Here is a 57671-nt window from a genome sequence, read left to right on the forward strand (position 1 = left end):
TATAGAATGGGTTATGAACAGTGGGGTGCCGCTGCAAGAATTGCACAAAATTCTGCTCTTCATCCTAATGAAGGCACAAATGTATCCGTTGATAGTAAAAACTTCACGGGTTTGCTGGGTGTCAAATTTGGCGAAAAAAATAATTGGCAAGTATATGGCGGGCCGGTATTACAAAAATTAGAAGGTGAGGTGCATTTACGCGGTACAGCCTACAATTCTACCCAAGGTTATGATGGTATCTTTGCCCAATCAAATGGTTATGGCTGGATGGCAGGCTTAGCCTATAGCAAACCTGAGATTGCGCTTAAAGCGGCGTTGACTTATCGCTCTGAAATTGATCATGACACCGTAGCGTATGAATACATGCCTGCAACTGGCAAATCAGGCAGTTATGACATGACCATCACTACCCCAAAATCCGTGAATGTTGACTTTCAAACAGGTCTAAACCCAACCACGCTATTGACCGCAAAACTGCGCTGGGTACCTTGGAGTGATTTTTCAATCAAACCGCCTCTATATAATGCAACGACCAAAAAAGCCGTGGGTGCGGATTTTAAACCCCTATACCCCAATGGTTTAAACTTGATTGATTACTCAGATGATGGCTGGGCAGCAGAAGTGGGCTTGGGTAAAAAATTAAGTAATCAATGGGCAGTATCAGGCTCAGTAGGTTGGGATAGCGGCGCGGGTGATCCTACCACCACCTTAGGGCCTGTCGAAGGCCATTGGAATGTAGGTCTAGGCGCTAAGTACAATGTTACACCCGAAGTCGCCGTGTCGGTAGGCGTGAAATACTTGATGTTTGGCGATGCCAAATCAAAAATCCCCAATGGCGATTTAGTGGGTGATTTTCAAAACAACGATGCTTGGATTTACGGACTGCGTTTAACTTATCAGAAGAAGTAAGTCCCATAAAAAAAGCCTATCACATCGATAGGCTTTTTTTATGTCGAACCATTAATCGCGATGTTTACCATCCATCTCTAATCCTAACATGTCAAGCAAGGCTGCCATGCTTGCAGATACCGTGATATTGGGGTTAGTGACCAACCCCAAATAGCGTTGCAACTCAACGGGGGTATCCATATTAATTGGCTGTAAATCTTGATTGACTAACGTCTGCGGTAACACCGACCAGCCTAGCCCAACCGATACCAACATACGAATCGACTCTAGCGGATTGGTGCTCATCGTGGCATACGGTTTTAAGTTATATTTGGCAAATTCAGCTAAAGTGATTTGACTGGTAAAGGTATTGGCGGCGGGTAAAATCGCTGGATAATTCGCCAATTGCTCAAGCGTCACGTTCATTTTATGTGCCAGTGGCGATAAAACACCCGTCACAAAATGCAGCGGATCTGACCATAGCATATGATAATTTAGACGTTTATCATACACAGGGGGTAGCGTTAAAAAAGCCAATGACAAGTCGCCATCAAGGACTGCTTTATGCGCTTGCTCGGAATCGACAAAATGCACTTCAAGCTGTACCGCAGGATAGCTTTGGATAAATTGTTTGAGGACCGCTGGCAGATGATGTAAGCCAATATGATGACTGGTACCGATAATCAGTTTGCCTGATACCGTTTGCTGGCGGTTTTTAAGATTAATTTTTAGATTGTCATAATCATCTAGCCAGCGTTTGGCATGGGGTATCAAGTCATGCGCCGCTTGGGTTGGGATAATACCACGACCCACAGTATCAAAAAGGGTGACATCAAATTCGTCTTCTAAGTTTTTGATACGCTTACTTACTGCAGGCTGTGTAATAAATAGTTTATCAGCCGCCTGCGAGATACTACCTGTTTGCATAACCGCTAAAAAAGTATTTAAATTTGTGGTATTCATCTTTCCCCCAAAACTAAAACCCTACCATTTGATATAAATAAAAGTTTCATTCTTTAAAAAATACATTAAATAAGATTATAAGACAACGTATAGACAAATACAATTTATTTAATCGTCCAATACATTCCTAAAATTTTTATAAAATATAAAAATCATCAATTAAAATTATCATTTTTCTTTGTTATAATGGCGTTATTGTTTACCCAATTACTACGCCCTTTTATAAAAAAACCATAGGATATGTGTCATGGCAGCGCAAACGCTTTATGATAAACTTTGGCAAGACCACTTAGTCAATCAACGAGACGACGGTTCTAGTCTTATCTATATCGACCGTCATTTATTACACGAAGTCACAAGCCCGCAAGCATTTGAAGGCTTGTCATTGGCCAATCGTGACCCTTGGCGTTTGTCAGCAAACATCGCCACCCCTGACCATAATGTCCCAACGGTGGCGAGCGAACGCAAAGAAGGGGTGGCAGGTATTAAAGATGATGTCTCTCGCCTGCAAGTAGCCACACTCGATGAAAACTGTGCCAAATTTAACATCACTGAATTTACCATCAATGACGTGCGCCAAGGCATTGTGCATGTGGTAGGCCCAGAACAAGGTTTGGTATTACCTGGGATGACCGTGGTGTGTGGCGACTCACATACCGCAACCCATGGTGCGTTAGGCTGTCTTGCTCACGGCATCGGTACCAGTGAAGTTGAGCATGTATTGGCAACGCAGTGCCTTGTGCAAACCAAGATGAAAAATATGCTTATCAAAGTCGATGGCAAATTGGGTGAAGGTGTTACCCCAAAAGACGTGGTACTAGCGATTATTGCAAAAATCGGCACCGCGGGCGGGACAGGCTACGCCATTGAATTTGCAGGCGATGTGTTCCGTGACATGAGCATGGAAGGACGTATGACCGTGTGTAATATGGCGATTGAAGCGGGCGCACGCGTTGGTATGGTAGCCGTTGATGACACTACCATTGAATACGTCAAAGGTCGTCCCTATGCGCCTACGGGTGAAATGTGGGATAAAGCCGTGGCTTACTGGCAAACCCTACACTCAGATACCGATGCTGTATTTGATACCGTCATTGAGATGGCAGGCGCGGACATCGCCCCGCAAGTATCTTGGGGTACATCCCCTGAAATGGTGGTGGATATCAGCGCGCACGTCCCTACCCTAGATGCCGCAAAAGATGACGTACAAAAAGAGGCTTGGACACGCGCTTATGAGTATATGGGTTTGACTGCGGGTCAACCGGTCACTGACATCAAAGTCGATCGGGTGTTTATCGGCTCTTGTACCAACTCACGTATTGAAGATATCCGCGCGGCGGCGGCTGTTATCAAAGGTCGCAGAGTCGCAGATAGCGTTAAAGAAGCGATTGTGGTAGCCGGTTCTGGGTTAGTTAAACAACAAGCAGAAAGCGAAGGACTGGATAAAATCTTTACCGCAGCGGGTTTTGAATGGCGGGAGCCAGGCTGCTCAATGTGCCTCGCCATGAACGCGGATAAATTGCAACCAAAAGAACATTGCGCTAGTACCTCAAATCGTAACTTTGAAGGTCGTCAGGGCAATGGCGGACGCACCCATTTAGTCAGCCCTGCGATGGCAGCTGCCGCGGCATTAGCCGGTCATTTTGTTGACGTGAGAAATTTTTAAGGTAGAACTATGAAAAAATATACCCTTGAGCAAGGCATTGTCTGCCCACTAGACCGCTCAAACGTGGACACTGACCAAATCATTCCAAAACAGTTTTTGAAATCTATCAAACGCACAGGATTTGGCGCTAATCTATTTGATGAATGGCGTTATTTGGACGAAGGCTATCCCGGTCAAGACAATAGCAAACGCCCCATTAACCCTGATTTTATTTTGAATCAGCCCCGGTATCAAGGTGCTAACATTTTGCTTGCGCGTAAAAATTTTGGCTGTGGTTCAAGCCGTGAGCATGCCCCTTGGGCGCTCGAAGAATACGGTTTTCGTACGGTGATTGCCCCCAGTTTTGCCGATATTTTCTACAATAACTGCTTTAAAAATGGCATGTTGCCAGTGATTTTAAGCGAAGATGCGGTCAGTGAATTGTTTGCCGAATGTTTTGCCCAAGATGGCTACCAATTAAGAGTCGATTTAGAAAACCAGCAAGTGATTTCACCCTCAGGTAAAAGCTATGCGTTTGACGTCGATGAATTCCGTAAGCACTGTCTGCTCAACGGTTTAGACGATATTGGTCTGACATTACAGCAAGCTGATAGCATCAAAGCGTATGAAGAGAACGCCAAACAATCACGCCCTTGGGTATTTGGCACAGGCGCGGCTTAAGGTGCTGCTTGGTTAGGTAAATGTACACTGTCAGTAGCGTTTCATCATTGATGATTTATCATTGAGAATTTATCCATCATCTATCCCAACCTGCGTATAAGCCGCGCATAAAAAAGGCATTTTGACAAAGGTTGGGATATTGGTTATGTTAGTCACATTTTAGCGTGCCTATGACTGTGGCAGGCACCCTGTTACTGCAATTTTTTAATTGCTTTTTTTGATTTGAGGGAATAACGACCATGATGTTTACGAAGCGCTTTTTTCGCCCTGACTGTTTGCCTGTTGTAGCCATTGCGATTTGTTCGGCAGTGGCGCTATCTGGCTGTCAATCAATGACAAAGCAGCCAAGCGCACGTGCCAAACCCTCAGTGATAACAGCGCCGCAACCGATTGCTGCAGGCAAAAGCACCCTAAAATGTACGGGTATTTATGCCTGTGAAATCAATCGTATTGGCACATTGTCAATTATCAATCAATCAACTCACACCCCGAGCGCTACACTTGGCAACCATAGCCAAGAGACCAGCCCAGTGACCGTCACACCTTTGATCAGTAAGCCGCAGAGCAAGTCTACTATACCAAATTACTTGGTAAGTTTTCCCAGTGGTCAGCACATGGTTGCTACCCGTTTTTATTTGGATGAGGACTTGTCGACGGTTGAAAGTTTTAGTTTTATCCATCGTTTTGAAAGCGGTAAACGCTATGAGCTTAAAGCCTACCGCCAAATTCAAAAGACCGATTATAGTTTGCTAGCGCAGTCTGCCCCAACGCCTCTGTGTATTGACTTGTATGAAAATGCCAAACTTACCAATCAATGGTGTAAAAAGCCCAATCAGCAAGGCGCTTTATCGAATGAATTTATAAAGATTGCTTTATAGATGCCCCTAAAAGCTTTTCTCACAAAAAGCTTTATCCAAGAAAGCATCATTCAATAACGCCTGATTCAATTATTTTTTAGAAACTAACAAAATTTTAAAAGCTGCGTTGTCAGCAAAAAATTGTGGATTAACGTGAAGGAAGTAACATGACAAAACAAATCGCCGTATTACAAGGTGATGGTATTGGTCCTGAAATCATTGGACAAGCTGTCAAAGTATTGGACAAATTAATCGAGCAAGGCTTGGACGCTCGCTATGAGTATGGGCTGTTAGGTGGCGCCGCTTATGATGCGCATGGCTCACCCTATCCAGAAGCTACCCAAAATCTGTGCCGCAAGGCTGATGCGGTATTGCTCGGTGCTGTCGGCGGCCCACAGTATGATAACCTTGAACGCTCAGTGCGCCCAGAGCGTGGATTACTGGCGATTCGTAAAGACTTAAATTTATTTGCCAATCTTCGCCCAGCCATTCTTTACCCAGAGCTTGCCAATGCCTCAACTTTAAAACCTGAAGTGGTATCTGGCTTAGATATTTTGATTGTCCGTGAGCTCACCGGTGATATTTATTTTGGTGAACCACGCGGTATTCGCACACTTGAAAACGGCGAGAAAGAAGGCTACAACACCATGAAATACAGCGAATCAGAAATTCGCCGTATTGCCAAAGTCGCTTTTGAAGCCGCGCAAAAACGCGGTAAAAAACTCTGTTCAGTTGATAAAGCCAACGTGCTTGAGACCACAGAGTTTTGGAAGCAGATTTTTACTGAAGTCGCTGGCGAATACCCAGATGTTGAATTGACTCACATGTATGTCGACAATGCAGCGATGCAGCTGGTCAAAGCCCCAAAACAGTTTGATGTGATTGCCACCGGCAATATTTTTGGCGATATTTTATCAGATCAAGCCTCGATGCTGACTGGCTCTATTGGTATGCTACCATCCGCGAGCTTAAATGACACAGGCAAAGGGCTATATGAACCATCGCATGGCTCTGCCCCTGATATTGCCGGTCAAAATAAAGCCAACCCATTGGCAACCATTTTGTCATTGGCAATGCTGTTACGTTATAGCCTCAATGATGAAGCCCGTGCCATGCAAGTTGAGCAAGCAGTGCAAAAAGTACTGCAGCAAGGGTTACGTACAGGCGATATCTTTGAACAAGGCACCACGCTGGTTTCTTGCTCAGACATGGGTGATGCGGTCATCGCTAACTTATAATATTTGATTATCCTAATTTTTACCGTGCGCTAAAGGTAGTGTTAGCTGGTCTAACCTGCCTTTTTTTATGGCATTTTTGCCAACATTTTTTTGAAAAATTCGTAAAATCCTGCTTATCTTCAAGCGAGTTTTGCTATAGTATGCCATTATCGTTTCTCTAAAACCTCGATGACCTTCCATCCTCCCTTGCTAAATTTTTCTTAAAATTCAATGACTATGTCTTCTTATCATAAAATATTACCTTGCTTTACAAGCCTACTGCTTGCTATCAGTTTATCAGCCTGTCAACAGTCACCCAATCAAGCGATGGATGTACCCACAGTTCCGACAGCAAGTACTACAGCTAGTACTGCAGTCAGTACAACCGCAAGTGTCGCTGCCTCTTCGCCTGCCCCAACGCTAAAAGCCAATGTCAGTCAACAGTTTATTGGCACCAGCTTGGTGCAGCAACGACTGAAACAAGCCTTGCCAGAGATTGCCTACACCACTGATAATTTACCGATGGTTGCCCAGCAAGTAAACCAAGTGAGTTGGTCACCCACAGGCGCTATTGAGTTAAAAGCCATGCCTGCCTCTGCGGTAGTCACGTCACAAGCCGCATCAACCGCATCTGCTTCAGCGACCCAATCTGCGCCGGGTTTTCAATCAACTATTGACTACTCTGCGCTCAAACAATCTACCAATGACAATCCGTCATCCGTGGCTAACAAAGACACGTTACCATCAAAACAACTGTTCATTAAGCCTGATGAACTGCTGGTATTTAAGACCCAAGCCCTGCTTAACTGGCATGGGCATAGCGTGGGTGCGCTGACAGGGATAATGAATAAAAATACCATCAAAGCGATGCAGGTTTTTCAGCAAAAGCACAATCTGCCCGTAACCACTACGATGGATGAAGCCACTTGGTCGGCGTTAACCAGCAACGAGACGTTAAATAACCAGCCGATTTTTATCAATTATCAGCTAACGCGCGATGATTTGGTGATTACCAAAGCGCCCAAAGACATGCAATACAAATCAGCGCGTGAAGCGGTAGCTGAAAAATTCCATATGAGCCAAAAGCTGGTAAGTCGATTGAATCCCACCACGCCACTCAAAGCGGGTAACATTATCACCGTGTACAATCCTTATCAGCCCAATATGACAGAAGTGACCAAGGTTGTAAGCGATAAAAAGAAAAATATTCTATACGCCTATGCCGCTAGTGGTGAGCTGGTTGCAAGCTATCCAACAACCGTGGGTTCCAACTACACCCCCTCACCGTCTGGCACCTTAAAAGTTAAAAATCGGGTATTAAACCCTACCTATAATACGGATTTTTCTTCCAAAGAAAAGTGGCTACCACCAGGACCCAACAACCCTGTGGGGCGTGCTTGGATTGGGTTATCAAAACGTGGCTATGGCATTCATGGCTCGCCTGAGCCTGAGTTAATCAGCGCACAAAAATCACACGGTTGTGTACGTTTGACCAATTGGGATGCGCTAAGTCTGTATGGCACGATAGCCGATGGCGCAGACGTGGTATTTGAATAAGTTTATATTGTATAAGCGTCGAATAAACACCCTAAAATCTGGGGTGTTTGGTTATTACGATTCCTGTCGCCAAACTTGTTTTCGCAAATCCTGCTTGGTCTGCCTGCGTTGTTTCTTACGGGCGATTTCGACATCATCTTTTTCATGCAGTCCGCCTTTTTGCAAAAGCGGATTTAACGCCAAGTAATTACGGGGTTTAACAGCCAAATTGGATTGCGCGATTGACGGATTTTTCTCCAGTTGCTCACCCAATTTGATTAATTGTTTTTGGTTTTTCATAGTTTATCCTTAAAACTTTATTTATCGATATGCAAATTTTTTTATAAAAAAACCAGCGACAGGGGTCACTGGTTGTTTATAAGGCTTTTGGTAAAAATTAAGCTGGAATACGGAGTACTTGACCTGGATAGATTTTATTTGGGTCAGATAGTAATGGTTTGTTGGCTTCAAAGATTTTGTTGTATTGGTTGGTATCGCCATACACTTCTTTTGAAATTTTTGACAGCGTATCGCCTGATTTTACCGTGTACATACGAGATTCTGGCTCTTGCGTTGCAACCGTGATGTTGTCTTCCACTTGTGCAACATACTGTACATTACCTGCCGCTAGAATGGCTTTTTCGCGCTCTGCTTGGTTAGCAGCAGAACCATTAATGGTTACTTTGTCAGTGTTACCGTCATAGTTGACTGATAGATTGTCAATGTGCGCGTTTTGTTGGATACGCTGAATCAATAAGTTCGCAATCTCTTGTGCAGATGGCTCAGTAGAGGCGGCAGGCGCTGAGGTTGGTGCAACGTTTGATGCGGGTGTCGAGGCTGGCGCAGCGTCTTTGTTACGATGAAAGATTTTATCACCGATGTCTTTTGCAAAACTAAATAGTCCCATTTGTTTTTCCTTATATTGTAATATTTTAATGTGCGATTTTTAATGTATGGTCTGTTGAAACTCTTAAATAACCGTTTCAACACCTCAAATGACTAGAACGACCTCAAATCACTACAATGATAATCATATTAATTATGGCGTTATTCTAGTTGCCTTCTAGATTAGCAAAAACTTAAATTAATGAGCATGAGTATTTAGTAAAAGAATGTTACTGATTGCAAGTAGTCTTTAATTTATTACGTCATTTATTACGCCAATTTTCTATGCCATTTATTCCTTTAGGGGATAATGGAGAAAAACACAAAAGTGGCTAACATGACCAAATGGATGATGCCATGTAAAAAAGTGGTACGCCCGGTACTTAAAGTATTAATGGTTATCATCAGTGTAATAACTAGCATTAGCCCTTCTTTGGCAGACAACCCAAACATGACAGGCGTTGCTGTGAAGATTGAATAAAGCGCGATAACAGGAATTGTCAACGAAATAGACGCCAAAGCCGAGCCTAACGCCAAATTTAAACTGTTTTGCAGTTGGTCGTTGTAGGCAGCTTTTACCGCAGCAATAGATTCAGGCAACAGTACCAAAGCAGCAATAATAATCCCTAGCACAATTTTTGGCATACCCATCGCCAGCAGCGCCGCTTCCATCGCAGGCGACAACATCTTAGCAAGACCCACGACCGTCACCAAACTGAAAAACAAAAATCCTACACTCATCGCCGTGGTTAGCGCATTATCACTGTGATGCTGATCATCTACACCGTCGGCAATAAAATAATCACGGTGACGAATGGTTTGGGTAAAGATAAATGCGGCATACAAAATCAAACAGCAAATCGCTACAAACAGCAGCTGAGCGCCAATCATAAAACCGCCTGCGGCAGAGGTGGTAAAATTGGGTAAAATAAATACGATTAATGCAATCGCCAATAACACACTAATTGCCGCTTTACTGCCATGCAAACTATAGCGCTGTACGTAATTTTTGATACCACCAATCAACAGGCAAATACCAATAATCCCGTTACAAATCAGCATCACTGCTGCAAATACCGTATCACGGGCAAGCACGGCGGCATCGGTGGGTGTGCTACTACTCATGAGTGCCAAAATAAGTGCCACTTCAATCACGGTGACCGCCAATGCCAAAACCAACGTACCAAAAGGCTCACCCACTTTGTGAGCAATCACCTCAGCGTGATGTACGGCAGCAAAAACTGACCCCATCAAAAAAATCGCCGTCACGGTATTCATGATGATACCCGAGGGATGCCAAATCAAATGCACCGCAAGCACTAAAGCGGCAATACTTGGCGACAATAACGTCCAAATGGGTAAATTGATATTATATTTTTGGTTCAGCCAAAATGTTTTCGCCATCTCCCCTCCGCTCTATCTATATTTTCTAATTTATCATATAAATAGATAATATGGTCAAAAATATTAAAATTCAATTAAAAATGAAATTATTTCTCATTATTTTGTAATTTATGCCAGTAAATTATTGGTAAAAGGCACACAAAGCCAATCAACATACTCACCAAAAAATGCCATTGATAGCCCAAAAAATGCGCCATATAGCCGCTGGCAAAATGCGCTGAGCCGCCCAACACCGTCAACAGACAAACCTGCACGGTAAAATCACTCCCCGCATTGGCAGGGCGTGAATAATGCATAATGGTCGTGAGCATCGCAATCAGCGCCAACGATGCACAAAAATGCTCCAGCGCATTGACAACATATAGCCACAAAAAATCCGTCAGTAATTGATGATAAAACCCATAAGCCACCAAGCCATACAACCCTGTGGTCAGCGCTTGGGCAAGATTAAAATATAGCAGGGACGTAAAGCGAGTGAGTCGTTTCATCAAAATTGTGGCGACCCCTGCCCCAGCGACTGAGGCAGCCGAGCCCAAAATAGTTGCCCAAAAGCCAATTTGCTGCAAGTTGAGTCCGACATCGACCATCATCGGTTTGACCATACCACTTGAAATGCCATCAGCAATTTTATAGGTCAATAACACCCCTAGCCAAGCCAGCATCTCCCGCGATGACCAAAAATACTGATAATGATGGCTAAGGTAATTTTTTAGCGCCTTAAAACTGCCAGATTTTGCTGCCTGTACTTGTTTTTTGGAAGGGTCAACCGGGGTGTCGGCGTGCTCTTTAAAAAACACAATGGGCACGGTATTCATTGCCACCAAAGCCGCCATGGCAAGAAAACTGTTACGCCAGCCCCATTGCTCGAGCAGCATCAGTAAAACACCGCCACCGATGATAAGTCCTAGCCGATAGCCGATAACTTGTACGGCATTGCCTTGGCTTTGGCGATGATGGTGATTGGTCGTTTGATTCACCGAATCAGGCGCAGGCATATCATGGGTCAACGGTTCTTTGGGCGCCATAGCCGTTTTAAGCAAACGGGTTGCTAGCCCATCGGTCGCCACATCGTGTGTCGCCCCAATGAGGCTTAAGGTAAATAGCATTCCGTACAATGTCATCACCGAACTGGTTTGTGCCAAATTATGCGGTTCAAAAAATGCCACCGCAGTCAGGATGACTATCGACAACCCTTGCATCGGCAAAATCCAGCTTTTGGCGCGTCCGATTTTCTGTGAATAATAGCCGTCCACGACAGTAGCCCACAGGAATTTAAGCCCCCAAGGCACCAAAATCAGCCCTGACCAACCAATGGCAACCAGTGAGACTTTGTATTCACGTAAAATCGCTGGCAAGGCTTGGGTGATAAATCCTGCCGGCAAGCCTTGAGCCAAGTATAAGGTGAGCAGTAAGCCCAAGGTTTTATAGTGGGTCATACGAGTGTTGGATCGTGGCGCTGGCGACTTTGATAACGGCATAGGACTATCACAGGTAGATTATTTTTATAGTCGGGAGAGGGGCGTAAAATCTACGCCCTCATATAACAAGATAAACTGCAATGATAGCAAATAACGGATGAAAAATTAGTTAAATACCACCGTTTTATTGCCTGTGACAATCACACGGTTTTGTAAATGCCAACGCACGGCACGGGTCAGCACGCTACGCTCGACATCTTGCCCAATCGCCCGCAATTCTGCCACATGGTGGCGGTGGCTGACACGGTGCACGTCTTGCTCAATAATCGGTCCTTGGTCAAGGTCGGCTGTGACATAATGCGCGGTGGCACCAATCAGTTTGACGCCTTTTTCATAGGCTTGGCGGTATGGATCGGCGCCGACAAAGGCTGGCAAGAATGAGTGATGAATATTGATAATTTTCATGTGCCAGGCGGCGGTAAATTCAGCGGACAAAATCTGCATATAGCGCGCTAGCACCAACAAATCACAGTCTTTTACCAGCGCTTGAATCTCGGCTTCTGCTTGTACTTTATTGTCTTTGCTCACAGTCACTTGGTGAAATGGCACACCAAAATTCTCTACCGCTTGGCGCAAATCATGGTGATTACTGACGACACAGGTAATTTCACAATCTAGTTGCCCTTGTTGCCAGCGCCATAGCAAATCAAGTAGCGCATGGTCATATTTGGACACCAAAATCGCTACTTTTTTACGTTTACTGTTGTCAAATAGTTTCCATTCCATTTGATAGATGCGAGCGACGGTATGCTCAAAACTGCCTTTCATATTATCGATGATATTGTCCAAATCATTGATAGCCATTTCAAGGCGCATAAAATATTGACCGCCTTCGGGCTCAGTCGAGTATTGGTCAAGGCTGATAATATTGGCGCCATAACGATAAAAAAATTCGGATACAGCTTGCACAATGCCTGCGCGGTCTTGGCATTTAATCAATAAGGTTGCAGTAGCTAGTTGGCTCATGAGGTACTTCTTGTGTTCAATTTTCAAAAGATGCCATTGTAGCGATTTTTGTGCTGACAAAGAAGTCTAAACCCGTCAAAAGCCTTGTTGGATATAAAAATTTTCTTAAGAGTGGCTTACCCCCTGCCTTTTAACCTAACTTTTAACCTATCTTTTAACTTAAATTACCCAAATCAACTTCGGTCAATCGCCAGCGCCCTTTTTTCTTTGAGCGTCCACCTGCGCTTTGACCACCGATTACCGCTGCCCCGCCGAGTAATTTATTCAGTGTCTGACTATGATAGGCATGACAAATCGCACACGCCAAGCCATCTGCCGCATCCGCTTGCGGCTGTATCTCAAGGCTCAACAAACGCATGACCATAAGCTGAATCTGCTCTTTGTCTGCCGCACCATAGCCACATACCGCTTGTTTGATTTGCCGTGCGGTATATTCAGCTACTTGCAAATCTTTGGCAACCATGGCGGCAATCGCTGCACCCCGCGCCTGCCCAAGCTTGAGCGCGGTATCGGGGTTTGATGCCATAAATACTTGCTCGATGGCGGCGGTCATGGGTTCATTGGTGTATTTTTGATAATGCTCAACGATACGGCTAATCCCATCAAATATCCGCTTGAGCCGCTCGGGCATGGTTTCGCCTTGGCTATAAGCATGAATCGTGCCTGCATCCAAATGTTCAAGTTTATCCCCGTTCAACCGAATGATGCCATAGCCTGTCAGACGTGAGCCTGGGTCAATACCAATAAAGATGCTCATAAAAAATGCTCGTAAAACATGCTCATAAAAAAAGATACCCACAAAAAAATTTTGCTAAAAATGCAGTCGAAGCTAAAAACGCAGTCAAATTATAGCATTTATCAAAAATTTAACGAAAAATTTGCTGAATTTCAAAAAACTATTTGATAGTTTTATGCATTACCCCCATCATTATTGCATTGGTTAATGATTCATCGTTTGTTCTTTATAGTTTATTCACAATTTAGGAATCGTATTTTCATGGGAAATATAGTTGGGATTGCCATTGTCTGGTTGATTATTGAGATGCTGGTTTGGTATCTAATCGCACAATTTGTCAGTGGCTGGTGGGTGTTTTTATGGTTTGTCGTGGCTGGCTTTGTGGGTGCAGCCCTCATTAAAAAAGGCATAGCCACCTTAAAACCGATGGCTGGACAAGCCCAAGCCGCCATGCTGAACCCTGCCATGCGTCCCAATGAAAATTCCGTGGTGAAAGCGATTGCTTTTGCGGTGGCAGGTATCTTATTGGTACTGCCAGGTATTTTGAGTGATATTGCGGCACTTATTGTGTTATTACCCGCGGTACAAAATAAGTTCAAAGCCTTTGCCAAAGACTATGCCACTAAAAACCCAGAAAAATTGATGCAAATGATGGCAAGCAAAATGGGCGGTATGGATCCCTCAAAAATGGGTGGCTTAGGGGGTCTTGGCGGCATGGGTGGACAAAACCCGTTTGGCGGTCAAAATCCATTTGGTGGTATGGGCGGACAAAATCCGTTCGGGGGCTTTGGTAGCAAAAATAACAACGGCGGTAAATTTGGCACGACCATTGACGGACAAGCCAAAACGGTCAACTCTAACGCCAAACGCATCACCCGCTCTGCCAATGATGACTAGACAATCGATAAAAAATTGACTGTTAAAAATTGATAAATTTAAGGCATCCCTAGTATGCCTTTTTTTATGCCCTATTTTTGCGAAAAACTGGGTTTACTTTTTGCAAAAATTCATGCAATGTGATTTACTTAAGACAAAATTTGTTATATAAATTCTATAATGATACAATCTGTTTCGTTTTGGAGTTTTTAGGTTTGAGCGTAATTTTTATTTTTAGTAAATGTTTTTATTTTTGGTAAATAATATTAACAACATTGGTTAGCAACAAGGAGTGAATGTATGACCAGCAAAGTATATGATAGTGCAGCTTCGGCACTTAAAGGCGTCATCAAAGATGGACAAACGATCGCGGTTGGTGGTTTTGGTCTGTGTGGTATCCCCGAAGCTTTGATTGAAGCCTTGCGAGATAGCGGTGTTAAAGATTTGACCTGTATCAGCAATAACGCTGGTGTCGATGGGTTTGGTTTGGGATTATTGCTAGAGACTCGCCAAGTCAAAAAAATGATTGCGTCGTATGTCGGTGAAAACAAAGAATTTGAACGGCAGTTTTTATCGGGTGAATTGGAAGTGGAATTGACCCCACAAGGGACATTGGCAGAAAAATTGCGTGCCGGAGGTGCGGGCATCCCTGCGTTCTTTACCGCCACTGGCGTAGGCACCCAAATTGCTGAAGGTAAAGAAGAACGTGAATTTGACGGTCGTCAATATATCCTTGAGCGCTCATTAGTCGCTGATGTGGCACTAGTCAAAGCCCAAAAAGCCGATAAAGCGGGCAACTTGATGTTCAACAAAACGGCACGCAACTTTAACCCAGATGTCGCCACGGCAGGTAAAGTTACCATTGTCGAAGTTGAGCAATTGGTGGAAACTGGTGAGCTAGACCCTGACCAAATTCATTTGCCGGGTATTTATGTGCATCGCATCATGGTCAATGCCAACCCAGAAAAACGCATCGAAAAAGTGACGACCAAAGAACAGACAAACTAGGATATAAGGAGATTACCATGGCATGGACTCGTGAACAAATGGCACAAAGAGCCGCAAAAGAACTGCAAGACGGCTTTTATGTCAATCTAGGTATCGGTTTACCGACCTTAGTGGCGAACTATATTCCAGAAGGCGTCAATGTTTGGCTACAATCAGAAAATGGGCTGCTTGGGATTGATGAATTCCCAACACCCGATAAAGTTGACCCAGATCTAATCAATGCGGGTAAACAAACCGTCACCACAGCGACTGGTGCGAGCTTTTTCTCAAGCTCACAATCATTTGCCATGATTCGTGGTGGCAAAGTCAACCTTGCCATCTTAGGGGCGATGGAAGTTTCAGACAATGGCGATCTTGCCAACTGGATGATTCCTGGCAAGATGGTCAAAGGCATGGGCGGCGCGATGGACTTGGTCGCAGGCGTTCAACGCGTCATTGTATTGATGGAACATACCAACAAACATGGTGAGCCAAAAGTATTGGCTGAATGTACGCTACCCCTGACAGGCAAAAAAGTGGTGAATCGTATCATCTCTGATTTAGCCATCATGGATGTAACCGATAACGGTCTAAAACTGGTTGAGCTGGCAGACGGTGTCACGTTTGAAGAATTACAATCAAAAACGCCCGTAACCATTGCCCAATAACAGCTATAAATTAACAGCGCTGTCACAAGTCAGCGTTTAATTGCCATTAAAAGGACAATAAAAAAGGACAGTGCCACTGTCCTTTTTTATTGTTTTTTATGATTTTGGCTTTTTTACTTTGGGTTATTTGTCATCTATAATTATAATGACATCACTATTAACATTTATCCAACACCATGATTGCATCTCGCTTCTCTCATCCCAAATTTATCACCGATGAAGACAATCCGCTGATTGATCGTAAATATCCCAATGGGATGGCTGCCGATGACGGCGTGGTATTGCCGGAAATTTATCGGTTTGACTTTACCGAGGTGCCAGATTTTAGCCAAACAGTGATGCAAATCACCCCAGTGATTGATTCACCAAATATCATGGATGCGCCCAGTGATCATGAAGCAGTATCAGAAAATGTCACCCCTGCTACTGATAAATCTGTGCGCGTGGCTCAACAAACGGTGTCATCGGTGCCACCCACTTCGCTCAACCCCTCCCTTATTTCTCAATCGCTAACTAGCAAAATCTCATCAAAAACACGCTCAAATCGCCAAGTCATTGCGCAAGCAAGAGCCCAAGCCAAACAGATTGAACAGCAAAAACAACAACAAGAACAGCAGCGCCAAGCAGAGGAAGTTGCGCGCTATCAGGCAGAAGTTGAAGCCGCGCTACTCAATCCCACACTGCATGAAGGACTGCTCAATCAGCGCAAATCCATTGCCGAGTCACAGGCAGTGGTCAACAAACATGCGATTTTTGGCGAGCTTGCACAGGATTTACAGACCATTCAATGGCTTGATTCAGACATGACTGAGCAAAACCGAGCAATGTATGAAAAAGCGGTTGCACTGATTCAAGCAGCGCAATCAAGTGGCAATTTATTAAAAAGCAACGTATTAGAAAACAGTGTACTCGAAGAAAATGTAGTCGAAAACACTATATCAGCGGATAATTTGGCAAAAGCCGTACAAATAATTGATGAATTTGCCAAGAATGGTCTTGCTGATGCATTACTGCGCCAAGCGCTGTGGTTATTTGAAGGCAATCACTTACTCAAGATTTCTCAAAATTCCCAACAAGCCTTGCTACTGTTGCAACAAGCAGCCTCGCAGCATGATAATCGTGCGGAGAAATTACTCAGTAAACTGTACTATGCAGGACATGGGGTCGAGCAAGATAGCGAGATGGGTAAATACTGGCTAGAGCTGGCTGCGGCACATGGTCACCCTGACGCCATGCGTATTTCGCAAGGTATTGCTACCCTGTCATTACTCAAGCAAACCCAACGCGAAGATACTAGCTATAGCAAAAAAATGGCGCTTGCGACTGCGGCGCTGATTATGTTCATGATACTGATATTTGTGGCAGTTAAAGTTTAAATATTTGGATGAATGGTGTAATATGGATATTAAACAAGGTTAAACATCCAAATCACTACCAAAAAATTTAGCCATCAGTTGGATCGTCAGATGGCACTAGTACGTCCTCGTCATCACTATCCTTATGCTCATCATGCTCCTCATCATTAGGCTCATCGCTCGCCAAGTTTGGCGTCAGCAGCGGATAATTGTTTAAGATATAACAAAACAATTCAGCCGTTTTTTGGGTGTCATATAAGGCAGAATGCGCTTCATTACCATCAAACTCTAGTCCAGCGAGTTTGCACGCTCTCGCCAGTACCGTTTGACCAAACGCAAGCGCGGATAAGGTGACGGTATCTAACACGGAGAACTGGTGAAATTGGCTTTGATTTTTGCTATTGGTACGCTCAATTAAAGCATTTAAAAAGCCCAAGTCAAAATGCGCATTATGCCCTACCAAAATACACTTGGTACATTGCGTCGATTGACGCACCGTTTTTAAATATTTAAAAATACGGCGAATGGCGGTTTTTTCATCTTCGGCAATGGCTTTTCGCATCGGGCTGTGGGGATTGATGCCGGTGAATTGCAGGGCGCGCGCTTCAAGGTTTGCCCCTTCAAACGGCTCAATATGGGCATTGACCGCTTCACCTGGGTAAAAACGCCCGGTATCATCCATCAAAATTGGAATACAGGCAATCTCAAGCAAGGCATCGGTTTTTGGATTGAAGCCTGCTGTCTCTACATCCACCACCACGGGCAAGTAATTGCGGAAACGGTTGGCAATAGTCATGGGTTCAGTTGTGGCGGTCATACGTTACCTTGCGGAAAAAACAGAAAAAAATAAAGGGTGAACAATCATATGGCTAAATTAAATGGCATCACTTTCCAGTCCAGCGTTTGTCCAGCCATCAGCGGGGTCAAATCTTTACCGTCAAGATAAGGATAATACTCTGGGACTTGCCATGCTTCACGCACCAAGGTCACTTTATCACTATTGATAGGCAAGCCATAAAATTTTGCCCCGTGAATACTGGTAAAGCCTTCTAACTTATCAAGTTTGCCCACGCTTTCAAAGGCTTGCGCATACAAAGGCAGCGCAATCGATGCGCTATAACAGCCTGCACAACCGCAAGCATTTTCCTTGGTATGCGTCGCGTGGGGCGCAGAGTCAGTGCCAATAAAAAATTTGGGATTACCACTGGTTGCCACATCAAGTAATACTTTTTGGTGACTTTGGCGTTTTAAAATCGGCAAGCAATAAAAATGTGGTTTAATGCCGCCCACCAGCAGGTGATTACGATTAAACAATAAATGCTGCGGGGTAATCGTCGCTGCGACATTTTTGCCCTGTGACAACACAAAGTCAGCGGCATCACTGGTGGTGATGTGTTCAAAGACGATTTTTAATTTTGGAAATTTATCAATGAGATTGACCATCACTTCATCAATAAAGCGTTTTTCACGGTCAAAAATATCAATATGATGGTGCGTCACTTCACCATGTACCAACAGCGGCAAACCCATCGCCTCCATCTTGGCAAATACATCGGTGCAATGATTGATATGGCTCACCCCATCCGCAGAATTGGTGGTCGCACCTGCAGGATATAACTTGACTGCTTTTACTACACCTGAAGCAACGGCAACTTCGATGTCTTCTGCTGTCAGTGACTCGGTTAAGTAAAGCGTCATCAATGGCTCAAATTGCTGGGAAATACTGTCGTTAGGCACTTGCGCCAAAATACGCTCACGATAAGCGATAGCATCAGCGGCTGTTTTGACGGGTGGCACCAAATTTGGCATACAAATGGCGCGGCGAAAATTGGCAGCGGCATGTGGCACCGTCGTGGCAAGCGCCTGCCCATCCCGTAAATGAATATGCCAGTCATCAGGTGCAGTAATAGTAAAAGTATTGATAGATGCAGTCGCTGCGCTCATGATTTCCTCGAAAAGCTTTGAGAGTGCCTTAAAAAAACAACGTCAAAAACCGATAATTGAAGCGTTGAAAAACTTGTGCATGATAGCAGTTTTAGGCAAAAAACGACATGAAAATATTTGCAAGCCCCATACACCGACAAATAATGCGTCAGTTTATGTCGTTTTGATAACGGTGTTAATGGGTTTTGGATTTATTGCTAAGTTTGTTATTCGCCTCATTGTTTACCTTATTACCCACCTTGTTATTCGCTTTGTTATCCGTCGTGTTATTTACCTTTTTATTAAGCTTTTTAACGGATTTTTTGTCAGTAGCCGTTGTTGACGATGAGGCTTTCTGTGCTTTTTGTGGCGCTTTTTGTTTTACAGTTTTATCGTTAGTCGCTGATTTTTTGCTGATGCTAGGGTTTTTTTCAGGGGGTTGCTTGTCGCCTTTGGTCGCTAAGTTAGCTTTTTTGTTATCTGTTTTAGCATTATTTCTAGAGTTAGGGATAGAATCACGGCTAGTGTCAGTGCCAGAATCAGGGCTGGTTGTTTTTTTGCGGTCTTTATTAGGCTGCTTTGTGTCGGATTTTTTCGTATCTCGCGCTTTTTCAGCTTGCGCTGAATGCTTATTATCTTGTGATTTGTGATTATCTCGCGGTTTATTATTCTCTTGTAATTCAGAGATAGCTGCTTTTTTGCTAGGCTCAGTCATTATTAGCGGATTAGTCTTAGCTGCTACAGAGGCAACTTTTACTATCGCCACATCATGATAAACCGGGCGTGCCACTGACATTTTTGCTGAGGGTTGGGTGGCGGCAGGCTTATCTTTGACAGTCACCAACGCGCCTATTCCGCCAAAAACGGCGACAGACAATACAGTGGCGGTCGCAATCCAATTTTTTTGTAGTTTATCTATCCAATGAACGGGTTTGCGAACTTGCGGTTTGGCAAAAATACTGCTGGCTGAAGTGGCTGTTTGTGCGTTTGACATTACCGCTTTATTTATTTGGCGATTAGCGTTTGAACTCACATGTTGATTGAGGTAAGCATGCGGGATGGTTATTGGGGCAATGTTAAAAAAATTGGACGCTTTATAAATGGGCATTTGGTGGACAATATGCTGTTGATAAACAGGCAAGTCCGCAACATTTTGAATTTTTGACCATTTTAATTGCTGTTGTTGTATTGCTTGAAAACTGACAGCGCGCCTAAAACCCACTGCATTTATCAGTCCTGTATCTTGTGGTGACATAAAAAAAACGGGCTGCATCGCAAGCCACTCGGTAATCTGCGCTGAGTCTATGGTATTTTGTAGCGAACTTATCATATCTGCCAAATTTATCAACGCCAATGCAGTGATAGTCTGCCAAATAGTTAACAGCTTATCTAAAGGTAGATGAGTTTTTTCCAGTAGCACGCCGGCAATCATCGTTTTTTGGGTTTCATCATCAAGCAACTGCTCAAAAATCCATGGGCTACTTTTAGACAGTTGTTTTAGAGTTACAAAATTAATGCCGTTTTCAGGGAAATTTTTTGTAACTAAAGTAACCAATAATTTTGGGATAAAATCATACTCATCTGTTACCTGCGCCAAATTTTGATGGATTAATGACGGATTTTGCTGAATTTTTGCCGATAACTGATAAAGCACTACTTTTAATAGCTCAGGCACCACTTTTTTTAGATAACAAATTGATACGTGTGACCCATCTGCTACTATCGGTAGCAATGGCGGCAGAGTGTTTGCCCAAAAATGATATAACGATATATGGTCAATGATATTACAAGGCGTTGAAGGATTTTTTGACAGCATACTTTATCACTTAATTTACATTTTTTGGCATTGGGGTGGTTAGTGAGTTTTTAGCAATATCGTAGATGTAGGGCAAATTCTTTATACGCCCTCTAAAAAAATAGCGTTAAATTTAGAAATCTTGTTGATACTTTATAATTTCAATTCGATTAAATTCATCAAATTATGATTAGAATTTGTTGTAACTTCTGTGCAAACTTAGTAAAGTAGATAGCATCAAAAATTATATTTTAGCATTAATCACGTAACATTTTCTGCTTATCGAAAAATTGGTAATTTTTTCTGACTCTATTTATGTCTATCGATTTATTTAGCAGCCTTACTTACTGTCTCTAGGATAACTTTATGGCTATCTCTACCAACCTAATCAAATCCTTTCAACTCTCTGCATTGACGACCGCACTTGCCCTCGCTGGTTGTGGCGGTGGTGGCGGTAATGATACATTGCCACCGCCTGTAAAAACAGGTACGGTCAGTGTCACTAACCCAAGCACGGGTACAGATTCGACCACTACGACCAATCTTGCCAGTGTGAAGAAAGTTCAATTAGTCAGTACCAGTTCTGACTTTTATATGAATGTTGGCGATAGTGTAGAGTTAACTGTCTACGCCTTAAACAGTAACAATATCGGTGTTGCTAGTGTCCCGGTAAGCGTTCAGATTACAGATCCAAGCGTAACAGGCGTGTTTAGTGGAATTAGTCCAAATTTAGTCACTGATGACACGGGTAAAGCGGTTATCAAACTTGATATTAAGTCTTTGACCAATGATCAAAAAAACTATTTAAAACAAAATGGTTTGGTTGTGACTACCACGGTAGGTACAGTTTCAACAAGTAAAACCCTCAAAGGCACCGATGTTAATACCACGACCCCAACGCCTACCGTGACTGTCAGTAATTTATTATTAATTAGCGACAGCCAAAATATTACGTTGGTAAAAGGTACGAAAATTAATGTTACGGCATTAGCAGTGGATAAAGACAATAATATCATTCCGAACACGACCATCGATTTTAATATTGGAAATTCAGTCCTTAGTGGTATTTTTGCTAATAGTAATTTAAGTGTGTTAACCAATGACAGAGGTGAAGCAATTTTAGAGTTAGAGCTCAAATCCTTGTCAGCTGAACAAATAAGTTATCTGTTAAATACTGGATTAACCATTAACTCAACTGCGAGAACAGGTAGTGTTGCATCTAATACTATTAATTTAAAGGGAGTCGAGCAAGGTAGTACGACGACTAAGCTAGATGTGCAAAAGGTCAATCTAACGACACCCAAGCCCAATTTTAATGTACAAGTTGGTGAAAAATTCACAGTTACTGCTTCAGTGTTAAATAGTTCAAACACTGGTCTAGGTGGTGTACCTGTCCAATTTCAACTTGATGACCCAAGTGCGACAGGTGTTTATGCGGTTTCTGATACCTCTAATGTTGTAACAAATGCCAGTGGCGAGGCGACCATTGAGCTTGAAGTAAAATCTGAAGCTGCTAAAGCCAAACTATTGTCACAGGGCATTAATATCACAGCCACTGCAAAAAATACGACTGGCACTACCCCTGTTGATGTAACAAATAAATTAAATATCTTGGGTAAAGACCCCGCATTTAATGAAAATATTACTAAGGTTTCAAAAGTCGGTCTTTCTTCTAATCTTACTAACAACGAGTTTGATTTAACAGTCGGTAATACTTTTACCGTGACTGCTAATGTTTTGGATGCATCTCAAGGTGCGTTAGCTAACGTACCAGTGACATTTACTTTGCCTGGACTAGATCAAACTGGTATCGCTAATTTGTCGGGCTCAACAGTCATCACTGATGCCCAAGGCAAGGCCACTATTAATTTATCCCTTACCTCTCTTAATGCGACTCAACGTAGCTACTTAATGAGCAATGGTTTAACTGTTAACGCATCAGTTGCTAATGGTACTAGTGTTGCGCCTATAAAATTATCAGCGAAACAATCTTCCACACTTCCTGTTACGGTTGAAAGTGTTTCAGTCGTAGCAGATAGCGATAATATTTTGATGACAGCGGGTAGCACTGTAAAAGTCACTGCCATCGCACTGGATAAAAATTTTGGTGGCTTGGCGAATCAAACTTTAACGGTTAAAATTCCAGACCCATCAACTACGGGCGTGTACAATATTACAGGCTCAACGATTACCACTGACTCAAAAGGCGAAGCGATTTTTAACCTACAAATCAAATCTGCATTAACTGCTGCACAAAAACAGGCACTGGCTAATGGTTTGGTAGTTGATATCACTGCCGCCAATGGCAAAACTGGTCAAATCAAATTATCGGCAAAAGCAGTCAATGATGTTGTAGTTTCAAATGTTAACTTAACTTCCAATGTCACCAATATTCCCCTATCTGTCGGTAGCCAGTTCACAGTTACTGCTAATGTGAGCGATGCACAAAACGGTACCATTGCCAACTCACCAGTAACTTTTAACCTACCATCTTTAGCGGATTATGGTGTGACAAGTTTGTCGTCCTCAACCATTATTACCGATGACAAGGGGCAGGCTATTATTACATTGCAAGTTCAGTCGCTGACTGATAGCCAAAGAGCCAACTTATTAAAAGGCTTTACCATTAATGCCACTGCCAATGGTAAAGTGGCACCTGCGCTTACTTTAACAGGCATGGATACTATCAAGCGCTTTGATGTAAAAGCAGTCAATTTATCAAGCCCTATTAGTAAATTTAATATCAAAACAGGAGAGCGATTTACGGTTACTGCATCTGTATTAGGCGCTAACAATACAGGTATAGGTGGCGCTCCTGTTGAGTTTACTATTGATGATCCTATTTTGACTGGTGTTTATGCTGTCTCTGATACGACTAATGTTATTACTAACGTAAATGGTGAGGCGACTATTGAGCTTGAAGTTAAGTCAGAAGCCGCTAAGCAATTACTGTTAAATGATGGCGTAACTATCACTGCGATTGCTAAAAACACGTTAAATAATCCACCTACTGATGTCAGCGGTAAGAAAACTATTCTTGGGACCGATCCAACGTTAAGTGCCAATATTGCTAAAGTCAGTAAAGCTTTATTAGTATCTAGCGTGAACCCATTTGATCTGACGGTAGGTAATAAGCTGTCAATCACAGCATCCATCGCAGATGCTAACAATGGCAAATTAGATGGCGTACCTGTTAGTTTTACCTTACCTGATTTAGATAAAACAGGTATCGCTAATCTGTCAGGTTCTACCATCGTCACCAATGCCAATGGTGAAGCAATCATTAATCTTGAAATTAAATCATTGTCTGCAGACCAACGTAACTATTTACTTACCAATGGCTTGACAGTTAAAGCCACAGTGCCTAATGGTACATTAATTTCACCGCTACAGCTCTCTGCTAAAAACGTTACGACGCCTGATAATACAATTGATTCAATTTCAGTTACGGCTGATACCAACAATATTATTATGGCGGCAGGTAGTCGTGTACGTGTCACCGCTGTCGCACTTGACAAGAATTTCGGTGGGATTAAAGGCCAAAACTTAACCGTCAATATTCCAAATCCAGCATTAACAGGTGTGTTTAATTTAAGCGGCTCTACCGTTACTACTGATGACAAAGGCGAAGCCATTATTGACCTTGAGGTTAAAACAACTTTGACTGATGCTCAGAAAGCGGCACTTTTAAATGGTTTAAATGTGACTGTAGCCGCACAAAATGGGCGACAAGGTGTTATTAATCTTGCTGCCAAAGCGGCCAATGAAGTATCGGTAAGCACAGTTAATCTAACAGGCTCAAATATTCCTTTAACTATTGGTAGCCAAGTTAAAGTGGTCGCTACTGTATTAGACGACCAAAAAGGTGTCGTTAAAAACACGCCTGTCACGTTTACTCTGCCAAGCTTTGCAGATACAGGTGTAGCCAGTTTATCCGCTTCTACGGTATTAACAGATGATAAGGGTGAAGCGGTCATTACTTTAGAGGTGAAATCGCTTACAGATGCGCAAAAACAAGCCTTGCTTAACGGTTTTACCATCAATGCCACCTCTAATGGTAAACCAGCTCAAGCCCTAATTCTTAAAGGTATTAAAGAAAGTACGATTGCTGATATCGCTAATGTCAATTTAGTTACAAACAAGGATACATTGACAACCGACACTGGCGAAACCATCAATGTAACCGCACAAGTAAGAGATGCAAATAACGTTGGCTTAGCGAACATACCTGTCAGCTTTACGCTATTGGATGCGGCAGCTGCAACGGGTATAACTAATACCACCCCACTTCAGGCAACCACCGATGCCAATGGTGAAGCGGTATTAACTTTAAAAGTCGGTGTGCTCACCCCAGACCAAAAATATTATCTACAAACCAGTGGTCTATCATTTAAGGCAACTGCCGGTGCTATCACTAGCTCAACGGTCACCTTAAGAACCCAAGAAGCGATTACGGCCAATAGCGTCAACTCATTGCTATTAACCAGTGATTCAGCCGTTCAATTGGCGGTTGGCTCAAAAGTTAAAGTCACCGCGCTTGCGATGGATAAAAACGGCGCCGTTGTGCCAAATGCGCAAGTCAGCTTCAAAGTTCCAACGGATTCTGGCTTGGTCAATAACACAGGTGCGGTTGTCAATACCAACGCCAATGGTGAAGCAACCATTGAAGTTGAAATCAAAGACCTTGCCAAGGCAACGACTGCTTTACAAAATGGTTTAGTCGTCACTGCCCAATCTGGTGTGTCTGTAGGTACTACTACCGTCCGCAGCGCAACAAGCAATGCCAATACTGAAGCTTACAGGCTATTTGTGAGCCCATCAAAAACTATTCTAAGAACGGCAACCGATACATCTACTCTAGGTATTAAAGTTACTGATACTAATGGCGGCATTAAAGCGGGTGTGCCAGTCCAACTGCAAATCTTAGAAGGTATCGATAAAGGTATTACTTTTAGTGAAGCATCGAATCTAGTGACCGATGCCAATGGCTTTGTACAAGTAGATTTGGTGCAAAGTGATATTGGGCTGGTTTCAAAACTTGACCATAGCGCAAAAGTACGTGTCATTGTGAATGATGGCGTTTATCAGCAAGTCGAGCAAACGATAGACTTTACCGTAACAGGTACCAATATCAAAGATACTTTCATATCCAAATCTATCATTACCAATAGTGCTAGTGACACCGTTATTGTATCTGGCGTTGCAGTTGATGGTAACGATAAGCCCCTTGCGAATCAATCAATCCAATTATTGAATGATGGTGCTACTTTAGCAGTGACACCAGTAACAACAGATACTAATGGTAAATTTACTTTTACCTTAAACGGTTCACAACTGCCAACTCCTACAACTAATTTCAATTTACAAGCTAGAATCATCGATGCTAATAATCCAAATCTTGTCTCTCAACCTTATAATTTAGGCTCAATGACGAAAGTATCCGAAACCAATCTAAGCCTCACCGTCACACAAAATGGTATTGTAGGTGATGAGGTAAAAGTTGACACACCAGCAACTATTACTATTGACTTGCCTAATACCGTGGCTGATGGTACAACCATTTATTTAACTACCAATAAAGGCGGGCGTAAGATTGTCACTAAAAATGCGGATGGTACTGATAACATTCGGTACGAATCTCGAGTTGAGAGTAAAGCTCAAGGTGGCAAAGTTATATTTGATAATATGGAATCCATTTCTCCAGGTGTGGCTACACTAACTGTTGAATATAATGGCGCTAAACAACTTGAGAAAAATATAACTTTTATCACTGATAAGGTCACTAAAGTGCTAACTCAAGTTATCAATACTACGGTCAGTACCAATGGTGAAACCAAAATTATTGCCACAGTTCGAGATAACAAAGATGCGCCTGTCAAAAATGCCATCGTTGACTTTACACTACTTCAAGATGCTTCAAGTGGCAAGCTATCCACTGGCACAGCAATTACAGATGAGGCAGGTAATGCAATCATAAGCTATTTTGCAGGCTCTACACCAACACCAGTGAATGGCGTAAAAGTACAGGCTCGCGTTCAATACATTAAGTTAAATAATCAACTTTTACCAATTTCTACAACACCAACTTACCAACCACAAGATGTCAGCTTCTCCGTGCAAAACTTCTCTGCATGGATTGGTTTTGGGTTTGCCGACAAAGTGGCACCTACTACAGATAATATATATTATATCCGCGCTGGCTCTATCTTTATCAATAACAGCATTGGGCAACCTGCAGTGAATCAAGAAGTATCCATCTCGATTGTGCCAAAAACGTATGGGGTAGGATTATGGAAATTTATCGCTAAAGTACCAGGTGTGGCTGCTATTCCTGAAGTTAAAGATCCAACGACAGGCGCCATTACCACAGTTGGTAAGGATGCTATTCCAGAACAACCTGCTAAGTGGATTACCCAATCATTTATGAATGGTAGTCCATTGAGTGGTACTTTCAACTGTCTTTCAGAAGATTTCAATAGAAATGCTACATTAGATACTAGTGAAGACTATAATGGCGATGGTATGTTGACCCCATTAAATCCAATTACCGTATTAGCCCCGAATGGTACGCAAATTCTTAGCACCCAAACTGTCAAAACTGATGCCACAGGTAAGTTAGACTTTAGTATCCGTTATGTTAAAGAATATGCCGAGTGGTTGACAGCGACAGTTCGCGTGACGACAAAAGTTGATGGTAGTGAATTCTCTCAGGAACGCGACATTAGTCTCCCTGTCCTTGATGACGATGTGATTACTGAAGACAATAAAGGTATTCGTTCTAATACCCTAAGTCCATTTGGTACTTTAGTCAGTTCTACAATGCTGCCTTATTGCTCATTCTCAGCTAACAATTAATAATTGGTCTATTAATCTTTGAAAAACAAAAACCCCTTACACAATGTAAGGGGTTTTTGTTTTTCACTAAAAAATTCAAAAGATTAAGTCAACATCCGCCCCCGTGCGGTGCGTACGATATAACCTTGCTGAATCAGATACGGCTCAATCACATCTTCAAGCGTGCCTCTATCTTCTGCCAAAGCCGCCGCAATCGACTCAACCCCCGCAGGTCCGCCATTAAAACGCTCTTCTAACATCTCAAGATAACGTCTATCAAGATTATCAAGCCCGCGTTTATCAACTGCGAGCATATCGAGTGCGCTATGCGCAATTTCAGCGGTGACGGTGCCATCGCCTTTAACTTGGGCATAGTCACGTACGCGGCGTAGCAACCGATTGGCAATACGCGGTGTACCGCGCGAACGTCTAGCGACTTCGACTGCCCCTTCTTTGGTCATAGGCACGTTAAGCAATCCAGCCGATCTTGTGACAATGGTCGTTAAGTCCTCCACATTATAAAACTCTAATCGCTGTACAATACCAAAACGGTCACGCAGTGGCGAGGTCAATAATCCTGCTCGGGTGGTCGCAGCCACCAAAGTAAAAGGCGGCAAATCAAGCTTTATGGAGCGTGCAGCAGGTCCTTCGCCAATCATAATATCAAGCTGAAAATCTTCCATCGCAGGATACAAGATTTCTTCAATCATCGGGCTTAAACGGTGAATCTCATCAATAAAGAGCACATCACCAGGCTCTAAATTGGTCAGCATCGCTGCCAAATCACCCGCGCGTTCAAGCACAGGACCAGACGTCGAGCGCAAATTCCCGCCCATCTCACGGGCGATAATGTTGGCGAGTGTGGTTTTACCCAGTCCAGGCGGTCCAAATATTAAGGTATGGTCGAGCGCTTCTTTTCTCGATAATGCCGCGTTGATAAACACGCCCATTTGTTCTTTGACCACAGGCTGACCGATATATTCAGCGAGTAAGGCTGGACGGATATTATTGTCATTTTGGTCTTCTGAGCGCCCCATCGGACTAATCAGACGTTGCTGCGAATTGGCACTTGAAAAAGGTGGAATCATAATTATTTGACACTAGTTGCAAGTTTTAACAGGAATAATAGCACTGGCAAATCTTGCAAATGCTATGGGATGTAGAGAGAAAAAGTAAAAAAATTTAGGGCAACACACGGTACAATGTCATATCACATCGGGTGCCTTTACTGTCCTTGCACCACTGCATTTGCTCGCCTTGCTGTTTTACATAAGCAACCAAAATATCGCCGGTCTGGTCAACGCGATTGCCAGAACAGTCTGTTGCATTGTTATCGTATTGGGTCTGAATCGCTAGTGCAGGTAAGCCATCCCCTGTGTCAGCGTACAAATATTTGCCGTACGTAAATTCCTGACCGCTTGAACCGATAAATTGTTGATCACGCCCAAAATTATACCGCTCTTGGCAACTTGGCTGCGCAGCGTCGGTTTTATCAAGTCGCAGCTGCCACTGTCCTGCGATATTTGGCAAAATATGAGTCGACACTTGCGACACTTGCTGTTGGGTTTTGCTATTGTCGGGCAACGTACCCCCCATGGCTAAACTGGTTAAAATGCCTATCAACGAAATATTCATGAAGTCCATCGTTATTTTATTCCTTTTATCATGCCATCTTTATAAGCTAACAACCCAACTCATCTACCAGTTCTTAATCAGCCAATTTTCACTCAGCGAGGTTAGCACTGACGTTTATAGTAACTTTTAATAGCTTTTGGTAACAACTTTTGGGATTTGGGGTTAATATTCAAAGATATTCAAAATGTTAAAGGCTAAATTATTCTGCTTTTAATGGGGTCAGCGCGCAACATTTTAACCCAAAACCACAAAAATTATTTAAGCACTTTATTTAAACACTTTAACTTTATTTAAATACTTAAAGTTTCATGTTCATCAGTGGCTTTAATCATACTTGCTTTTGGCTTTATTTGCTATAACACAATAATGCTCATAATGCAGTATTGCCAAAACATCAGGCGGTCATAAAATCTGTGCAAATTTGCTTGTCAAAAAGTTAAAAACCCAGCATAATAACCGAAGATTTCAGGAGAGAATGTTGTTTTGTTTTTCATCAAATTATGAAATACCAAAACCATCACCGAAGGCGTAAAGACCCTATAATCGCTCAGGTAAAAGGACTGGAATCGTAATTTTTGGCAGTGGCGTATGCACTGCATCAAAATATAACAAATCTGGAGAGTGTATTGCTTTGCAATACCACCGAAGGGGAAAAGATTGACTTGTCTATCTATACTAAAGTAAGAAGCTGACAAGTCGATTGAAAATCTCAGGTAACAGGACAGATAGGGCTGATAGCTACCGACATCAGGTTGGATTAGTTTTAGTGCTCTATTGATGTGCGATGTTTGGCTTTAGCGTTTTATCCCACGCTATTAAACCATCAAATAAACCATCAAGCCGTTATTTGATTTTTACCCACTCAAGGATTTGCCATGTCAGCCACAGACAAGCCTTTAAACCGCACCCCTTTTTATCAATCCCATATCGATAGCAACGGCAAAATCGTTGACTTCTCTGGTTGGGAATTGCCTATCCATTATGGCTCACAGATTCAAGAACATGACGTTGTGCGTACGGATGCGGGCATGTTTGACGTGTCACATATGGTCGTGACTGACATCGCCGGCAAAGACGCCAAAGCTTGGCTGCAAAAACTGCTTGCCAATGATGTCGCCAAACTCAAATTTGTCGGTAAAGCGCTTTATTCTGCCATGCTAAATGAAAACGGCGGTGTGATTGATGACTTAATCGTTTACCGGATGAACGATGCAGAGACCGAGTATCGTATTGTATCAAATGCCGCCACCCGTGATAAAGATTTGGCACAGTTTGACAAAGTCGCCAAAGACTTTGCTGTCACCATTACCGAGCGCCCAGAACTTGCTATGCTTGCGGTACAAGGCCCTAATGCCTTGCATAAACTGAGCCAAGCCAAACCAAATTGGGCAGATAGCCTAGCTACATTAAAACCATTTGTGGGCAAAGATTTGACCGACATTGAAGGCGCAGATTGGTTTGTGGCGCGTACCGGTTATACGGGTGAAGACGGCGTTGAAGTTATTTTGCCACAAGCGCAAGCCTCAGCGTTTTTTACCTTACTTAAAGACCATGGCATCGCCCCAGCAGGATTAGGTGCCCGTGATACATTACGTCTTGAAGCGGGTATGAATTTGTATGGTCATGAAATGGATGAAACCATCAATCCGTATGAATGCGGTATGGCATGGACGTTAGCGGTAAAAGACGATCGGGATTTTGTGGGTCGTCAAGCTATGCAAGCCAAACAAGACCAAGCGATTGCTGAGGGTAATGACGTCATGCAAGTAGGCTTAGTGCTAGAGTCACGTGGGGTACTGCGTGAAGGCATGACGGTCACGCTAGACAATGGCAAAACTGGGGTAATCACCAGCGGCACTTTTAGCCCAAGCCTAAAACAATCGATTGCGATTGCCCGTATTCCAAAGACGACGGATACAGCAGCCACCGTTGATTTGCGGGGCACACCGACGCCAGTACGTATCATTTCGTTACCGTTTGTTAGAAATGGCAACAAACAATTCAACTAGGATTTTATCGTGTTATGATGGATTTAACGCTTATTAATGAACAACATTCAAATAATTAGTCAGCGTAATTTGAAAAACTCATAATAAATTCATCATACTTAGAAGGTAAAATCATGAAAAAATTACTGTTTGTTGTACCGTTTTTGGCAAGCTTGGCGGCCTGTACCTCAACCCAAGTTGCACAGCCCAGTCCATCACAAGTGTTGGCAGTTCAAGCAAATTCACAAACCTTTAAGTGTGACAACAACACTGAAGTTGTGGCATTCTACGGTCAAGAAAACGGTAGCAATGTTGCTAATTTAAAAATCACTTCGCCAATGCTCGGTCTAAACCAAGCGGCGATGGTGTTAAAACAAGATGTCTCAGGTTCGGGTAACCGCTATACCTTGTCAAATGCAACCAAAACTACTGTGTATGATTGGGGCGTTAAAGGTGCAGAAGGTGCGTTAACCGTGACCTCACAAGGTCGTGATTATAACTTTGTGTGTAATGCTATTTAATCTGATTCACTTGTTGAATGGGTTAAACCGCTAAGTTATTTTAAGTTTGGTCGATATACTTTGTATCGACCAAATTTTTGTTACTCAGTTTGTTAAATTACTAAGCTTTTTAAATTATTAAACCTTTGAATTATAAAGCTTTTTAAAACTGGTTAGTAAAAAGGCGCCAAGTGCGACTGCTTGGCTAACAGCCTTTTATTTTCACCCCTACTTTCGCTTTGAGGAAAATAGTTATGAGCAATATTCCAGCAGATTTAAAATATGTGGCTAGTCATGAATGGTTACGCCAAGAAGAAGACGGCACTATCACCGTTGGTATTACTCACCACGCCCAAGATTTGCTCGGTGACATCGTGTATGTTGAATTGCCTGAAGTGGGCGAACACGTTGAGGTGGATGCTGAAATTGCCGTGGTCGAATCGGTGAAAGCTGCCTCGGATGTATACGCGCCCATCGCTGGTGAAATCCTAGCGGTGAATGAAGCCTTGGTAGATGCCCCAGAAACCATTAATGAAGACCCTTATGGCGAAGGTTGGTTCTTTAAAATCAAACCAGACAATGCCGATGATTACCAAGGCTTGATGGACGCAGACGAGTACCAAGATAGCATTTAATTATCTTTATCTCATAGTTTTTATCTCGTCTTTTTTATAGACTCTAGCTAAGGTACTCGCTTGATTACCTTAGCCTGTTATCCTATCAATTAACTGTAACGCATCCTTTATTTTGTTAACTTGAGAGCTGCTATGTCAACACTTACCCCGCTTGCTGACCCAAAACAAGCCAGTTTTTATGAGGTTGTGAGCACTCGCCGTTCGGTACGACGCTTTACCAAAACGCCCATCAGTGATGAGGTGCTAAACGCCTGTCTCGATATGGCGATGTTAGCGCCTAGCTCAAGTAATTTACAGCCTTGGCAATTTTTTGTGATTGAATCCGAAGAAAAACGCCAAAAAACTGTGACCTATTGTATGAGCCAAAATGCAGCAAAAACCGCCAATAAGCTGATTGTTGTGGTCGCTCGTACTGACACTTGGCGTCAACATGCCAAAGACAATATCAAGTATTTTCCTGTCAAACCTGTACCAAAATCCGTGCAAGATTATTATGGCAAACTTATTCCGCTGACCATGACGCGCGGTGTGATGAATGTGTTCACCCCTGCCAAGTGGGCGCTAACGCAAGCCACTCGCAAAGTCAGAGGTGCGATGGTTGACCCCATCTATGATGCTGACGATCTCAAAAACTGGGCGCTCATTAGCACGTCACTGGCTGCCGAGAATTTGATGCTCGCCTTGCGTGCCCACGGTTTTGATAGTTGCCCCATGGGAGGATTTGATGAGCCGCAACTCAAAAAATTGCTTGACCTCAATGAAGACCAGCATATTTGTATGGTGATTGCTGCCGGTGAGCGTGATGAGCGTGGTATCTATAGTGAGCAATACCGTTTTGAGCGTGAGCGCTTTATCATTAAAGTGTGATTTTTATCCATTCAACCGATGTTTGTCATGGTAACCATGGCAAAACCTGCTATTTTTTTTCAATGTTTTATCAGACGCTAAAGGAAACTTGAATGAGTCAACCGTCTTTTCAATCATTTGCTGATTTATTCCAATCATCAGAATTTATTCATCGTCATGTTGGTATTAGCCAAGATGAAAAAGAAGCAATGCTAAAAGCCGTCGGCGCTGACAGCATGGCAAGCTTTATTGAACAGACGGTGCCAGCTTCGGTACGTCTTAGCAAAGAGTTAGATTTACCCCTGAGTATGACTGAGCATGATGCCTTGGCAAAGTTGCGCGGGTTGGCGGATAAAATCAAGGTCAATAAAAGCTATATTGGCTTAGGCTATTATCCGACTCGCCTACCTGCAGTCATTGCGCGCAATGTGCTTGAAAACCCAGGCTGGTACACAGCTTATACCCCTTATCAAGCGGAGATTGCTCAGGGTCGTTTAGAGGCTTTACTTAACTTCCAACAAGTTTGTATTGACTTATCAGGTCTTGAATTGGCGGGCGCAAGTTTGCTTGATGAAGCGACGGCGGCGGCTGAAGCGATGGCAATGGCAAAGCGTGTGGGTAAAAGTAAATCTAACCAATTTTTTGTTGATAGCCGTATCTACCCTCAAACCTTAGATGTCATCAAAACCCGCGCCAAGTATTTTGGTTGGGAGATAGTGGTCGGTGATTTTGACGTTGCCAAGAATGGCGATTTCTTTGGCGCAATTTTCCAGTACGTGGGCGCGCAAGGCGATGTGGTTGATTTAACTGATATCATCAGTGCAGTCAAAGCCAAAGGCACGCAGACAATCGTTGCTGCGGATGTAATGAGTCTGGTACTTCTTAAATCACCGGGTAGCATGGGTGCGGATGTGGCACTGGGTAACACCCAGCGTTTTGGTGTGCCGATGGGCTTTGGTGGTCCACACGCGGCTTATTTTGCCTTTAAAGACAGTGCCAAGCGTTCTGCCCCAGGTCGTATCATTGGCGTATCAGTGGATGCCCAAGGTAAACAAGCCTTGCGTATGGCACTACAAACCCGTGAGCAACATATCCGCCGCGAAAAAGCCAACTCAAATATTTGTACATCGCAAGTGTTGCTAGCCAATCTGGCAGGGATGTATGCGGTGTATCATGGTCCTGAAGGCGTGAAACGTATCGCCACCCGCATTCATGCGTTGGCAAGCGCTTTTGCCCAAGCCATCAAACAAGCTGGTATGTCGATTGTGCATGAGCAGTTTTTTGATACCGTGTTGGTCAATACCGATGGTCAAACTGAGCAAATCTATCAAAACGCCCTTAATATCGGCTATAACCTGCGCAAAGTAGACGATAACCATATCGCGATTGCCTTTAATGAAACCAGTGACGCAGCGGATTTTGGTGTACTCACGCAGTTATTCACAGGCGTAGCCGCTCAATTATCTGATGATATCAGCTTGTCTTTGCCAGCGTCACTGCTACGTACCGATGCGATTTTAACTCATCCTGTGTTTAATCGTTATCACACCGAACATGAAATGCTGCGTTATTTGAAAAAGCTAGAAAACAAAGACTTGGCGATGAATCATAGTATGATTTCGCTGGGTAGCTGTACCATGAAACTTAACGCCACTAGCGAAATGCTACCGATTACTTGGAATGAATTTGCCAATGTGCATCCATTTGCGCCACGTGAACAAGTGGGCGGCTATATTGAAATGATTGAAGGCTTGCAAGAGCAACTCAAAGCCATCACAGGGTTTGACGCTATCTCTATGCAGCCAAATTCAGGCGCTTCAGGCGAGTACGCAGGACTATTGGCGATTCGTCGTTATCATGAAAGCTTAGGTCAACCCAATCGTCATATCTGTCTGATTCCGCGCTCCGCTCACGGTACCAATCCTGCCACAGCACAAATGATGGGGATGGAAGTCGTCGTAGTAGCCACCGATGAGCGTGGTAATGTTGATATTGCCGACTTGACTGAAAAAGCGGAAAAATACAGCGACAATCTGGGCGCCTTGATGATTACCTACCCTTCGACGCACGGTGTGTTTGAAGAAGGTATCCGTGATATCTGTGACTTGATTCATCAACACGGCGGTCAAGTGTATATGGATGGCGCTAACATGAACGCGCAAGTCAGCATGATGCAGCCTGCGGATGTCGGTGCTGATGTCCTACACATGAATTTGCACAAAACCTTCTGTATTCCACACGGCGGCGGCGGTCCTGGTATGGGTCCTATCGGCATGAAATCACATTTGGCGCCTTTTATTGCCAATCATGTCGTATCTGCGGTACCCAATGCCCAAGATGGCATGAGTGCGGTATCGGCTGCCCCGTTTGGTTCAGCCAGCATCTTGCCTATCTCATGGATGTATATCACCATGATGGGTCGTGATGGCTTGGTGCAAGCGACAGAAGCTGCGCTATTAAATGCCAATTACACGGCTATGAAATTAAAAGACCATTACCCCGTGCTTTATAGTGGTGAAAACGGTCGCGTCGCCCATGAATGTATCATTGACATCCGCCCACTAAAAGCCGAAACAGGTATCACCGAAGTTGATATCGCCAAACGCTTAATGGATTATGGTTTTCATGCGCCAACCATGTCTTTCCCCGTAGCAGGTACTTTGATGATTGAGCCGACTGAGTCAGAAAGCAAAGAAGAGCTAGACCGCTTTATCTCAGCCTTAATTCAAATCAAAGCTGAGGCGATGAAAGTTAAAAACGGCGACTGGCCAGCAGATAACAACCCGCTAGTGAACGCACCACACACCGCACAAGTAGTGACCGGTGACTGGGATCGTCCATACAGCCGTGAAGAAGCCGCCTATCCACTCGCCTATGTACGTGACAATAAGTTTTGGCCATCGGTGAGCCGTATCGATGATGTGTATGGCGACAAAAATTTAATCTGTTCTTGTCCCGATATCTCAAGCTATGAGAATGGTGAAATCGCGGAATAAACATCAATCAACACTTACCGTATTTTTTACAAAAGCCATGCAAAAATGTGTGGCTTTTTGCTATAAAGCCAATTGCGAGCCAAAAGAATTCTGCTATGATGCAGGGGACTCAAAAAAATTGTAATCACCACGCGTGACTTTAAACCCATCATAAGTCAAGGATGACATTATGTTTAGTACCATTGCGATTATTATTTCGCTCTTTCTATTAATGTATTTTGCCTATCGCGGCTATTCTGTATTAATTTTAGCACCCTTGATGGCCACCCTAGCGGTGGCGCTATCAGGCGATATTCTAAGCTCACTACCTATCTATACCACCGTTTTTATGAAAGCGTTAAGTGGCTTTTTATTGAAGTTTTTTCCCATATTTTTGCTCGGGGCGGTGTTTGGTCAGCTGATGGCAGATTCTGGGGCTGCCACAGCGATTGCCAGAACGGTGGTTAGTAAATTAGGCGCGAATAAAGCCATACTGGCTGTGGTTTTGGTCTGTGCGATTTTAACCTATGGCGGTGTGTCGCTGTTTGTGGTGGCTTTTGCCATTTATCCGATTGCTAAAGATTTGTTCAAGGCAGCAGGGGTGCCAAAAAGGCTAATTCCAGCGGCGATTGCGTTAGGGTCATTTACCTTTACCATGACGGCGTTACCCGGGACACCGGCCATCCAAAACGCCATTCCCATTCCCTATTACGGTACCAATGCCTTTGCCGCACCCATACTGGGTATTATTGGTTCGCTTGTGATGTTTGGCTTGGGCATGCTGTGGCTGCAGCGACGCGCCCATAGCGCCAAAACGGCTGGCGAGGGATATGGTATTCATGAAGATGATGAGCTGCACGCTGATAACTTAGACCCCCATCACACCTCTTTTATGGTGGCGATGATTCCTTTGGTATTGGTCATCGGCATAAATGCCTTGTTAACGTATGCGGTTTTTCCGAGTATGGATTTTTCTGCACTGCAAGCGCAATTTAAAGACTTGGATATCAAGGGCGCTTTGGGACTTTGGTCAATCATTATCGCTTTAGTCACCGCAATTATTGCCTTGATTGTGCTGCGTTTGGGCAAATGGACGAACTTGCAACACAGTCTTAATAAAGGCACTTATAGCTCTATGTTGCCTATTTTTAATACAGGCTCAGAAGTCGGTTATGGTGCGGTGATTGCGACATTGGCGGGTTTTGCGGTGTTACGAGATAGCGTGTTAAATCTGTCGCCCAATAACCCATTAATCTCAGAAGCTGTGACTATGACCACCTTAGCGGGCATCACCGGTTCTTCTTCTGGCGGCTTGAGTATCGCACTGCCCATTTTAGGCAAAGAATATTTGGCGCAGGCGGTGGCGCATGGCATCGATCCTGAATTATTGCATCGGGTCGCGGTGATGGCAGCAGGTGGCTTAGACACGCTACCCCATAGTGGTGCGGTGATTACGTTATTTGCCATTTGCCATTTGACTCACAAGCAATCTTATAAAGATGTCGCCATGGTGACGATGGCAATTCCGCTGATTGCGGTGACGGTGGTGATTGCTTTGGGTACCATGCTGGGTTCTTTTTAACCTGTTTATTTTTAACCTGTTTATTTTTAAGCCATTTAGTAGTAAAAAATCCCACTCAGCGGTGGGATTTTTTTATTTATTCAGCGGTTGTTTCATGGTCGCTAGATGGCGAGTTATTGGCAATCACCGTATCTAAAATGGGTAAAATCTCTGCCATAATCCACGCTTTGCGCCAGCCACTCAGCCAAGGGCTTAATGCCGGTTTTTCTGCTGCGACAGCATAAGCATACAGCTCTGACAGCCATTTTTTTCGCATCAATACTGTCTCATCAATTGACAGGGTTTGCCCATGCTGTTTAATCGCTTTTTCCAGTTGTTTTTGCACATCGCTAGACAGACTGCGATACGGCAAAGGCAATAGAGCTGGATAGGACGCATCATCTTCTTTACGTACCTTATCAATCAGCGTCAAAATCTCTTGCCCATACATGCGAATCACATTGGGCTTGATACTGGTAAAACCTAACTGCTTCATACTAAAAGGCGGTTTTTCGACGATTTCACGGAGCGCCTGCGGGCGCAGGATAAAAGTGCGTGGTCTATTGATTGATTTGGCAAGTTGTTCGCGCCATTCGCACAGAGTTTGCAGCATGGCGAGTTGCTCGCGATTATCTCGGTAATCAGCCACACTCAAGTACAAGGCATTATCAGGCGTGCTAAAGTTGGCAAAAATTTCTTGGGTATAGCTTTGGCAGTCTTCAACCGCATATTGCCATAAACCTTGCTCGATCAACTGTGTTTTGATGGCCACAAACATCGGCAATAAATAACGCACATCGTCTACCGCATAGCTTTCTTGCTCAGGCGTTAATGGGCGCTGCAACCAATCCGATTGGCTCTCACCTTTATCCACATGCACAGCAATGGTTTCTTGCAGCGATTTTTGATAGCCAAGCGAATTTTCACCGGTCAAAAAACCTAAACCAATTTGGGTATCAAACACATTGCGCAGCGCAGGCAAGTTGGAGAGTAAGTAATAAATCCCCAAATCTTCGCCACACGCATGTAACACCACGGTGGGTATATCCGCTAACACTTCCCAAAATTCTTCTAAATACAGCTTGGGCGCGTCAATTAAATAAATCGCTTTGCCTGTATTGATTTGAATCAGCGCAAGAATAGGAAAAAAAGTGTCGCGCTTAATAAACTCAGTGTCTAACGCAATGGTATCGACTTGCTCTAGGTCATCGAGCAGGGCAAAAAGCGCATCCTGAGTTTTCACCCAATGGATTGGCAAGTCATGAAGTTGTTGTAATTGGGCTGGGCTTAACGGATTTTGGATGAGCATAACTTGGGTCTTGTGGACGGATAATTTAAGCGTATTTTATGATGAATCTAGGATTTTGTCTTGTCAAACTGATGAAAAGATTTTATAACCGTCCACGATTTTGCAGGGCTTGACCCAGTGTCATGCTATCTAAATACTCAAGCTCGCCGCCCATCGGAATCCCTTGAGCAATCCGGCTGATATGAGTGACGTAAGGCTTGACCGCTTCACTGATAAAATGCGCGGTGGTTTGCCCTTCTACAGTGGTACTGGTCGCCAAGATGATTTCTTCCACCGGGGTTTGCACGGCTTGGTGTTGCTTTAACAGCTCAATCAGCTGATTGATGCCGAGCTGCTCCACCCCAATGCCATCAATGGGTGATAAATGCCCGCCAAGCACAAAGTATTTACCGTTAAACCCAGCGGTTTGCTCGATTGCCATCATGTCTGCTGCCGTCTCTACGATACAAAGTACGCGCTCATTGCGGCGCGGATCGCTACATATCGGGCAAATATCCTCATCTGATAAACCACGGCATACTTGGCATTGCTTGATATCATGCATCGCCACAATCAAGGCTTCGCCTAGTGCTTGACCTTGCGGGCGTTTATAGCTAAGCAAGTGCAATGCCATGCGCTGGGCAGATTTGGGTCCTACCCCGGGCAGTACTTTGAGTTGTTTTACAAGTTCATCAAATTTTGGCGTTAGCATAGGCGCATTCTTATAAACATGATAAAAAATAAAAAAGCTGACAGTCAATTATCAGCTTTTTATGGGGGTTTGACTGCCTAATCGCAAGGCAATTTTCCACTATTTTATAGCGCTACTTTATAAGCCTAGTATAGCCCTAGTGGGTTTAGAATAAACCATTCATGCCTGGTGGCAACCCCATGCCATTGGTGGCATTCGCCATTTCAGTCTCGTGTAGTTCATCGGCCTGACGCACGGCATCATTGATAGCAGCCGCAATCAAATCTTCAATCATATCAGGGTCGTCTTGCAGTAGGCTTGGATCGATTGATAAACGTTTGACCACATGGCGACCATTCATGGTGACTTTCACCAAGCCACTACCCGCTTCGGCATGCACTTCTTTTTCTGCCAGTTTTTTCTTGGCGTTTTCAACGTTTTTTTCGACTTGTTTTTGCATCATTTGCGCTTGTTGCATGAGGGCTTGTAAGTTCATGAGTGTTCCTGTTTGTTTCTAATGTTGGTGGTTCATTGTAGCGAATTTGACCGCAAACTGTCTATTGCTAATCGTTAGCCCAAATTTTTAACATACAACTGTTAACCTAAAACTGCTAACCTAAAATTGTTAACCTAAAAATGCTAAGATACCATCACTCACATAAATGCATTAACAGAAAAAAACTATGACTATTACTATGACAACAACTACACCTGCATCGCTAGAGGTCGCTCTCTATAAAGCCGCTGATGTTATTAAATGCGCCCAAAATATTGCCATCCTGACGGGGGCAGGTGTCTCGGCTGAAAGTGGCATTTCGACTTTTCGGGATAAACTTACCGGACTGTGGCAACAATACCAAGCCGAATATCTGGTGAGTGTTCAAGCGTTTGAAAAGGAGCCTGAACTGGTGTGGCAATGGCACCAATGGTGGCGTGGACAAATCGCCGATAAACAGCCCAATCCTGCCCATTTTGCTTTAGGTGAATGGCAAGCATTGGCAAAGCAGCAAGGCAAAACTTGGACGCTATTTAGCCAAAATGTCGACAATCTGCATGAGCAAGGCGGTGCCACGGTGGCAAAACTGCACGGGAATTTAGCCAAAAATCGTTGTCATGATTGCGGCAAGCCGTATGACAAAGCCATTGCTGTGACGGATACGGTATTGAAACATTGTGAATGCGGCGGTTTGATTCGCCCTGATATTGTGTGGTTTGGCGAGATGTTGCCGCAGGACGCTTGGCAAACGGCAGAAACGGCAACGCTCAATTGTGAGGTATTGGTGAGTATCGGCACATCAAGCGTGGTCTATCCTGCGGCGGGCTTGATTGATTTGGCAAAACAACAGGGCGCAACCGTCATCGAGATTAATCCCAATCCGACCCACACCACAGCGGTTGACATCGTATTACCTGACAACGCGGGGAAAATATTGCCGTTGTTGGTCAAGGCGCTGAAATAAAAAAGCGCAATAAAAAAGCCAGTAAATTTTGCTATTGGCTTTTGAGTTCTGTCTAATGGGTTTTGGCTTTATATCAGGCGAGTGTATCCAAACCGCGTTTTAAATCAGCGATAATATCATCGACATCTTCAAGCCCCACTGAGAAGCGAATTAAGCCTTCGCTCACGCCTGCCTCGATTCTTGCTTCAGATGTCATGCGAAAATGGGTCGTCGTCGCAGGATGGGTAATGGTGCTTTTGGCGTCGCCTAGGTTATTGGTAATCGAAATCATGTTGGTACTATCGATAACATGCCAGGCTGCCGCTTGGTCAGCCACCTCAAAGCCAATAATGGCGCCAAACGCACCGCCTTGCACATTTTTGAGTGCGGTGTGTTGGCGTTTGGCGATGTCATGGGATGGGTGATCGGGCAAGCCTGAAAAATGCACTTTGCTGACTTTTGGGTGATTGTGCAAAAATTTAGCGATTTGATTGGCATTTTCGCAGTGGGCTTTCATACGCAGTGACAAGGTTTCTAGACCCTTTAGCAACACCCACGCATTAAATGGCGATAGACTAATCCCACCGGTACGCACTACCCCAAAGGCTTTTTCCATCAATTCATTGTTACCGACCAGTGCACCGCCTAGCACACGACCTTGACCGTCAATATATTTACTGGCGGAATGCAATACCACATCCGCACCCAACATTAAAGGTTTTTGAATAGCGGGGGTTGCAAAGCAGTTATCGACGATTAATAGCGCATCGTGGTCATGCGCGAGCCTTGATAAAAAGCTTAAATCGGCAATTTGCGCCAAAGGATTGGAAGGGCTTTCGCAGTACAGCACCTTGGTATTTGGTTGCATCGCGTTTTGCCAAGCGTCATTGTCAAAGCAGTCGACATAACTCACCTCAACGCCAAACGCTTTAAAGTAGGTATCAAACAGGGCGACGGATGAGCCAAATAATTGCTTGGCTGCTAGCAGATGATCACCGGCTTGCAAGTACGCCAAACACATGGTCAAAATCGCGCCCATGCCTGATGCGGTTGCAACGCAGCGCTCGCCTTCCTCTAAAGCTGCCAATCTACGCTCAAAAGCGCGCACGGTCGGATTGGTATGGCGAGAATAAACATTGCCTTTTTTATTACCATTAAAATGATCGGCGGCATCGGCGGCATTTTTGTATACGTAGGAGCTGGTGGTAAAAATCGCTTCGTTATGTTCGCCTTCATCGGTACGGTGATAACCGCCGCGCACGGCGATGGTTTGGTCGGCATACTCTAGGCTTAAATCAAGTGCATCACTTTGCCAGTTGGGGTCTAATTGGGTCATAATGTTACATCTTTTGTGCATCAAATAAATTATGATAGCATAAGTTGGATTTGACGGTGGCTTTCAAGTCAGTATTTTACGCAAAAACGCCATGACAACCAACTTTTCTTAGGTGAGTGCCACGTTAATTAGTGATTTTTTAAAAGGATTGAGGCTTTGGTAGCAGCATTTTATTCGGTATCTGTTGGCTTTGTCAGACTAGCATCGCAAAAATTTACCACCAAAATTGTGACGTTTTGCTTGCCATTGCTACTTACGCTGCTACTTACGCCACTTACCGGTTGTCAAATGCTGCCGAGCAACCCTCATATCGCCGCTACACCAACTGTATCAACGCAGCTGCCAGGTGCGCAAAAATTTTCCGAAAAATCGCGTATACAAGGTCAATATTTAATCAGCCGTATCAGTGCCAGCAAAAACCCCTCACCGAGCAAATTTTCCGGTTATTATCCGCTGATTGATAGCAGTGATGCGTTTGCTTCACGCAGTATTTTGACTGAAATGGCTCAGCAAACCATCGATATCCAATACTATATTTGGCACAACGATGCAGCAGGGCAATTGATGCTTAAAGACTTGTACCAAGCCGCCAATCGGGGTGTCAAAGTACGGCTGTTACTCGATGATTTGAACACCAATCCGGAACTTGACCAACAGCTGCTTGCCTTTGCTGCACATCCTAATATCCAAGTGCGATTGATTAACCCCAAAATGGTGCGCAGCTTTACCCCCGCCAATTTTGTGGTAGCACTGCCCCGCTACCAACGCCGCATGCACAATAAAAGCATGACCTTTGACCGCCAGTTATCCATCATTGGTGGGCGCAATATTGGCGATGAATATCTGCGTAAAGATAGCATCGCTGAGTTTGCTGATTTGGATGTTTTGCTTGCCGGCAAAGTGGTCAACCAAATCAATGATAGTTTTGAAGATTATTGGGATAGTCCTCTATCGTATGATATCGAGCGTTTGGTCAAACCCTCAAAAAACCCCGATCGTAATAAAAGCGATGAGCCATTTTTGGGGACTTTGACTGCGATTGCACCGGTCAACAGCCAGTCTCATCTGCATAAAAGCTCGCAACTTTATCGGGTACAAAATGGCGCAATAGTCGATAAACAACTGTATAACAAAAAAATCCCATTTCGTTGGCAACCAATGGAATTTTTGGCAGATGATGTCAAAAAACTGCTTAATCAAGATGATAAAGATAGCCGATTGGTATCCAAGCTTCGTGCCCGTATTGGCACCCCAAAACAGCAATTGACCATTGTCTCATCGTATTTTGTGCCCACTGACTTGGGCGTACTGCAACTAAGCAAACTCATGGAAAACGGGGTAAAAATCAATATTTTTACCAACTCGTATGAATCAACCGATGTGCCTATCGTACATTCCGGGTATAACGTAGCACGCGTGCCGATGCTCAAAGCGGGAATTGGACTGTATGAGTTAAAATCCTCTGCCGATGCAGACTTTCGCCGCAAAAAACGTAGCTTATATCGCAGTAAATACAGCACCAGTTTGCATACCAAAGCCTTTGCGGTGGATGACAAATACACTTTTATCGGTTCTTACAATGTGGATCCGCGCTCTGCCAATATCAATACCGAGCTTGGTGTGCTGATTGAAGATAAAGCGCTTGCCAAATCCTTTCATAATACGTTTGATAATTCTATGCTCAATGTCAGTTACCGCGTCAATCTCACTGATAATGAACAACTGATATGGCAAACCCATGATGATAAAACCAATAAAAAGCTTATCAGCTTGGATAAAGAGCCGCATATGACGTTTGTCAATGGACTTTGGCTAAAGATTTTTTCTGCCTTGCCATTTAAGCGCTTATTGTAAGCGGCTATATTACAAAAAACACACATTTTTGATAGTAAAAATAGTATCAAAATCACTATAGTATGCGGTTTCAAAAAGTAATATATCTCAACTGTTCAATTGTGACATTTGGTTGTAATATTTGTTTAAATAATTAAATTTATTACAGTTTTGACAAATTATTGTTCAATTTTTCAATTGATTTAATTTGTCATGTGAATAGTGACGAATTTAATTTTTTAGCACGTTAAATAACCTATTTTTCCATTGATTATAAAGCTTGTAAACCTTTAGCCAGCTTCTAGGTAATATTGTCAACTATGCCATTTTTTCATGATGCCAACGAAGAAATTAGGGATTTAAATCGCTACGAAAAAAACGTGGTGTATTTAACGATTTTTGGGGCTTTTTTTGCTTCCTTTGATTTTACGATTTATTTTTATTTTAATGATAGTATCAATCAAGCTTTTTTCCCAGATAATATGCCTGAGTCGTTAAAGTCGATTTGTTTTTTGCTGCTGATTTTAGCCGGTTATATGTCAAGACCGCTAGGCGGTTTGATATTGGGTGATATCGGCGATCGCTATGGCAGAAAACGTGTGTTGCTGTATAGTTTGCTGTTGGTGGGTGCGTCTGGTTTAGTGATTGCCTGCTTGCCTAGCTATCATCATATTGGTGTGGCAGCGATTGTTCTCATACTATTATTGCGTTTAATTCAAGGCTTTGGCTATGGGGCTGAGGTACCCGCTTCATGGGTATATATTGCTGAGCATATGCCTCGGCGTCAATTAGGATCAGTGTGTGGCGGTCTTATTAGTGCACTGATTTTGTCGACTTTGATGGGCAATATTTTAAGCTCCACCTTATCAAATATGCTTACCCCTGCCCAGATGCAATCGTATGGCTGGCGTATTCCTTTTGTCCTCGCCAGTATCGGTACGCTATTTGCGGTGCTGTTACGAACCAAGCTTGAAGAAACCCCGCTTTGGCTGATGGCTAAGTCTAAAAATCGCTTGGTTAAACGTCTGCCGATACGCCGAGCTATTATCAAATACCGTTATGGTACGGTGATGACGCTGGGTTTGTCCTGGTTTACCGCCAGTGTTTATTTGACGATTTATTTGCTTTTGCCGATATTGGGTATCCAGTTTTTTGATGTCGATACCAGTTTGATGATGATATCCAATGGAGTGGGTATTATCTTTGGTGGATTGGGGGCGTTAACCTATGGTTATTTTGCCGATCGTTTTAATTCAGGTCGTGTATTTACTTTAGGCTGTATATTTTTAAGCATTGCCAGTGTTGTTTTCTTTGTTTCACTAAAAAACAGTAGCGAATTACTACTGATTAACTATGCAATTTTAGGGTTTTTCTCTGGTGTGATTGGCTTAGTCCCAAGTATTTGTGTGCGTCTGTTTCCAGTGAGTGTACGCCTAAGTGGCATTAGCTTTAGCTATAACGTGGCGTATGCATTGGCAGGCGCATTATTGCCTGTGCTATTGGTTTATTTTTCACGTAAATTAATGCTTTCAAGCGCCTTGTATTTGGTGTTTGTCTGTGTGATTGGCATTATCATGGGTATGTTGTTGACCAATTTGCATGGTTTGTATCGCATGGAAGATAAGCGGCTGATGAATTCTTGAGTTTTTTCATCGCTGATAGTTGTTTTACCATCGCTTTTTTTAGTGCTTTCTTTGACAGATTAGCTATAGATTAGCCACTTTTTTGAATATTTGCCGATGACACTGCCTATAACCCTGCCTATGACCTCAATGCAGCATAAACGATTGTCCACCGCACCGATGATTGATTGGAGTACACGCGATTATTGTTACTTTGCTCGATTATTCAATCCTTATACTTACCTTTATACTGAAATGATCAGTACCTCGGCAATATTGCAGGGAGATACAGACTATCAGCTGCGATTTTATCCCAATGAACATCCTTTGGTGCTTCAGCTTGGCGGCTCAAATCCTGATGAATTGGCGCGCTGTGCTAAAATCGGGCAAGACTACGGTTACGATGAAATCAACCTAAATGTCGGCTGCCCATCAGATCGGGTACAACATTACAAAATCGGGGCTTGCTTGATGGCAGAGCCCAAATTGGTGGCAGATATTGTCTCTGCCATGCGTGATGCGGTGGATATTCCCGTCACTGTCAAGCATCGCATTGGCATTGATAATTTTGATAGTTATGAGTTTATGGCGGATTTTGTAGATCATGTGGTAAAAGCAGGTTGTCAGCATGTCATCGTCCATGCGCGCACCGCTTGGCTACAAGGCTTAAGCCCTAAACAAAATCGTGAAATTCCGCCCCTTCGCTATGAGGATGTGTACCGCTTAAAGCAGGATTTTCCCGATATATTTGTGGAAATCAATGGCGGTATCACCACTATTGATGAAATCAAAACCCATCTGACGAAAGTCGATGGTGTGATGATTGGGCGTGAAGCTTATCACAACCCTTACATTCTAGCCGAAGCCATGCAGCTGTGGGACGAGCCAGTACCTAGCCGAGCGGATATTTTTTATCAATTACTGGATTTTTTGGCAGCCAGTGACGCGCGAGGCACACCATTGACGGTCATTATGCGCCATTATTTGGGCTTGTTCCAAGGATTGACAGGCAGTCGTAAATGGCGTCAGGCGCTTAGCGGGCAAAAATCCCTCTCGGTCGCCCAAGTTCGTGAAGCGGGTGAATCGGTATTGGCGTTGAATGTGGGTTAAAAGTTAGCTAAAAAAGACTAACTGTATAAATACTGCCACATCGCCAAGCCATTATTCATCATATGCAACACCACAGGCAATAACAGTGACCCTGACATGATACGCCCATAGCTAAATAACATCGCTAGACAAAAAATCCCCAACAACTCGACCACCCCGTATTGCATATGAATCACCGCAAATAGGATACTGGTTAGCACACTGGCGCCCCACATACCAAGCTTTGAGCTGGCAAGCCCTGTCCACATAAACCCGCGAAATATCACTTCTTCATAAATCGGCGCAAATACCACCATCGCCAGCACAAGCAGCCAGCGTGGATGTGCGGACTCAGCAAGATTGTCCATAAACATCATGGGCTCGCGACCCAGCCAGACGGTAACTAGATTGATGATAACATTCAGCACAATCAGTAGCGCGCTACATTGTAACAACTGATACCAAGTAAAGGGCTTGAGGGCAAGATAATCTTTGATACGGCTGTTTTTAAATCGGATAAACAAATAAACGCAGCCGAGCACCATGGCTAAGGTAAAGCCTAGAGATAGACTCATTACCGTGCCGTTTTCACTGCCCTGCAACACTTTTTCAGCGATAGCCAAATTTGCGGCATCTTGTAGCACCCATGGTGCAAATAACACCACGCCAATCAATTGACTGGCAAAAAACACCACCAATAACACCATGGATAGCACAATGGTCTTTGGCAAATCGTAGATGGGGGTGCTAGGCTGTAATGATAAATTTTGCAAATTAAACCCTTTAATGGCTATTTGTGTTATTACTGGATATCATGATTGACTGAGTGAATAAGCGCTTTGATTCGTTCAACCGTACTGGCTGGGTATTCTAGCGGAAACATATGTCCGCCTTCATGCACTTCAAAATCAATGCCCATACGCTGTTTGACCAGCGCAGGAAACCCACGTTTGAAAAACAGGCTATCTTTACCAATTATTTGCTTGGCAGGAACAGCCGGCGGATGGTTAGGTTTTTGCCAGTATAGCGAGGGGTTGGTACGAAACACCGCCACTTCCACCGCTTTTGGAATGGTAAGCGTCACTTGTCCATCTGCGGTATCAGTCAAGCCATAACCAATAAAATCATTAAAACAGCGCTCATCAAAGTGTCGATAGAATGCTTTATGTCGTAGATGCTCGTAGGCGACTTCACGGCTTGGCCATGTGTCACGGCGATGGCTTGATAGACCTGCAGGCGTGAGCCTATCTACCAACCGTGGGCTGAAGCGTTTTGCCCAATGTAGTGCCATCGAATAGTAGCCATGAATGAGCGGTGGGTCTAAGGCAATCACTTGGCTAAAGAGCTCGGGCGCCTCATAGCTGGCTTGCAGTGTGCACAATGCGCCAAGCGAATGCCCTAGCCCGATGACCTTGTTTTGCCCGCGCGCGCTTAAGTGCGCTTGGATGCTATCAATCACTTGTTGGGTCAGTTTTTGCCAATGATTATCAACCGGATAACGCGGGTCAATGCCTAGCGCTGGAATATAGACAATATCAAATTCATCACTCAGCAAATCAAACAGATATTGATAGCTACGTGATGGAATGCCATTGGCATGCGCAAAGTGTATTAGCGGTTTTTGCCCTATTCCTGCTGTCTCTATTATGCCCCCTGTCCCTGTCGCTAGCGTTGGCGCAGAAGGCAAACCATTGGCTAACGGATACTGGCTCGTCTCAGATGACATGGTTATTGCATTCCTTTATCATTTGCAGCCGCTTGGGTTAATTGGCTGGTAAAGCCTTTGGAGACCGTTTCGCCAAACCCATAGCCGATTTGGCTGGCAAATTTACCAAACACTTTTTTCACCGGGTCTTCTGGATTATATTCCACTACATTGTCTAGTTTGAGCTGAGACTCAAGGGTGCTGATGCCGCCTTTTTTATCCGCCAAACCGAGATTAATCGCTTGCTCACCACTCCAAAACAACCCGGAAAAAAGCTGATTGGCGTCAGGGTTTTTGAGGCGATTGCCGCGACCTTGTTTGACAGCATTGATAAAATGGGCGTGGGTGTTATCAAGGACACCTTGTACATGTTGGCGCTCAAAATCGGAGAGCGGGCGACTCATGCTTAAAATATCTTTGTGCGCACCGGCTGTCATGGTGCCATCTTTAACGCCTAGTTTATCCATCAAACCTTGGACATTGTAGCTTGGCATAATCACGCCGATTGAGCCGACCAAGCTTGAGGGATTGACCCAAATTTCATCTGCCGCAGAAGCGATATAATACGCGCCTGAAGCACCCATATCTTCGATAACGGCATACAGTTTTTTGTTAGGATGGGCTTTTCTCAATTCGGTCATGGTTTGCCAGATTTCATCGGATTGTACAGGCGAGCCACCCGGTGAGTTGATGCGTAATGCTACCGCTTGCGCTTGGTCGTTGTTAAACGCTTCCGTCAATGCCTCGCCCACCGCTTGACTATTGGCTTCATTGTCGCTGCTGATGACGCCTTTGACATCGACGACGGCTAAATGCGGGTTGCTCATATCGATATCACTCATGCCACTTTTGGCAGAGCCACTACAGCCTTTGGCTACCACCGCCCCAAATAGTAGCACATAGCCCAAGGTGATAAGCTTAAAGAAAATACCCCAGCGTCTTGCACGGCGCTGCTCCACAAGGCTTGCCATGAGGGTTTTTTCTAGCAATTGCCATTCTTGGCCTGCGTATGGCGCATTGGGTGGCAAGTTTTGCGTATGGTTTTGATGAACGGGTGGCTTTGACTGTGAGGGTTGGTTGGGATCGGGTGGCCAATTATCTGACATAAAAGTTCCTTTGCAATAGGTAATTTACCGCCCATGATAGGGGGAAGCGGTCAAAATTACAATCACTGCCTTGTAGCCAAATCGTCAATCATCAGTCCGTATCATCTGGGGCGAGCGTGTAAATTACCGCACCCAGTTGATCGGCATACAGGACTTCGAACGGGTGGGCGGCAGGCTTATCCACTGACCAACTAGTCAGCGATAACTGGCTATCTTCGCCCAGTTTTTGCGACTTATACGCGCCTGTGACCACATGCAGTAAGGAAGGTTTTGTCAACGCTAGCCACGATGGTTTAATAGATAAATTATAGGGCTGGATCAGTAAATGCGTTGCCGATACCGTGCATAATTTTTCAGTCATTTGCATGGGGATATCGCTATTACCTGCCAACATCAGCACATCGTAGGTTTTGCTGGTTGGTGGCATAAAACGGATGTGAATATAACAGGTTTGGGTCGCTAGCTTTTGCTCATCGGTTAAGGCTAAATCCAAGTGCCATCCCGACACTGCTGTCACTTCCAAGCCATCTTGTTGCCAATGTTGGGCGGTTTGGCAACTGCGGGGTGTAATCGCACGAAAACTTGTAGATACAGCCTTATCTGTTACATCAAGCCTGCTGTGTTCGACATCATATCCTGCCAGCCAGTAGGCTTGAACAGGTACATTGGTGGCAAGTTGTTGCACCAGCTCATTGACGCGGACACTGGGCGTTTGACTAATCACCCCAGTTAATTGGTGAACCTGCTGATTTGCCAACAGCGGATAAACATCACGATTCAACAGCGAACTGATTTCTTCATCAGCCGCAACATTACGGATAGCTTGTTTGGTTTTCAAAAAATTGGGTTTATCCGCCTGAGCGGCTTTTACTTGATTGTCCGACAAAATAAGCCAGCTATCATCGCCTTTCTTTAACAAACTGATTACCAGTTTAGGGTTATCAGCAACTGCCAGAGTCGGTTTGTTGTTACTTAAGCTGCGCTGCTGCAGTGGCAATAATATCAATAGGATAGCCAGTGGCAACATCAGCATTCTAGGCAACAAGCCTTTTAACAACCCCAATAGCGCAATTAACAAACACAGGGCAAGCTGGGTTTGTGACAAGGCGAAAAATGATTGTTTGGCAACACCCGTGTCGATAAGTTGGTTGAGCAAACAGTGAAATAGATTGAGCAGGGTTGTTAGCATCGACCAAATGATTTGGCTTAGCCAATCGCCCACCATAGGTAGCCAACTAACGACGCCTGCCAACATATCCAAGGGTACAACCACCAAGCCTAAAAATGGTACGGCTAGCAAGTTTACCAAAATGCCGATGACCGATATTTTGCCAAAAAACCACATCACGATGGGCAGCATCCAAATAAACAGCCAAATTTGCAGCTTTAGTAACGCCTTGAATTGATGGCTTATGATTTTAACAAAACCACTCAGCACATCGCTGCGTGCCGTAGGCGCTAGTAACTGACTAACATCCTTAATTTCAACGGCGCTAACTGTCCCTATTGTCTCGCTAAATTTCAACAGTAAAACCACCGCCACAAAGGATAACCAAAACCCTGCTTGCCCGACAGACATCGGCTCAAGCCAAGTCATGCCTAGCGCAACCCAAGCCAACAGCCGATAAGCAGAAAAATTAACCAATAACTGTTTCGACAGCGTGAGCAGTAACAGCATCCAAAATGTCCGCTGGGCAGGTATCTCAAAACCCACCAATAGCGCATAAAACCCTGCCATCACCACACTCACCCAAAGCACCAACAAACTACTCGGTAATTTGACCAACAACTGGGGCGCAAGCCATTTAACGAGCCATAATAAAAAAATGGATACGATAGAAGCTAGCATCAACACATGCGGGCCTGAAATTGCCAATAAATGGCTAATCCCCGTGACTTGATAGCGATTCTTAAGGTCGCTATCCATCAGGCTTTTATCACCCGTTAACAGTCCTAATAAGATTGCATGGCTTTGGATAGCGCTCTGACTTGAACTTTGAGACGTGGATTGAGCAATGTCGTTATTTTTAGCATTGACTATAGAGGTGGATTGTTTCAGCAGGGTTGTATGCAAATTGGCGAGGATTTTTTGGCGTAGTTGCCAGCGCAATTGTTCGATAGCAATAGCCATACGTTCTTTCACATGGGATGGGTTAAATTCCCGTAGGCTCGTTTTTTCAATACCGATGATCACTCCCTTTGCTTGCACCCCACGCTGCCTTAACCATTGCGCTTCATCAAATCCTAGCATGAGCGGTTTAGCATTGCTGGGTAAGCTTGTAGGCTTAGGCTTTGCAATGGGCTCAAGCTGTAATTTTACGTTAAGCTGCATGCCAGGTCTTAACTGCGACAAGGTCGCTTCCCAATCAGGGTTGTCTTTGATATTAGCGGTAATGAGTGCCGTTAGCGGTGGTTGAAGGGTTGATGACGATGCATCAGCATCACCGTCCTTATCAACGCGGACTTGCAGGATTTGTTTGATGAAACCATTGCCAATCAGGGCAGTATCATTTGATAATGGGCTCATTTGGCTCACCGTATCGCTGATCTGATGGGATTCAACGATGGCATCCACTGTGAGCGCTGAGGGCAATAACGCGTCTTCATACCGCTTATAATGATATAAACCATAACTGGCGCTCAACATGAGCGTCAGCAAAAAGATAAAGCTTGATAATAACGGTAAGGCAAAACGGTAGGCGAATGCAGGGTTTGGCAATGCTCTTTTTAGCTGTTTACGCTTGCAGCCATGGTATAAACCTAAATTGATTAGCAGCGCTATCAACAGTACTACTGATAAAACATACCAAATTTTTGCATCATAACTGGCTAGCGCATAACCTGTCATCAAGGGTTGATTTGCTAGTGTATTTACCACTAAAAAACCCAACAAACTGGCAACCGTGATGAGCCAAATCATGTTTCATCCTTGATAAAGATAGCGATAGCTCGCTACTTCCCTTACAATTATCGAATGAACGATATAGTAAAACAAATAGCAACTTTTGGAAATTATTAATCGATGTTGACTCAATTTAGTAGCGGCAATGACAATGCCTCAGTGTTCGGCAAAAAAAGTATTCAAATCAGTCTAGGGATTGCAGGATTGATACTGGTTGTTGACTGCGGGCTATTGCTGGCCAATCGTGTTTTTCATATTGGCACCCTAGTGCCATTGGGCATAGGGCTAATTTTTTTAGGCCATGCGGTGTACTGGGAACGTATCCAACTTTATTTGGCGTCACAGCCGTCATTAAAAAAATTATGGCAGCTGGTTTGGCTACTATTTTTTGTCTGGTTAATAAGTTTTTGTGTCTTTGTCAGCTATTTAAAACAGCACTTTAACACCGATAACCATCCTAAAGCAGCGCAAGCGATTATTGTCTTAGGTGGCGGAACAAAAGATAATAAGCCGACCGATGCGGTAAAACTGCGTTTGGATAAAGCATCTGAAGTCATCAAGCGTTTTGCAAACGCACTTGTGATAACCAGTGGTGGTTTTGATGCGGGGGAGGATGTCAGTGAAGCCAAAGCGATGGCGGACTATTTACATGACACCTATGGCATCAGCTTGGCGCATATTGCGCTTGAAGAACAAAGCACCAGTACCGAGCTTAACTTTATCCATAGTAAAAAGATTTTGGCACAGCAAGGGATTGCCTTAAATCAGCCGATAATCGCAGTCACCAGTGATTTTCACACCTTGCGCGCAAGCCTTATTGGCAAACGACAAGGATATACCAATTTACAGGTGGTCGGGTCTGACACCCCTTGGTATATCCGTCCAAATGTGTGGTTTCGCGAATACTTTGCTTTTATCAGCGGTTGGCTACTCGATGAGTATTAAGCCACCCACGTGCCATTTTGTAAGGCCAATTGCTTATCCGCTAACTGTGCCAATTGCCGGTCATGGGTGACCATCAACAGCGCGGTATTAAAATCTTTTTGTAGTTCTGAGAGGATTTCAAACACCGCCTGCGCATTGGCGTAGTCTAAGTTCCCTGTGGGCTCATCAGCCAGTATTAATGAAGGCTTTGTCACCAGCGCCCTAGCAATCGCTACACGTTGACGTTCACCGCCAGACAGCTCGCCTGGGCGATGGGTCAGCCGATGCCCCAGCCCTACTTTTTCCAATAATTCAATAGACTGTTGACGCGCTACTGCGATTGGCACTGCTTTTCGCATCAATAGCGGCATTGCCACATTTTCAATGGCAGTAAACTCCGCTAACAAATGGTGAAACTGATAAATAAAGCCCAAATGCTGATTACGAAGCTCACCGCGCTGGGTTTCATTCAGATCATTGATGCGTTGCCCATGTAACCAAACTTCCCCACTGGTCGGCACATCTAAGCCACCTAAGATATGTAGCAAGGTACTTTTACCCGACCCGCTAGTGCCAACAATGGCGATGCGCTCGCCACTGTTAATACTGATATCCAAATGATTGAGCACATTCGTGGTGGTTTTACCATCTTGATAGGTCTTGGTGATATTGTTTCCTGTTAAAATCGCCGTCATGGCTCACTCCTATTCATAACGCAATGTTTGAGCCGGTTGAATGCTAGCTGCTCGGCGTGCTGGGTAAATGGTTGCCACAAAACTTATTACCAGTGAGGCTGCCACGATGATGGATACGTCTTTCCATTCAAGTTGTGAAGGTAAATAGTTGACAAAATACGCATCAAATAAATGTAACCCAAATAAACTATTGATACCGCCTACCACATCGCTCACGGTCAACGCTAAAATCACGCCCAAAATAGTTCCCGCGACGGTACCAATCACCCCAATAAACAATCCTTGCACCATAAATACTTGGGTGATGAGCTTAGGCGACGCACCAAAGGTTTTTAAAATCGCAATGTCCGCCTTTTTATCAGTCACCAGCATCACCAAGGATGAGACAATGTTAAATGCAGCAACCAAAATAATCAAAAACAGCAATAACCCCACCATGGCTTTTTCCATTTGAATCGCACCAAATAAATTCCCATGCGTCGATGTCCAGTCACTAGGTATAAGCATATTGGGTGCAAGGCTCGCGGCTTGCTGAGCCACTTGTGGTGCGGCAAACAAATCCTTTAATTTCATGCGAATACCTTGCGCTCCCGCAGGCAGACGCAATAACGTAGCCGCATCACTCATTGGGATGAATGCCATAATATTGTTGACTTCGGGGCTGATGTCATACACCCCAGTGACGGTAAAACGCTTGAAGCGCGGAATCACGCCAGCAGGCGATGGCGAAGCTTCTGGCAACACCAAGGTGACCATATCGCCTTGTTTCACCCCCAGTGAATCCGCCATTTGCTTGCCAATCACAATGTCAAATTGACCTGCTTTTAGACTATCGACACTACCACTTTCCATATGCTGATGAATAATCGAGACTTTTTTCTCATAGCTTGGCTCAATACCTGTCACCATGATACCTGCGACTTGTCCATTCGCGGTGAGCATACCCTGTAATTGGATAAAAGGTGCGACGGCTTCAACTTTGGGGTTTTTTTGAATGGTTTGCGCCAGTGTCTGCCAGTTTGGGATAATTTCACTGGCAGTGACAGTGGCTTGCGGCACCATGCCCAAAATACGACTCTTGAGTTCGCGGTCAAAGCCATTCATCACCGATAACACGGTAATGAGCACAGCGACGCCAAGCGTCAAACCCACCATTGAAATCAAAGAAATAAAAGAAATAAATCGGTTACTTCGCTCAGCACGGGTATACCGTAATCCCAAAAACAAAGCCAACGGTCGAAACATAGCATTCCTAAAAATTATCACTATTTTGATGATACAAGCAGGCAATGAAATAGCTTATGTCTAAAACTATTATTCAATCCTGCTAAAAGCGTGTTAGTCTGACACATTTTTTTACCGTTTTGGCAAAAGTTTTTTTGCAATTTTGCTAAAAATTCGCAGAATCAAACATATCTGCGCAATAAATTGTGGATGTTTTAAGCAAAATAAGGTGAAAAAATTCTGCATGTCCCCATTAACATAGCAGAATTAAATTTCATCCCTGTTTAATCAAGGGTTAATCCATTGTTAACAGATAGGTTAATAGCTGATACTCGTTGATTTAATCGGGATGATTTGAAGGCTCATATTAGCCTATTGATAGCTGATAATGTAATCATTAAAATTTTGATAAATATCGTGACAGCTGTTTAGTTTATTCAGTGTGTTTGCAACATAAGCCTGTTGTTACTGATAAACCTGTTGTTACTTAAAGGACGTCTTATGACCAATACTCACCAACCCCCTTCTTCAAATGCCCCCAATACGATTAGTCTAAACTGTGATCAAGCGGTTGGTCATGCAGATCACTGGTCATGTTTTACCAACAATATTCCCGATGACGTCCCAAATTGGTTGCAATCGCATATTGATACTGCCACCATGCCTACCCCACTAAAGACTACCAACGCCACGTCTTCGCATATTTTACTATCGGGTAATCAGCCAATTCATATCAATCAAGTGATTGAAATTGATAGCAATCGCTCACCCAAACGTTTGATTAATGCGTTTCCTTGTGTCAATAGCCCGTATGGGCAATGGGTCACTATTGAAGGGGTCTATAAATGTGACAATCAGATAGAGGCGATTTTGCGCTTAAAAACTGATGACAATACCGTGCTGTATGTATTTGACCAGTATTATGCCATCAATGCGCACAACTATGAAAAAAATCACCGCTACTTAATCAATCTGAGTGCATTTGCTTACAGCGTAAGCTTGAGTAACCGCTCAGAAACTATTGTGGTTGATGAGCCTGAAGCGATTCGCTATCACCGCGCCTTTAATGATATTTTGACCAAAAATAATAACGTTGCCCCAAAAGACCTTGAAGCCCAAATCGCCGCTTGGCAACCTAGCGAAAACGACCTGCCGCTGGAGCCAATTGAAATCAACGTCGGTCACATGTGTGCTTATTTATTTGGTGAAACCATCGGTCAACAAGATGAAGCCTGGTGTCAAGGTCAAATTATTGGCAAACAGACTACCAGCTTTAACGGCGTTGACTTTGTATTGCTGGATGTAGTGATATTACGTGAAAGCCTTGATAATCCTGTTGTTATTCGTTTAGCGGTCAACGCCGATAACATCGATGCGACCATTCAAGTCAATGACTATATTCAAGCCAATATTTGGCTACAGGGGACTATTTTTACGGAAAACCAGAAAAAAGCAGCCACCAATTATAGAGCGTTTTAAGCCTTTCCCTTGTAAGATTATTGATTAATTTTCTTGAAGCCACTGCCGATTATGACAGTGGCTTTGTTATTTTGTAAATAAATGTAAATTTTGCCCTTTATTTTATTTAATTCATTGAATTGACTATAATTTTATATTATCGTTATTTTAAATTTGATTTTAATCAATTTTTATCAATCAACGTCATAAATTCTATAGCGGCTCAACAGCCTACCCAATATCAGCCATTAACGTTTATGAGTGTTATATCAGTTATTTTGGGAAGATGACCCATGCCAAATCAGTCGACTAAATCCGCAGTTTCTACTTCAGACGCTATCCAAGCCCAGACTGGATTGGTAAATCACAGCTCACCCCCACTATCTGCTCAAACGACCTTAGCAGCTCAAACCACCTTAGCCACTCAAACTAGCCCAGTCAATGATCTGATGGTTTATACCACAGGTTTATTACTGTACCCCACCCAAGCACGTGATAAAAAAAATCACCGAATATTATCGATGA

46 protein-coding genes and 2 riboswitches (2 of these 48 cut by a window edge) are annotated in these 57671 nt (G+C 43.7%); of the genes, 24 read left to right on the forward strand and 22 right to left on the reverse strand.

Annotation, left to right across the window (positions count from 1 at the left end; translation table 11 throughout):
- Positions 1-909, forward strand: the 3' portion of a protein-coding gene (locus RT034_RS06970; RefSeq protein WP_313015441.1) for an outer membrane protein transport protein. 438 nt of this gene lie to the left of the window's left edge; 909 of the gene's 1347 nt are visible here — the last part of the coding sequence; its start codon lies beyond the left edge, outside the window; its stop codon occupies positions 907-909.
- A gap of 51 nt (positions 910-960) precedes the next feature.
- Here RT034_RS06970 and RT034_RS06975 read toward each other — a convergent pair whose 3' ends face one another.
- A complete protein-coding gene (locus tag RT034_RS06975; RefSeq protein ID WP_050325045.1) occupies positions 961-1851 on the reverse strand; it encodes a LysR family transcriptional regulator in 891 nt (296 codons plus the stop codon).
- A gap of 247 nt (positions 1852-2098) precedes the next feature.
- Here RT034_RS06975 and leuC point away from each other — a divergent pair, with 247 nt between their 5' ends.
- From leuC to RT034_RS07000, 5 genes are all read left to right on the forward strand, one after another.
- Complete coding sequence (leuC, locus tag RT034_RS06980) at positions 2099-3517, forward strand: 3-isopropylmalate dehydratase large subunit (RefSeq protein ID WP_313015445.1); 1419 nt, start codon at positions 2099-2101, stop codon at positions 3515-3517.
- 9 nt (positions 3518-3526) lie between these two features.
- Positions 3527-4177, forward strand: coding sequence for a 3-isopropylmalate dehydratase small subunit (gene leuD, locus RT034_RS06985; RefSeq protein ID WP_313015449.1), 651 nt, complete (start codon positions 3527-3529; stop codon positions 4175-4177).
- A 239-nt stretch (positions 4178-4416) separates the two neighbouring features.
- Positions 4417-5055 carry a hypothetical protein gene (locus RT034_RS06990; protein ID WP_313015451.1) on the forward strand — a complete coding sequence of 213 codons (639 nt, stop codon included), beginning with the start codon at positions 4417-4419 and terminating at the stop codon, positions 5053-5055.
- A 146-nt stretch (positions 5056-5201) separates the two neighbouring features.
- Complete coding sequence (gene leuB, locus RT034_RS06995; RefSeq protein WP_313015454.1) at positions 5202-6272, forward strand: 3-isopropylmalate dehydrogenase; 1071 nt, start codon at positions 5202-5204, stop codon at positions 6270-6272.
- A gap of 216 nt (positions 6273-6488) precedes the next feature.
- Positions 6489-7808: a L,D-transpeptidase family protein gene (locus RT034_RS07000; RefSeq protein ID WP_313015458.1), complete on the forward strand. Its 1320-nt coding sequence runs from the start codon at positions 6489-6491 to the stop codon at positions 7806-7808.
- A gap of 54 nt (positions 7809-7862) precedes the next feature.
- Here RT034_RS07000 and RT034_RS07005 read toward each other — a convergent pair whose 3' ends face one another.
- From RT034_RS07005 to ruvC, 6 genes are all read right to left on the reverse strand, one after another.
- Positions 7863-8087, reverse strand: coding sequence for a hypothetical protein (locus RT034_RS07005; protein ID WP_160001443.1), 225 nt, complete (start codon positions 8085-8087; stop codon positions 7863-7865).
- A gap of 97 nt (positions 8088-8184) precedes the next feature.
- Positions 8185-8694 carry a peptidoglycan-binding protein LysM gene (gene lysM, locus RT034_RS07010; protein WP_313015460.1) on the reverse strand — a complete coding sequence of 170 codons (510 nt, stop codon included), beginning with the start codon at positions 8692-8694 and terminating at the stop codon, positions 8185-8187.
- A gap of 278 nt (positions 8695-8972) precedes the next feature.
- Positions 8973-10076, reverse strand: coding sequence for a calcium:cation antiporter (locus tag RT034_RS07015; protein ID WP_313015463.1), 1104 nt, complete (start codon positions 10074-10076; stop codon positions 8973-8975).
- Positions 10077-10162: 86 nt separating this feature from the next.
- Entirely contained in the window at positions 10163-11554 is a 1392-nt protein-coding gene (locus RT034_RS07020) for an MFS transporter (RefSeq protein WP_313015466.1), read from the reverse strand.
- Positions 11555-11659: 105 nt separating this feature from the next.
- Positions 11660-12520: a formyltetrahydrofolate deformylase gene (gene purU, locus RT034_RS07025; RefSeq protein ID WP_065252963.1), complete on the reverse strand. Its 861-nt coding sequence runs from the start codon at positions 12518-12520 to the stop codon at positions 11660-11662.
- Between the two features lie 154 nt (positions 12521-12674).
- The gene (gene ruvC / locus RT034_RS07030; protein ID WP_313015468.1) at positions 12675-13277 is read right to left on the reverse strand and encodes a crossover junction endodeoxyribonuclease RuvC; all 603 of its coding nucleotides are present in this window, start codon (positions 13275-13277) and stop codon (positions 12675-12677) included.
- Positions 13278-13517: 240 nt separating this feature from the next.
- Here ruvC and RT034_RS07035 point away from each other — a divergent pair, with 240 nt between their 5' ends.
- The 4 genes from RT034_RS07035 (at position 13518) to RT034_RS07050 (ending at position 17163) form a co-directional block, all read left to right on the forward strand.
- Positions 13518-14153 carry an FxsA family protein gene (locus tag RT034_RS07035; protein ID WP_096489146.1) on the forward strand — a complete coding sequence of 212 codons (636 nt, stop codon included), beginning with the start codon at positions 13518-13520 and terminating at the stop codon, positions 14151-14153.
- Between the two features lie 279 nt (positions 14154-14432).
- Positions 14433-15140, forward strand: coding sequence for a CoA transferase subunit A (locus tag RT034_RS07040; RefSeq protein ID WP_313015470.1), 708 nt, complete (start codon positions 14433-14435; stop codon positions 15138-15140).
- A 17-nt stretch (positions 15141-15157) separates the two neighbouring features.
- Positions 15158-15787 carry a 3-oxoacid CoA-transferase subunit B gene (locus RT034_RS07045; RefSeq protein WP_007114899.1) on the forward strand — a complete coding sequence of 210 codons (630 nt, stop codon included), beginning with the start codon at positions 15158-15160 and terminating at the stop codon, positions 15785-15787.
- A gap of 176 nt (positions 15788-15963) precedes the next feature.
- Positions 15964-17163, forward strand: a complete 1200-nt coding sequence (locus tag RT034_RS07050; protein ID WP_313015472.1) for an SEL1-like repeat protein — start codon at positions 15964-15966, stop codon at positions 17161-17163.
- 67 nt (positions 17164-17230) lie between these two features.
- Here RT034_RS07050 and rnt read toward each other — a convergent pair whose 3' ends face one another.
- The 3 genes from rnt to RT034_RS07065 all read right to left on the reverse strand — a co-directional run bounded on the left by rnt (position 17231) and on the right by RT034_RS07065 (position 20881).
- Positions 17231-17959 (reverse strand): ribonuclease T, encoded by a 729-nt coding sequence (gene rnt / locus RT034_RS07055; protein WP_313015473.1) that lies wholly within the window; start codon positions 17957-17959, stop codon positions 17231-17233.
- Between the two features lie 44 nt (positions 17960-18003).
- Positions 18004-19086, reverse strand: coding sequence for a dihydroorotase (gene pyrC, locus RT034_RS07060; RefSeq protein WP_313015474.1), 1083 nt, complete (start codon positions 19084-19086; stop codon positions 18004-18006).
- Between the two features lie 175 nt (positions 19087-19261).
- A complete protein-coding gene (locus tag RT034_RS07065) occupies positions 19262-20881 on the reverse strand; it encodes a hypothetical protein (RefSeq protein ID WP_313015476.1) in 1620 nt (539 codons plus the stop codon).
- 345 nt (positions 20882-21226) lie between these two features.
- On the opposite strand from RT034_RS07065, the gene RT034_RS07070 reads away from it, so the two are divergent.
- On the forward strand, positions 21227-27715 hold the full coding sequence (locus RT034_RS07070) for a beta strand repeat-containing protein (RefSeq protein ID WP_313015480.1): 6489 nt from the start codon (positions 21227-21229) through the stop codon (positions 27713-27715).
- 83 nt (positions 27716-27798) lie between these two features.
- On the opposite strand, the gene ruvB is transcribed toward RT034_RS07070, so the two are convergent.
- Both ruvB and RT034_RS07080 read right to left on the reverse strand, forming a co-directional pair.
- The gene (gene ruvB, locus RT034_RS07075; protein ID WP_062331309.1) at positions 27799-28782 is read right to left on the reverse strand and encodes a Holliday junction branch migration DNA helicase RuvB; all 984 of its coding nucleotides are present in this window, start codon (positions 28780-28782) and stop codon (positions 27799-27801) included.
- Positions 28783-28876: 94 nt separating this feature from the next.
- Entirely contained in the window at positions 28877-29329 is a 453-nt protein-coding gene (locus RT034_RS07080; RefSeq protein WP_313015483.1) for a hypothetical protein, read from the reverse strand.
- Between the two features lie 456 nt (positions 29330-29785).
- Positions 29786-29902: riboswitch (glycine riboswitch) on the forward strand.
- Positions 29903-29933: 31 nt separating this feature from the next.
- Positions 29934-30064: riboswitch (glycine riboswitch) on the forward strand.
- A 140-nt stretch (positions 30065-30204) separates the two neighbouring features.
- Between RT034_RS07080 and gcvT the strand changes: the two genes are divergently transcribed.
- The 6 genes from gcvT to RT034_RS07110 all read left to right on the forward strand — a co-directional run bounded on the left by gcvT (position 30205) and on the right by RT034_RS07110 (position 37855).
- Complete coding sequence (gcvT, locus tag RT034_RS07085; RefSeq protein WP_313015485.1) at positions 30205-31338, forward strand: glycine cleavage system aminomethyltransferase GcvT; 1134 nt, start codon at positions 30205-30207, stop codon at positions 31336-31338.
- A gap of 113 nt (positions 31339-31451) precedes the next feature.
- Complete coding sequence (locus RT034_RS07090) at positions 31452-31838, forward strand: MliC family protein (protein ID WP_219300314.1); 387 nt, start codon at positions 31452-31454, stop codon at positions 31836-31838.
- A gap of 233 nt (positions 31839-32071) precedes the next feature.
- A complete protein-coding gene (gcvH, locus tag RT034_RS07095) occupies positions 32072-32452 on the forward strand; it encodes a glycine cleavage system protein GcvH (RefSeq protein WP_036604652.1) in 381 nt (126 codons plus the stop codon).
- Positions 32453-32584: 132 nt separating this feature from the next.
- Entirely contained in the window at positions 32585-33319 is a 735-nt protein-coding gene (locus tag RT034_RS07100; protein WP_313015488.1) for a nitroreductase family protein, read from the forward strand.
- A gap of 92 nt (positions 33320-33411) precedes the next feature.
- The gene (gene gcvP / locus RT034_RS07105; protein WP_313015491.1) at positions 33412-36294 is read left to right on the forward strand and encodes an aminomethyl-transferring glycine dehydrogenase; all 2883 of its coding nucleotides are present in this window, start codon (positions 33412-33414) and stop codon (positions 36292-36294) included.
- A gap of 169 nt (positions 36295-36463) precedes the next feature.
- Positions 36464-37855 (forward strand): GntP family permease, encoded by a 1392-nt coding sequence (locus RT034_RS07110; protein WP_313015493.1) that lies wholly within the window; start codon positions 36464-36466, stop codon positions 37853-37855.
- Between the two features lie 76 nt (positions 37856-37931).
- On the opposite strand, the gene RT034_RS07115 is transcribed toward RT034_RS07110, so the two are convergent.
- From RT034_RS07115 to RT034_RS07125, 3 genes are all read right to left on the reverse strand, one after another.
- A complete protein-coding gene (locus RT034_RS07115; protein ID WP_313015495.1) occupies positions 37932-39143 on the reverse strand; it encodes a ribonuclease D in 1212 nt (403 codons plus the stop codon).
- Positions 39144-39225: 82 nt separating this feature from the next.
- Positions 39226-39834 (reverse strand): recombination mediator RecR, encoded by a 609-nt coding sequence (recR, locus tag RT034_RS07120; RefSeq protein ID WP_313015497.1) that lies wholly within the window; start codon positions 39832-39834, stop codon positions 39226-39228.
- Positions 39835-39979: 145 nt separating this feature from the next.
- Positions 39980-40309, reverse strand: coding sequence for a YbaB/EbfC family nucleoid-associated protein (locus RT034_RS07125; protein ID WP_313015501.1), 330 nt, complete (start codon positions 40307-40309; stop codon positions 39980-39982).
- Between the two features lie 199 nt (positions 40310-40508).
- Between RT034_RS07125 and RT034_RS07130 the strand changes: the two genes are divergently transcribed.
- A complete protein-coding gene (locus tag RT034_RS07130; RefSeq protein ID WP_313015505.1) occupies positions 40509-41273 on the forward strand; it encodes an NAD-dependent deacylase in 765 nt (254 codons plus the stop codon).
- A gap of 73 nt (positions 41274-41346) precedes the next feature.
- On the opposite strand, the gene RT034_RS07135 is transcribed toward RT034_RS07130, so the two are convergent.
- Positions 41347-42588 (reverse strand): O-succinylhomoserine sulfhydrylase, encoded by a 1242-nt coding sequence (locus RT034_RS07135; RefSeq protein WP_313015508.1) that lies wholly within the window; start codon positions 42586-42588, stop codon positions 41347-41349.
- 156 nt (positions 42589-42744) lie between these two features.
- On the opposite strand from RT034_RS07135, the gene RT034_RS07140 reads away from it, so the two are divergent.
- From RT034_RS07140 to dusA, 3 genes are all read left to right on the forward strand, one after another.
- Entirely contained in the window at positions 42745-44442 is a 1698-nt protein-coding gene (locus RT034_RS07140; RefSeq protein WP_313015510.1) for a phospholipase D family protein, read from the forward strand.
- A 299-nt stretch (positions 44443-44741) separates the two neighbouring features.
- The gene (locus tag RT034_RS07145; protein WP_313015513.1) at positions 44742-46064 is read left to right on the forward strand and encodes an MFS transporter; all 1323 of its coding nucleotides are present in this window, start codon (positions 44742-44744) and stop codon (positions 46062-46064) included.
- A gap of 120 nt (positions 46065-46184) precedes the next feature.
- Complete coding sequence (gene dusA, locus RT034_RS07150) at positions 46185-47153, forward strand: tRNA dihydrouridine(20/20a) synthase DusA (protein WP_313015626.1); 969 nt, start codon at positions 46185-46187, stop codon at positions 47151-47153.
- Positions 47154-47170: 17 nt separating this feature from the next.
- Here the strand turns inward: dusA and RT034_RS07155 are convergent, their stop codons facing one another.
- From RT034_RS07155 to RT034_RS07170, 4 genes are all read right to left on the reverse strand, one after another.
- A complete protein-coding gene (locus RT034_RS07155; protein WP_313015516.1) occupies positions 47171-47905 on the reverse strand; it encodes a CPBP family intramembrane glutamic endopeptidase in 735 nt (244 codons plus the stop codon).
- Positions 47906-47934: 29 nt separating this feature from the next.
- A complete protein-coding gene (locus tag RT034_RS07160; protein WP_313015628.1) occupies positions 47935-48762 on the reverse strand; it encodes an alpha/beta fold hydrolase in 828 nt (275 codons plus the stop codon).
- 98 nt (positions 48763-48860) lie between these two features.
- Positions 48861-49943: a signal peptide peptidase SppA gene (gene sppA / locus RT034_RS07165; RefSeq protein WP_313015520.1), complete on the reverse strand. Its 1083-nt coding sequence runs from the start codon at positions 49941-49943 to the stop codon at positions 48861-48863.
- A 91-nt stretch (positions 49944-50034) separates the two neighbouring features.
- Positions 50035-52863 (reverse strand): ComEC/Rec2 family competence protein, encoded by a 2829-nt coding sequence (locus RT034_RS07170; RefSeq protein WP_313015523.1) that lies wholly within the window; start codon positions 52861-52863, stop codon positions 50035-50037.
- A 102-nt stretch (positions 52864-52965) separates the two neighbouring features.
- Here RT034_RS07170 and RT034_RS07175 point away from each other — a divergent pair, with 102 nt between their 5' ends.
- Complete coding sequence (locus RT034_RS07175) at positions 52966-53790, forward strand: YdcF family protein (protein ID WP_313015525.1); 825 nt, start codon at positions 52966-52968, stop codon at positions 53788-53790.
- Here the strand turns inward: RT034_RS07175 and lolD are convergent.
- Both lolD and RT034_RS07185 read right to left on the reverse strand, forming a co-directional pair.
- Positions 53787-54464, reverse strand: coding sequence for a lipoprotein-releasing ABC transporter ATP-binding protein LolD (lolD, locus tag RT034_RS07180; protein ID WP_007115912.1), 678 nt, complete (start codon positions 54462-54464; stop codon positions 53787-53789). The genes RT034_RS07175 and lolD overlap by 4 nt on opposite strands.
- A gap of 9 nt (positions 54465-54473) precedes the next feature.
- Entirely contained in the window at positions 54474-55709 is a 1236-nt protein-coding gene (locus RT034_RS07185; protein ID WP_313015530.1) for a lipoprotein-releasing ABC transporter permease subunit, read from the reverse strand.
- Positions 55710-56189: 480 nt separating this feature from the next.
- Here RT034_RS07185 and RT034_RS07190 point away from each other — a divergent pair, with 480 nt between their 5' ends.
- Positions 56190-57167: a hypothetical protein gene (locus RT034_RS07190; RefSeq protein ID WP_313015535.1), complete on the forward strand. Its 978-nt coding sequence runs from the start codon at positions 56190-56192 to the stop codon at positions 57165-57167.
- Between the two features lie 272 nt (positions 57168-57439).
- Positions 57440-57671 carry the 5' portion of a hypothetical protein gene (locus RT034_RS07195; RefSeq protein ID WP_313015539.1) on the forward strand. 50 nt of this gene lie beyond the right edge of the window, so 232 of the gene's 282 nt are visible here — the first part of the coding sequence; the start codon lies at positions 57440-57442; the stop codon falls past the right edge of the window.

Source organism: Moraxella sp. CTOTU48841 (assembly GCF_032061225.1).
Lineage (GTDB): Bacteria > Pseudomonadota > Gammaproteobacteria > Pseudomonadales > Moraxellaceae > Faucicola > Faucicola cinerea.

Bases quoted from the DNA above. Each gene is read 5' to 3' on its own strand.
- RT034_RS06975 (WP_050325045.1), bottom strand. From the start codon at position 1,851: ATGAATACCACAAATTTAAATACTTTTTTAGCGGTTATGCAAACAGGT.
- leuC (WP_313015445.1), top strand. From the start codon at position 2,099: ATGGCAGCGCAAACGCTTTATGATAAACTTTGGCAAGACCACTTAGTC.
- leuD (WP_313015449.1), top strand. From the start codon at position 3,527: ATGAAAAAATATACCCTTGAGCAAGGCATTGTCTGCCCACTAGACCGC.
- RT034_RS06990 (WP_313015451.1), top strand. From the start codon at position 4,417: ATGATGTTTACGAAGCGCTTTTTTCGCCCTGACTGTTTGCCTGTTGTA.
- leuB (WP_313015454.1), top strand. From the start codon at position 5,202: ATGACAAAACAAATCGCCGTATTACAAGGTGATGGTATTGGTCCTGAA.
- RT034_RS07000 (WP_313015458.1), top strand. From the start codon at position 6,489: ATGTCTTCTTATCATAAAATATTACCTTGCTTTACAAGCCTACTGCTT.
- RT034_RS07005 (WP_160001443.1), bottom strand. From the start codon at position 8,087: ATGAAAAACCAAAAACAATTAATCAAATTGGGTGAGCAACTGGAGAAA.
- lysM (WP_313015460.1), bottom strand. From the start codon at position 8,694: ATGGGACTATTTAGTTTTGCAAAAGACATCGGTGATAAAATCTTTCAT.
- RT034_RS07015 (WP_313015463.1), bottom strand. From the start codon at position 10,076: ATGGCGAAAACATTTTGGCTGAACCAAAAATATAATATCAATTTACCC.
- RT034_RS07020 (WP_313015466.1), bottom strand. From the start codon at position 11,554: ATGCCGTTATCAAAGTCGCCAGCGCCACGATCCAACACTCGTATGACC.
- purU (WP_065252963.1), bottom strand. From the start codon at position 12,520: ATGAGCCAACTAGCTACTGCAACCTTATTGATTAAATGCCAAGACCGC.
- ruvC (WP_313015468.1), bottom strand. From the start codon at position 13,277: ATGAGCATCTTTATTGGTATTGACCCAGGCTCACGTCTGACAGGCTAT.
- RT034_RS07035 (WP_096489146.1), top strand. From the start codon at position 13,518: ATGGGAAATATAGTTGGGATTGCCATTGTCTGGTTGATTATTGAGATG.
- RT034_RS07040 (WP_313015470.1), top strand. From the start codon at position 14,433: ATGACCAGCAAAGTATATGATAGTGCAGCTTCGGCACTTAAAGGCGTC.
- RT034_RS07045 (WP_007114899.1), top strand. From the start codon at position 15,158: ATGGCATGGACTCGTGAACAAATGGCACAAAGAGCCGCAAAAGAACTG.
- RT034_RS07050 (WP_313015472.1), top strand. From the start codon at position 15,964: ATGATTGCATCTCGCTTCTCTCATCCCAAATTTATCACCGATGAAGAC.
- rnt (WP_313015473.1), bottom strand. From the start codon at position 17,959: ATGACCGCCACAACTGAACCCATGACTATTGCCAACCGTTTCCGCAAT.
- pyrC (WP_313015474.1), bottom strand. From the start codon at position 19,086: ATGAGCGCAGCGACTGCATCTATCAATACTTTTACTATTACTGCACCT.
- RT034_RS07065 (WP_313015476.1), bottom strand. From the start codon at position 20,881: ATGCTGTCAAAAAATCCTTCAACGCCTTGTAATATCATTGACCATATA.
- RT034_RS07070 (WP_313015480.1), top strand. From the start codon at position 21,227: ATGGCTATCTCTACCAACCTAATCAAATCCTTTCAACTCTCTGCATTG.
- ruvB (WP_062331309.1), bottom strand. From the start codon at position 28,782: ATGATTCCACCTTTTTCAAGTGCCAATTCGCAGCAACGTCTGATTAGT.
- RT034_RS07080 (WP_313015483.1), bottom strand. From the start codon at position 29,329: ATGAATATTTCGTTGATAGGCATTTTAACCAGTTTAGCCATGGGGGGT.
- gcvT (WP_313015485.1), top strand. From the start codon at position 30,205: ATGTCAGCCACAGACAAGCCTTTAAACCGCACCCCTTTTTATCAATCC.
- RT034_RS07090 (WP_219300314.1), top strand. From the start codon at position 31,452: ATGAAAAAATTACTGTTTGTTGTACCGTTTTTGGCAAGCTTGGCGGCC.
- gcvH (WP_036604652.1), top strand. From the start codon at position 32,072: ATGAGCAATATTCCAGCAGATTTAAAATATGTGGCTAGTCATGAATGG.
- RT034_RS07100 (WP_313015488.1), top strand. From the start codon at position 32,585: ATGTCAACACTTACCCCGCTTGCTGACCCAAAACAAGCCAGTTTTTAT.
- gcvP (WP_313015491.1), top strand. From the start codon at position 33,412: ATGAGTCAACCGTCTTTTCAATCATTTGCTGATTTATTCCAATCATCA.
- RT034_RS07110 (WP_313015493.1), top strand. From the start codon at position 36,464: ATGTTTAGTACCATTGCGATTATTATTTCGCTCTTTCTATTAATGTAT.
- RT034_RS07115 (WP_313015495.1), bottom strand. From the start codon at position 39,143: ATGCTCATCCAAAATCCGTTAAGCCCAGCCCAATTACAACAACTTCAT.
- recR (WP_313015497.1), bottom strand. From the start codon at position 39,834: ATGCTAACGCCAAAATTTGATGAACTTGTAAAACAACTCAAAGTACTG.
- RT034_RS07125 (WP_313015501.1), bottom strand. From the start codon at position 40,309: ATGAACTTACAAGCCCTCATGCAACAAGCGCAAATGATGCAAAAACAA.
- RT034_RS07130 (WP_313015505.1), top strand. From the start codon at position 40,509: ATGACAACAACTACACCTGCATCGCTAGAGGTCGCTCTCTATAAAGCC.
- RT034_RS07135 (WP_313015508.1), bottom strand. From the start codon at position 42,588: ATGACCCAATTAGACCCCAACTGGCAAAGTGATGCACTTGATTTAAGC.
- RT034_RS07145 (WP_313015513.1), top strand. From the start codon at position 44,742: ATGCCATTTTTTCATGATGCCAACGAAGAAATTAGGGATTTAAATCGC.
- dusA (WP_313015626.1), top strand. From the start codon at position 46,185: ATGACCTCAATGCAGCATAAACGATTGTCCACCGCACCGATGATTGAT.
- sppA (WP_313015520.1), bottom strand. From the start codon at position 49,943: ATGTCAGATAATTGGCCACCCGATCCCAACCAACCCTCACAGTCAAAG.
- RT034_RS07170 (WP_313015523.1), bottom strand. From the start codon at position 52,863: ATGATTTGGCTCATCACGGTTGCCAGTTTGTTGGGTTTTTTAGTGGTA.
- RT034_RS07175 (WP_313015525.1), top strand. From the start codon at position 52,966: ATGTTGACTCAATTTAGTAGCGGCAATGACAATGCCTCAGTGTTCGGC.
- lolD (WP_007115912.1), bottom strand. From the start codon at position 54,464: ATGACGGCGATTTTAACAGGAAACAATATCACCAAGACCTATCAAGAT.
- RT034_RS07185 (WP_313015530.1), bottom strand. From the start codon at position 55,709: ATGTTTCGACCGTTGGCTTTGTTTTTGGGATTACGGTATACCCGTGCT.
- RT034_RS07190 (WP_313015535.1), top strand. From the start codon at position 56,190: ATGACCAATACTCACCAACCCCCTTCTTCAAATGCCCCCAATACGATT.